Here is a 53,621-nt window from a genome sequence, read left to right as displayed (position 1 = left end):
CGTGGTATAGGTTTATATTTAGCTGCATGGTTGTCCTCCTGGTAGTGGTTTTGGTTTTCTGAAAATTTGAATGTTTAGTGCTCTTAATATTTTAACTACCAGGTGGGCAGCCTTTTTCCTTTGGTGTGGGTGGGGAGTATGTGTATACCTATGCAGGAAAAATTTTTTAATATTGGTTGACATCGGGAATATAAGAACCTATATTATCACTCGCCAAAAGTGAGCCGCTAGCTCAGCTGGTAGAGCAACGGACTTTTAATCCGTAGGTCCCAGGTTCAAGTCCTGGGCGGCTCACCATTAAAGCGTCCCCATCGTCTAGCCCGGCCTAGGACACCGGCCTTTCACGCCGGCGACGGGGGTTCGAATCCCCCTGGGGACGCCATTTATATACCCCGTTTTAAAACAAGACTGCGGGGCCGTAGCTCAGCTGGGAGAGCGTCAGGCTGGCAGTCTGAAGGTCGTGGGTTCGAATCCCACCGGCTCCACCATCAAATAGAGGGCCTGTAGCTCAGTTGGTCAGAGCATCCGGCTCATAACCGGACGGTCGGAGGTTCAAGTCCTCCCAGGCCCACCATTCTAATACCCACCAAATTTTTATTTCCATATACTATTGATTTTACTTTGATGTTTTCCAATATTTCTATTTTAGACAGGCAGGCTGGAGGGTCGCTTCCCTTTCGGGAAGAGGAAAGTCCGGGCTCCACAGGGCAGGGAGCTGGCGTTGAGCCAGGCAGGGGTAACCCTGCGGATAGGGCCACAGAAAACAGACCGCCCTGATTTTTTCAGGGTAAGGGTGAAAAGGTGGTGTAAGAGACCACCGCCTTCTACCGTGAGGTGGAAGGGCACGGTAACCCCCTCCCGGAGCAAGGCTAAATAGGTCGGCGTTTGAGGGTTGCCCGCCCGAAGCCGACGGGTAAGCCGCTTAGAGAAATGACCCTCTAAAACAGAACCCGGCTTACGGGCCTGCCTGTTTTATTCCCATCTTTTTCCAGTATTGATATCAACAGTTAAAGGAATATCAAGGTTAGTTGCCGATTCCATTATCTCCTTTACCTGTTTCCTTACAGGATTTATCTGGCTTTCTGGTACTTCCATAACTATCTCGTCGTGAACCTGTAGAGTGAGATATATATTTGTGTTCTTAAATTGATTAAACAGTTTTATCATTGCGATTTTCATTATGTCTGCTGCTGTTCCCTGAATAACTGCGTTAAATGCTGCTCTTTCACCAAAATTTCTTATGTTGCTGTTTTTTGCTTTAAGTTCAGGGACAGGTCTCTTTCTTCCAAAGAGTGTTTTAACATATCCTTTGCGGTAGGCTTCATCTATTGTTTTTTCAATAAACTCTTTAACAGAAGGGAATTTTTTGAAATAGTTTTCTATATACTCTTTTGCTTCATTTATAGGAATCCCAAGTCTTTGAGATAGGCCTTGAGGGCTCATTCCGTAGATTATTCCAAAATTAACCATTTTGGCAACTTTCCGCATCTTTTCATCTACACTGGAAAAATCAACGTTAAAAAGTATTGATGCTGTTTCCCTGTGAATATCCTTTCCTTCCTTATACGCTTTTATAAGTTTTTCGTCCTGTGATAGGTGAGCAAGTATTCTCAGTTCTATCTGTGAGTAGTCAGCCCACAAAAGTAAGTAGTTTTCTGGAGCTATTACAGATTTTCTTATCTGTTTTGATATTTCATCTGAAACGGGAAGGTTTTGAAGGTTTGGTTCAGAACTTGATAATCTTCCTGTTGCAGTTCCGGTCTGAATAAACGTTGTGTGCACTCTTCCATTTCTATCCATGTGCTTAACTATTCCGTCAACAAAAGTTCCTATTAGTTTTGAGTATTTTCTGTATTCAAGGATGTATTCGGCAATTTTGTAGCCGTTTAACGCAAGAGTTGTTAAAACTTCAACATCGGTAGAGTATCCAGATTTTGTTTTTTTTACAGGTTTAATCTGGAGCTTGTCAAACAGTATTTTTGAGAGTTGTTTTGGAGAGTTAAGGTTGAAAGTTTTTCCTGCTATTTGAAAAATCAATTTTTCAAGTTTGGTCATTCTTTCTGTAAGAGTTTCTTTTAAATTTTCCATGTAGTCTCGGTCAAATAGAACTCCTCTTTTCTCCATAAAGAAGAGAACCTCAATTAAAGGGTGCTCTATCTCTTTGTAAAGAGTAAGCAAATTTTCCTTGATAAGTTCTTTCTTTACAGTTTCCCCTATTTTTATGATGTGGTGAGCAAACTTTTCAGTGTTCTCAATTTCAACAATTTTAAGGTGTTTTTTTATAATTGTTTCAGGAGAGTAGTCTTTTTGAATAGAATTAAGGAGGTATTCACCTATTGATATGTCAAAAAATTTTTTGTGGTGTTTTGTGTTTCCATATTTATGGTAAAACTCTTTAAGATTAAATGTGAAAATTTCGTCTGCCAGTTCTATGAATTTTTCAGGTTTTTCTATGGAAGAGAATAAACTTTCTTGCACTGCCACTATGGTTTTTTTATTATCAAGCAGTCCTATCTTTTTTTTTGTGAAAAGGTCTTTCTCTTTTAGAAATTCTTCTATTTTGCTTTCTTCAACCTCTTTTGATTCTTCAATGTTGTTACTAAGTTTAAGGGAAGGAAAAATTTCTTTTAATTCTTTAACTATAGAAACCATTTCAAGCTCTTTTAAAAGTTCCGATAAACATTTTTCATCCGGATTCTTCTTTTTAAGTTCTTTTTCTGAAACGTCTATTGGAACGTTGCAGTCTATCGTTGCAAGTTGCTTGCTTATGAAAGCCTGTTCTTTAAAGTTTTTAAGAGTTTCTTTTCTTTTTGGAGGCAGTTTTTCAAGATTTTCATAAAGATTTTCAAGAGAACCAAATTCTTTTATCAGTTTTGTTGCCGTTTTCTCTCCTATTCCGGGAACTCCTGGAATGTTATCGCTTGTATCTCCTGCAAGTCCGAAAATGTCCGGAATTTGAGAGGGACTGTAGTCAAATGTGTCTATAAACTTTTCAAAGGTGTAAAGAATTTCAGTTTTTTTCTGAGGTGTTATGGAGAGAACTGATACTTTCTCATTTATAAGCTGTCTTATATCCTTGTCTGGGGAAACGATTATTACCTTAAATCTCTTTTCTGATAGTTTTCCTGCCAGTGTTCCTAAAATGTCATCAGCTTCAAATCCTTCCTTTTCTATTACGGGAATGCCAAGGCAGGTTAGAAATTTTTTTATATATGGTAACTGGGCTTTAAAATCGTCAGGGGCGGGTTTCCTATTTGCTTTGTAGTCTGAAGAAATTTTTTCTCTGAAAGTTTTTCTGCTTACATCAAAAGCAACTGCAACATATTCAGGTTTCAGTTCTCTATAAAGTTTTAGAAACATTCTTGCAAAACCGTAAATGGCGTTTGTCGGAAATCCTTTTGATGTAGAGAGTCCCTTAATTGCGTAAAATGCTCTGTAAGCAAAGCTTGTTCCATCAAAAAGATAAACTGTTTTTTGTTTCACATGCGCCTCTTTACTGTTTTCTTTTTTTATTGAATTCTTTGTTTACGAGCTCTTCAGCTTTTTTTTTGTATCTCATCGCATCTTCAAACTGCTGTTTTCCTTCAAGGACTTCTGCTATGGTGAAATATATATCTGCAGCTTCCATGTATCTTCCCTCTTTTTCAAGTGCCATGGCGTAAAATTCCTGTGCTTTTATGTCTTCTGGGAATCTTGAAAGATAGGGAACTACAATTTCTTTAACAAGGGAAGTGTTACCTTTTTTAAGGGCTTCTTCAAGGATATGGTACATATCTTTCGCTTCAGAAGTTTCACTATTTTTTCCTCTTTTTATAATAATGACAATCGCTGTTATGACTACAATTCCCGCTATTAAGACGGTTATTGGAGAGTAGCTTTTTCCTTTCTTTTCTGTCTGTTTTTGCGTCTTCTTTGCTTTTTCAACTTCTGCTTTTTTATTAGATTTCCTCTCTTCTTTTTCAGATATTTGATTTTTATCGGTTTTGCTGGAAGATTTAATTTTAATATTTACTATGTTTTTTTTGTCAGTAGGTTCTATTTTTGTTTCAAAATGGTATTGCTTTATCTGTGAAAGTCTTTCTGTTATTTTTTCCTTTCCTGGTTCAATAAAAAGCCTTACAGAGTATGTTTTGTTATTATCTTTGTATATAAACGCGTGTTTCTTTACAGTTTCAGGAAGGTTAATGAAAAATTTTGCTGCTTCTTCTATGCTTTTAGTTTTTAAAATTGTGATTGAGTAGTTGGTTTTCTCTTTCGGTTTTGTTTCTTTTTCTATAGGTTCTTTTTTCACAGGTTCTTGCTGTTCTATTAATTCTGGAGGGAATATGCTGTTTTCAAGAACTTTATCTGTTACCTTTGAGATGAATGCGTCTTTAAACTGCTTTTTTATTCCGCTTGTTAGAAGATAGCTTCTTGCGTCTTTGTATGTTTCAAATAACCCAACTCTTACCTTGAAAAATCCGTCAACTTTGTCAATTCTTGCATCCTGGTAGTTTTCAACCTGTTTTAGAATTTTGACAGCATCTTTTAGGCTTTTTCTTGCGGAAATCTGGATGGAGTAGTAGGTCTGAGCTAAAACTGTTACAGGTAAAAGTAATAGGATTATTAAAAATTTTAAGGTTTTCATTTTTTGTCCTCTTTTAGGGTTTTTATTTCCAGTTCAAGAAAATGAATTATATCAAGCATCTGTTTTAAAGTTTCCATAACAGGGTCTGGGAGCTGTCCATGTTCAAGGTCAACCCTTGTAGTTCTTATTCCGTCCCTTTTTACTATCTTTCCAGGTATACCTACAACAGTTGAATTTGGGGGAACATCTTTTACAACTACGGAGTTCGCACCTATTTTACAGTTATCTCCGATTTTTATAGGACCAAGTATTTTGGCACCTGCCCCTATAACTACATTGTTACCAATTGTAGGATGCCTTTTTCCTTTGTGGGTGCTTGTTCCTCCGAGAGTTACCTGATGATATATTGTTACATCATTTCCGATTTCTGTTGTTTCACCTATAACAACACCCATTCCATGGTCTATAAAAAATCTTCTTCCTATTTTTGCACCAGGATGTATTTCTATTCCGGTTATCCATCTTGCAAAATGTGAAATTAGCCTTGCAGGAAGTTTTAAGTTTTTATTCCAAAGCCAGTGTGCTATTCTGTGCATCCATACTGCGTGAAGACCCGGGTAGCAGGTTATAACCTCTAATATACTTCTTGCGGCAGGGTCTCTTTCAAAAACTGTAGAGATGTCTTCTCTTAATCTGTTAAGCATCAAGCTTCCTTTAAAATGGATGATGTTATTGAAGGAATTATATAACAGTTTAGAAAAATAGGGGTTTTAAAATGGAAAAAGGGGAGCAACTGCTCCCCTTTTTGATGGTACTTATAATGATTACTTTGTAAGTTTTTCCAGATTGATGTAGTTGAGTTTTCCACCTTTTGCTCTGAATGCTTTGAGTTTTTCCAGAGCTTTGTATTCTTCTGCAAATTCTGCTTTGAGAACATCGTCTGGTTTTGGATTGCTTCTGCATGCTGGGTCGTGAGGAGTGATGTGACATGTGAGACAATCTGGATATTTTTCGTGGATAGCCTTTCCGTGTGGATACTCTCCGTGACAATCCTGACATCTTGGGATAAATCCGTGCTTGCTGTGGTGACATGCAACACATGCAACCTTGCTGTGTTTTGTAGGTGATGTTTCCAGATTCTTTGTAACAAGAGCGTGACATGCAGCACACTGAGAATTTGGAGTGTTCTTGCCGTATGTGATGTTGAGAGGATCGTGTGGATTGTGGTGGCATGCAAAGCAATCGTTGTTTGTCTGTTCTGGTGTGTGTGGAAGGTGACATTCAAGACACTCTGGAATGTATCCGTGTTCAGAATGGTGACATGCAGCGCAGCCGATTTCTGTATGTTTCGTAACTTTTTGCTGCATAAGGTCATAGATTGGTTCATGACATACCTGACAGTTTTTAGCCACGTAGTTTTCAGGCTGGCCTGTTCCTGGATACTTCTTACCGCCAACAAAGCCAGTAAACGGTGTTGTAACAGGCATTGGCTTTTTGATAGCGTGTGGATCTGTGTGACATTTAGCACAATCAGGTATAGTTGGGCCGTGGTATAGACCGTGACATGTGGCACATTTTGGCATCATCTCCTGCCAGCCTTTTACACCCATTTTAGGGTTCCATTCGTGGAACTTCTTGTGACAGATAGTACAATCAAACTTGTGTCTTCCACCCTCTTTCTGCATCGCTTTATAGATACTATAGTGACAGGCACCACAATCGGCTGGCTTTAACGGTTGAACCGGGTTAGTAAATAAAGCCTTCTCTTCCGGACCTATTTTCGGAAGATTTCCTCCTGCTGTAAGGGAGGGTGGGCAGTTTGTAAGGGTTACACCGTAAGCCGTTGTAGCACCCATCAGCATAGAACAGAGGATGAGTGCTTTTAATTTCCCTCTCATTATTAACGACCCTCCTGCTTTGGGATTTTCAACTTTACAACTAATAATAACAGAGAGAATATGTAGTGTCAACAATATTTAAGTTTATCTAAAACAGTGTAAATATTATGTTAAATTTCTATCACAGCCAACTAAAGTTAGCTTAATTTGTCTTCAATTTGATACTTTGAAAGTCTATAACGGAACTCTCTGAAGGTCAAACCCAGCAGTTTTGCAGCTTCTATCTTTTTCCCGCTTGCCTTTTCAAGGGCTTTTTTCAGGTAAAATTTTTCTGTTTCTTCAAGGATTTTTTTAAGATTTACCCCATTTTCTGGAAAATCCCCGATTTTTATTTTGGAAGTTAGTTCCTTTTCTCTTTTTCCCGGAATTGTAAGAGTTTCTCCGTCAGAAAGAATAATCGCCTTTTCAACAATATTTCTGAGTTCCCTTACGTTTCCCTTAAAAGGCAGGGAATAAAGATAGTCTAAAAAGTCCGGGTCTATTCTTTTTATCTCTTTTTTGTATTTTTTTGAAAGTTTTTCAAGGAAATATTTAACAAGAAGAGGAATGTCCTCTTTTCTTTCTCTTAGAGGAGGTAGTTCTACAGTTATGGTTGAAAGTCTGTAGTAAAGGTCTTCACGAAACAGTCCTTTGTTTATAAGCTCTTCAAGGTTTTTGTTGGTAGCAGCAATTATCCGAACGTCCACCTCTTTCTCTTCAAGGCTTCCAATAGGGCGGATTTTTCTATCCTCTATGAATCTTAGAATTTTTGCCTGAAGGGGAAGAGGCATGTCTCCTATTTCATCAAGAAAAAGTGTTCCGCCGTCAGCCTGTTCTATGAGACCTTTTTTGTTTGATACTGCACCTGTAAAAGCTCCTTTTTTATATCCAAAAAGTTCACTTTCAAGAAGTTCTGACGGAAGAGATGCACAGTTTATTGCTATAAAGGGTTTGTCTTTCCTGTGGCTTAATTGATGAATTGTTTGTGCCACAACCTCTTTTCCTGTTCCGCTTTCCCCAAGTATAAGCACGTTTGTGTCAAAGGGAGCTATTTTTTTTATGAACTCTTTTATCCTGCGGATTTGGGGAGATTCTCCTATGAACTCTTTATATGTTTTTTCATACTCTTCAACTTTCTTTTCAAGCTCTATTTTTTTCTTTACATTTCTCAGTATCAGTCTTAATTCTGAAACATCAAAAGGTTTTGTGACATAATCAAACGCTCCGAGTTTTAACGCTTCCTGTGCAGTTTCTGCCGAACCAAAGGCAGTGATAATTATCACTTCTGTTTTTTTACCTTTTTCCCTGAGAGTTCTCAGTATGTCCATACCGTGGCCGTCAGGCAATCTAAGGTCAAGAAGTAGAAGGTCAAACCTGCTTTCATTTAGCTTTTTACTGGCTTCTTTTACGGTTTCTGCTTCTTCAATGTCAAAGTTAAACTCTGAAAGCATTATGGATAGTATATCCCTGATGCTTTTCTCATCATCAACTATAAGCGCTTTCATCTTCTGTTCTCTTCTTTTTTGGTATTTCAAATATGAAAATTGCTCCTTTCTCAGGGGAATTTTTTACTGTTAAGTTTCCTCCAAGTTCTATTGCCACCCGCTTTGCTATTGCAAGTCCAAGTCCACTTCCTTCTTTCTTCGTTGTGAAGAAAGGTTCAAATATAGTATCTAAATGTTCCTTTTTTATTCCCGGTCCGTCGTCTTTTATAATTATTTTAACAGTTTTCTCTGTCTCTTCTACAGTTATTTCCACTTCACTTTCTGCCCATTCAAAGCTGTTTTTTATAAGATTTGAGATAGCTGAAAAAAATGACTTATAAGGTAAGAGTAGTTTTAAGTTTCTATCGGTTTTTAAATTTACCTTTGTTTTTTTATCGGGATGGATAACTTTTAAAGAATCGACAATATTCTTTATAAGTTCTATTATTGATATTTCAGACTTTTGCATATCAAGTGGTCTTGAGAGTATTAAAAAATCGTTTACTATGTTTGAAAGTCTTATGGTTTCTTTTTTTATAAGGTTAAGGAGTTTTCTGTTTGGTTTTTCAGCTTCATCTAAAAGTTCTACAGCTGCTTTTATTGATGCAACGGGGTTTTTAATTTCATGTGCAAGGTCAGCACTTATGTGGTAAAGTCTTTTGAATACTTCATTTTTTCTCTTTTCCTTTTCAAGTTCTAAAATGTAAAGTGATTGAGTTTTCAGTTTTTTCTCAAATGCTTTTCCTGCAAAGTAGATGGAGAAAAAGGCTACACCGTTCAGAAATAGTTTTATTAATATCTCCTGTTGTGAATAGTATCCTGTTGTGTAGATAATTCCACCGTAGATTATAAGGCTTATAACAGGAAATATGATTGTGTATGGTTTCTCAAGAAAGAGCGAGGAGAAAAATATCGGGAACAGATAAAGTATTGATACATAGTCCCAGTATAGTAGATTGCTTCTTATTAGAGCGGAGATAAATATTATGTCAAGAAGGAAATCTAAAGGGTTCTCTTTTTTATAGAATAGGGAAGCCATTGCTACTATTGAATAGATAAAGATAACTATTGCGGGATTGGTGTAGGAGAAAGCTCCCTCCCGTAAAAACGAGAGGGAAAGGATAATAAGCAGTAGAGATACAGCAAATATTACTCTTGAAAGTTTATAGTAGAGAAAAAAATCTTTTAAAAAATCTCTTTCCCTAAAGGTTCTTTTCAAGGCCGGTCTCGTAATACTGTTTTGCCTCCTCTACAGAGATATTTATGACCTCTTTTCCATTATGACTTATTATACCTCTGTTTCCTTTTACCACTCCTATTCTCTTTGCAGGGATGGTTCTTTCTTTGAAAAATTCAAGCACCTCTTCCTCTTTTTCTGGAGATACAGAAATAATGATTCTGCTCTGTTCTTCTCCAAAAAGCAGAAAATCACTTCTGATATTGTCGTTTAGATTTACTTCAAATCCGAGGTTTCTTCCGAAAGAAGATTCAAAAAGAGCTACGGCTATACCTCCTTCTGAAATATCATGGGCACTTTTTATAAGCTCTTTCTGGATAGCTTCAACAATGCTGTTTTGAAGGGTCTTTTCAAACTTGAGGTCAATTGTTTGCCCTGTTCCTTTAAATTCTCCTTCAATAAGCTTCTGATATTCACTTCCAGAAATATTACCTGTATTTTCTCCAAGCAGGATTATTACATCACCTTCATCTTTAAAATCTTTTGTCATTCTTTTTTCAACGTTCTCCAGAACGCCCACACATACAACTGTTGGAGTGGGGAAAATGGCTCTTTTTCCGTTTTCAAGAGCGGTTTCATTATAAAAGCTAACATTTCCGCTTACCACAGGGGTTTCAAGGATTTTACACGCATCTGCCATTCCGTCGGTGCATTTTACAAATTGCCACATTATTTCTGGATCTTCTGGACTTGCAAAGTTTAGACAGTCTGTAATGGCTCTTGGTGTTGCACCGCTGCATGCAACATTTCTTGCAGCTTCTGCAACAGCTATCTTTCCACCTTCGTAAGGATTAAGATAGCAGTATCTTGAGTTACAGTCAGAGCTTATAGCGATACCTTTTCTGCTTTCCTTTACTCTTAAAACAGAAGCGTCTGAGCCAGGATATACAACAGTATTTATCTGAACCATGTGGTCATACTGTTCATAAATCCACCTTTTACTTGCTATGGTGGGGGAAGATAAAAGCTTTAATGTTATTTCATTTAAGTCTTCAGGCTGGGGGAGGATTTCCTGGTTGTAGCTTCTGTTTTCTATTATATACTGTGGAACTTTGAAAGGTCTGTAATAAACAGGTGCTTCATCTGTCAGGATATTTACTGGAAGCTCTGCGACTTTTTCATTATGCCAGAAAAGTCTTATTACAGGTTCTTCTATGATTTCACCGATAATACATGCATCAAGGCCCCATTTTTTAAATACTTTTATAATATTTTCTTCTTTACCTTTTTCGCACACAACAAGCATTCTTTCCTGAGATTCTGAAAGCATAATCTCGTAAGGTGTCATTCCTTCTTCTCTTGTGGGAACTTTATCAAGGTCAAGTTTAACGCCTACATTTCCTCTTGATGCCATCTCAACAGAAGAAGATGTCAGCCCTGCCGCTCCCATATCCTGAATTGCAATTATTCCTTCTGTTTCCATTGCTTCAAGGCACGCTTCTATCAGTAGTTTTTCAATAAACGGGTCTCCAACCTGAACGTTTACTTTTTTTTCAACTTCCTCTTCTGATGAGAACTCTTCAGATGCCATGGTTGCTCCGTGGATTCCGTCCCTTCCTGTTTTTGAACCAACATAAATTACAGGATTTCCTACACCGGCTGCCTGTGCGTAGAAAATCTTATCCTTTTTCACAATTCCAAGAGCAAAAGCGTTTACAAGAGGATTTGTTTGATAACAGCTATCAAAATACACCTCACCACCTACTGTTGGGACGCCAACGCAGTTACCATAGTGACTTATTCCAGAAACCACTCCTTTCATCACATATTTCATTTTCGGGTCGGAAAGTTCCCCGAATCTTAAGGAGTCCATACACGCTATTGGTCTTGCTCCCATTGTGAATACATCTCTTAAAATTCCGCCAACTCCTGTTGCGGCTCCGTTAAAAGGTTCTATAAATGAGGGATGGTTATGGGATTCAACCTTAAAAGCCGCACATATCCCTTTTTCTTCATCAACCATGATTATTCCGGCATTTTCCCCGGGTCCCTGAACAACCCACGGAGCTTTTGTGGGAAATTTTGAAAGATGAACACGGGAAGATTTATAAGAGCAGTGTTCTGACCACATAGCTGAGAATATGCCAAGTTCAACAAGATTGGGTTCTCTGCCAAGAAGCTCAACCGCTTTCTTATATTCGTTTAAAGGCAGGTGTTTTTCAATAATCTCTTTTTTCATCCATCGCTCCTTTAATAGTTTCTTGGTCCAAAAATTGCTGTTCCAATTCTAACAATTGTTGCTCCTTCTTCTATTGCCACTTCAAAATCGTGGGTCATTCCCATAGAAAGATGAGGGAATCTTCTGCCAAATTTCCTTTCCATCGCTTCTTTTATCTCTCTGAGTTTTGCAAAGTAAGGCCTTACCTCTTCTCTGTTTTCAACGTAGGGAGGTATTGTCATAAATCCGAGCAGTTTAAGGTTTTCTTTTTCAAGGATTTTTTCAACTAAAAAAGGAACTTCATCTTCTTTGCATCCGTGTTTTGTTTCCTCGGGGGAAAGCTTTACCTCTATTAAAACTTCCTGAATTTTTTCTTCTTTTTTTGCTCTTTTTTCAAGCTCTTCAATGAGATTTTCAGAATCAACAGAATGAATTAATGTGAACATTTTTACGGCGTATTTAACTTTGTTTGTCTGGAGATGGCCTATCATATGCCACTCTATCGGGAGGTCTGAAAGTGCCGGGATTTTTTCTCTTGCTTCCTGAACTCTATTCTCGCCAAACACTTTTATTCCGCAGTTGAAAGCTTCTCTTATCTCCTGTGGGGCTCTTGTTTTGGATGCTGCAAGGAGCGTTATCTCTTCTGGATCTCTTCCTGCTCTTCTGGCAGCGTTAGAGATTCGCTCTTTTATAGCTTCTATATTTTCTTTAATTCCCATTTTCTACCCTCTCATAAACTTCATTTGCAAAGAACCATAGGTCTTCGCTTAATTCAGATTCTGTCTTTTCCATAAATTTTTCAGGCGGAGCGTCGCAGATTCCTTTTTTAAAATCGGTTATTCCAACGGCGACAAATCCTTTTTTCTCAAAATTCCCTTTTCCGTCGTAGCGGAAGATATTTATTTGCACAAATTTAACTGAAGGAGATAGGGAGAAGACTTCTTTGCTTACTTTTTCCCAGAAAACTTCATTTCCTCTTTTTAGAATAAGTCTTGTTTTTCTGTCTTTCATTTTGCTTCCGTCAAGGTCATAGAACATATATTTAATGTTTAAAAAAACACCTTTTCTTTCTTCCTCAAGGTTGACGATGTGAATATCTTCAGGTGTTATAGGTAGAACTTTTGGAAAATATCCAAGCCTTTCTGTAATTGCACTTGATATCCTGGCACTATTGAATGTATCTACTAAAATATTTACTTTTGAAAGTATGCTTGAAGCAGAAATGTGATTCACTTTTGGAGTTATCGGTATAAAATTGCCAAACTTTCCGTTAACAGCTATGAAATTGCCGATTTTTATAAACGGTGTTTTTTCTTTTATGAAAGACAGGGTTTTTCCTTTTTCCGAAATTAACGTTCCATTTTTAAGAATTATTCCCGCCGGGAAAGTTCCTTTTTCAATCTTTATTTTGCTTGTTGGAACTGCTATCTTTTCACCCTTCTTTTCAATTATGGTTATACCTTTTTCAGATTTTATAACAGGAAAAATGCTTCCTTCCTTTAAAATCTCTTTTCCGTATAGAGAAACTCCTTCAAGAGATTCTTCTATAAGAGTAAACGTTCCTTCTATCTTTTCTGTAAATAAAAAGCTGTTTTGAGGGGATAGTTTTGTGAAATCACTGTTTAACCATCCGCTGGAAGTGTTTATCCAGTTGTTATATCTGTTTTGATAAGTTATTTCTGTGTTTTTATCTAAAGTGCCGACTATCTCTCCTTCAGGTTGCTTCCTTATGGAGATGGAATCTATCATAACCTGTGCGGTTGTGGTAGCCTTTGCTGAAACTACTCCTATAAAAATCATTGCAGCCATCTTTATAAGTAGATTTTTCATTCAGTGTTCTCCCTTTTAACAAACATTATAGCTTCTGCTTCTGCTACTGTTTCTCCGTTTTCTTTCTTCATTACTGCTCTGGTTTCTTTTAATCTTTTTCGGTTTTTCTCTATCCATGCTGTAACTGTTACCTTTTCTTCCACTTTTAAAGGTTTTATAAACTTTACTGTAATTTTCCCTGTTAAAAATCTTTCTTCTTCTGTTTGAAGGTGCGCCATTGCCTCATCAAGTATCATTGATATGACGCCACCATGAATAATGTTGCTGTATCCCTGGTAATACTTATCAAGAAAAAAAGTTGTATAGACTTTTCCGTTTTCTTTTTTAAATTCAAGTTTTAAACCTTTTGGGTTCTTTTTTCCGCATACAAAACAGAAGTTATCCCTTTCAGGTAACTTTTCCATGGTGCCTCATAATATTCAGTTTATAGTTTGAATTATACCAGCATCCAGCCGGTTTTACCCTCTTCACCTTTTCGGCGGATTTGTTTTCCAGTAAGGAGTGTAGTAATAAAATAGACCTGTTTTGACGGAAGATATTTTAAACGGGACAACTGCTGTAGAATAAGGAGAGTAACCGTAAATTCTTAATGTATCTCCTATGGTGGTAGTCAGTCCTTTTATAAGATAACGTGAATCTATCTGAATGTTGTAAATTATTCCATCATTAGTCTTGACTTTCAGAACATAAAATCCCCTTTTATTTTTTAAAGGAGCTATGCTTAAAACCTTTCCGATGAAAAATTTTGGGGTTACTTTTTTTATTTCAGGTTTAATAACTATTGGTTCTTTTTGGATGTTTGTCTTTACTTCTGCTTTTTCAGGAGCACAGCCTATGACAAGTCCCGCTACTAAAACTGTTAAAATTTGTTTTTTCATAACTTTTCTCCTTATTGTGTCATTTTCTTTTTACAACTTTTATTTTAGGTTTTCCGTCACAGATTACTTCTTCTTCAATACCTTCCTTCCCTTTTTTAAACTCTTCTTTTGCGATTCTAAAAGTTTTTATAAGTTCCATAAGCCGATTTCCTTTAAAGACAAGCGCTGCTATAATCGCTATTAAAATCCATTCAAACATTTGTCCTCCGGAAGAAACTTAAGTGTTGTAATTATCCCATAAATTTGGGTAACAAATAAGGTTTTTTTAATTCTATTACCCCTTTACAAAGAAGATTTCCTTTGATAAATTTCACCTTGCCTTTGTCACCGGTGAAACAGAATCAGGAGGTTATATAGATGGCTGTAGATAAAGATGTAAAGCAGGAAATTATAAAGAAGTATGGTTTTCATGAGAAGGATACAGGTTCTCCAGAAGTTCAGATTGCTCTTTTAACAGAGAGAATTAACATTCTTACAGAGCATTTTAGAGAGCATAAGCATGATAATAATAACAAAAGAGCTCTTTACAGGCTTGTTGGAAGGAGAAAGAAACTTCTGAAGTATCTCAAGGAAAAAGACTTTAACAGGTATAAAGAGATTGTTTTAAAGCTTGGTCTAAGAAAGTAAATTTTTCAATTTTGTTCAGGGGGAGTTTCCCCCTTATTTCAATCTCTACTTTCTACATTTTCCCCTCCCATTGTTCTGTGTCAGGTGATATACTATCTCTGCATAAATCTAAAAAACAAAAATAATATCTATTGAGCTTATGTTTTTAAGGAGGAAGCCGATGTCAATAACAGAAGTTTCAGGAGAAATAGGAGGTAAACCTCTTGTCTTTCAAACAGGTAAAGTTGCAAAGCAGGCTGACGGAAGTGTTGTTGTGTCTCAGGGAGATACTGTTGTTCTTGTAACTGCTGTTATGTCTGATGAACCGCGGGAGGATATAGATTTTTTCCCTCTTCTTGTTGAGTATAGAGAGAGAGCTTATGCTGCTGGTAAAATTCCTGGAGGATTTATAAAAAGGGAAGGCAAGCCTTCCGACGAAGAAGTTTTAAAATCAAGAGTTATTGACCGTTCCATAAGGCCGATTTTTCCAAAAGGTTTTAGAAATGATGTTCAGGTTATAGCTTTTGTTATATCTGCTGATCAGGAAAATGATCCTTCTGTTCTTGCTATAAATGGTGCTTCAGCAGCTGTTCATATTTCAAGAATTCCGTTTGAAAAACCTGTGGCAGGCGTTCGTGTTTGCAGGATAGATGGGGAGCTTAAAATCAATCCTTCTTATGAGGAGCGACAGAAAGCGGATATAGACCTTGTTGTTTCAGGTACAGATGAAGCGGTTGTTATGGTTGAAGGAGGGGCAAAAGAGGTTCCTGAAGAGGAAGTTCTTGATGCTATTTTGTTTGCTCACGAGGAGATTAAAAAGATAGTAAAGCTTCAGGAAGAGCTGAGAGAGCTTGTAGGAAAAGAGAAATACGAATTCACAGTCCCATCTCTTGATGAAGATACAAGGGAAAAGATAGAAAAATGGGTTATGGAAAGGATAGAACCTATTATCACAATTCCTGACAAGCATGAAAGACGAATGAAGCTTCGTGCTCTAAGAGAGGAGATGTTTATAGAGCTTGGGATACCGGAGGAGATGGCAAAACTTGCTAAAGAGGCGTTTGCTGAGGCAGAAAAGAAGTTTGTAAGACAGCTTGTTCTAAATAGAAGGATAAGGATAGATGGTAGAAAACCTGATGAAATAAGACCAATATCTGTTGAAGTCGGAGTTTTGCCGAGGGCTCACGGTTCTGCACTATTTACCAGAGGACAGACTCAGGCACTTGTTACTACTACTTTGGGTACTCCTGAGGAATATCAATTTGTAGAAGGACTTATGCCGGGAGAGGAAAAAAGGTTCATGCTTCACTATAACTTTCCGCCGTTTTGTGTTGGAGAAGTTGCTCCTATGAGAGGACCTGGAAGAAGAGAGATAGGGCACGGTGCTCTTGCTGAAAGGGCTCTTGCTCCTGTAATTCCTGATGAATCTGAATTTCCTTACGTTATCAGGGTTGTTTCTGATATTCTTGAATCAAACGGTTCTTCTTCTATGGCGACAGTTTGTGGAGGCAGTCTTTCTCTGATGGATGCTGGTGTTCCTATAAAAGCGCAGGTTGCTGGTATAGCAATGGGATTGATTATAGAAGGGGATAATTTTGTTGTTCTTTCAGATATTCTTGGCGATGAGGACCATCTTGGGGATATGGACTTTAAGGTTGCAGGAACACGAAAAGGAGTGACAGCTATTCAGATGGATTTAAAGGTTAAAGGTATTTCCCGGGATGTTCTTATGACAGCTCTTAAACAGGCGAGGGAAGGAAGGTTTTACATTCTTGACAGAATGGATGCTGTGATAGATAAACCGAGAGAAGAGGTTTCTCCTTTTGCTCCAAGGATAGTTTCTACCCACATTGACCCTGAGAAAACAAGAGATCTTATAGGACCTGGCGGAAAGACAATAAAAATGATACTTGATAAGGCCGGTGTTAAGATAGATATAAAAGAGGACGGCACAGTGCTTGTTTCTGCTCCTTCAGAGGAAGCTGCAGCTCAGGCGATAAAGATGATTCACGATGTAACAGAGGATATTGCCGTTGGCAATACTTATCTTGGAAGAGTTACCAGGGTGGAAAACTACGGTGCTTTTGTTGAGATGTTCCCTGGAAAAATAGGATTGCTTCATATTTCAAAGCTTCCTCCTGAGCTTAAAGAGGATATTCTCAATAAAGTGAAGGTTGGTGATATTATTCCTGTAAAGGTTATAGAGATTGATAAGCTTGGAAGAATGAAGCTTAGTAGAATTGATGTTAACGAGGAAGAGGAGAAGGAACTCAGAAAAAGTGGTGGATTCTATGCTGAGCCGGAGGATAAGTAAGTGAACGGTTTTAACTGGGCGGCTGGCTGGGTTTATGGAAAAGGCCTAAATATAGTGTTTGATGAGAGATTCCTTGATGTAGCTGTTAAGATTCATAGCATTTTAGGTGGAAATTTAAAAAGAGAGGGAGAAGAATTTATCTATTCCCTTTACTCTTTTCCTGAAGGTTTTTCTGTGGATATTGAGTTTGTTAAAGGTATTTTTGAAGCAAGCGGTGTGTGGGGAAATAAGACGGTTTTTATTCCGTCTGTTCCCCGGTTTTCTAAAAAGATAGCAGAGATTCTTTCTCCTTTTTCTCCTTATGAGGCAGGAGAGGGTTTTTTTCTTAAAGGAGATGGAGCTGTTCTCTTCTTACATGCTATATATGATGAATCTAAAGGGGAAAGATCGGAATACCATTTTGAAAAGTTTCTCTCCTTTCTTTATGGAGGAGATTGGAAAAGAAAGTTTATAGAGGTTTCTGTAGAAGAAGGGGGAATTCCTCCTTTTAAAAAGAGAATTTCTGACAGTGGCTGGGATTTGTATCTTGTTGAAGTTGTAAAGCAATCAGGAGATGTTTATCTTTTTGATACGAAAGTTAAAGTAAAACCTCCTGCCGGATATTATCTTGACCTTGTTCCCCGTTCAAGCATATATAAAAGCGGTTTTATTCTTGCAAACTCTGTAGGTATTATAGATATGACGTATAGAGGCACAATTAAAGTTCCTCTTGTCAGGATTGACCATTCAAAAGAGTTTCCAGAGCTTCCGTGGCGGGCTGTTCAGCTTATTCCAAGAAGGTTTTATCCTCTTGAGGTAAAGAAGGTTTCTTCCCTTGATGAAACTTTGAGAGGGGAAAGAGGATTTGGAAGTACCGGAAAGTAAGGAGATGTGGATAGGTGATACCTTTAAAGGATTTAAATAAAAGCAGAACGGTGCCTGTTGTTACAACCTACATAATTGTCATTTGCGTTATTATTTTTCTTTTTGAGCTTTCAATGGGCAGAAATGTTGTTTATCTTTTTCACGCTTTCGGTGTAATTCCCTATGAAATAGTTAGAGGAGTTGATATTCCTCCCCCTGATCCTCTTACCCCTTACGGGAATCTTATCAGTCATCAGTATCTTCATGGAGGTTTTTTCCATATAATCGGGAATATGCTGTTTCTGTGGATATTTGGTGATAACGTTGAGGATTATTTTGGAAAGTTAAAGTTTTTTATCTTTTACACTTTCTGCGGTGTAATGGCTGCTCTTATGCAGGTTTTTGCATATCCTGACTCTGTAGCCCCTTTAATAGGTGCTTCAGGAGCTATAAGCGGTGTTCTTGGAGCCTATTTTGTCCTTTATCCCAATGCTAAAATAGTTACTCTTGTTTTTTTAGGTTTTTTTGTTGACCTGATAGTTGTTCCTGCTTATATCTGGATACTTTTTTGGTTTTTAATGCAATTTTTGAGCCTTCTTGCTTCTACATCTGTTAACGGAGTAGGGGTTGCCTGGTTTGCCCATATTGGCGGATTTATAGTTGGTATGCTTATAACGAGGTTTGCAATTACTTTTAAAGGGAGGCCTTTAAAAGTAATTGAATAGCATCTGTTAATTGTTTATTATTTTTCTGGAAATTTCATCAGGAGGGACAATGAGGTTTATTGAAAATGCTGTTATGACAGTTGCAGAGCTTATGTGTGCTGCAGCCGTTACAGCTCCTAAAGGAAGAGGTGTTAATCTTTTATATGTTGATATTTTTACAGGAGATAGAAAAGATAGAGTTGCTGAGTTTATGATTGAGATAGGAAGGGAGAAAAATATTCCATTTTTTATAAGGGATGGAAAAAATGTTATTGATTCTCCTGTAGTTGTTTTTATAGGAACAAAGATTGCTCCAAGAAATGTTCCCAATTGTGGTTTTTGTGGAGCTTTAAACTGTATTGACTCTGTCAAAAAAGGGTTTTACTGTGCCTATGCTATAGGAGATCTCGGTATAGCTGTAGGTTCTGCCGTTTCTGTTGCTGCTGACCACAGAATTGATAACAGAATAATGTTTTCTTTTGGGAAGGCGGCTATTGAAGGAAGGTTTATTCCAGAAGAGATTAAAGTGGGTTATGGGATTCCTCTTTCTGTTTCAGGAAAGAGTATCTTTTTTGACAGGAAATAGATATGGAAAAATGTTGGGTTGTGTTTAAAACGGATGAAGGAGTTAAAAGTCAAACTGTTTCTATTGATGAATTAGCTGAAATTCTTGAAAAGAAACCGCTCTGGATCCATTTTAGAAACATGAGGGAAGATATTGAGGATTTTCTACTTGAGAAACTGAAGATAAATGAACTTTCAATAGAGGATGTTATTCTTGAAGATAGACCTAAAGCGGAAACTTTTGAGAGTTACGTATTTATCCTTCTTATCTATTTTGATGGTAGAATCAGTAGAAAGAGAAAGTTTTCTATCTTCTGGACGAAAGATCTGATTGTTACTATCGGAAGCAGAAAACTTTTTGAAGAGACAAAAATAGAACTTTCACTTGAAGAACCGGAAGATATTACTCCAGATAAAATTTTCTGGCTTATATCAAGTACTGTTGTTGATAGATGTAAGAAAGTTGCATTAACTCTTGAAAGACAGCTTGATGATATTGAGGTTAAAGTTTTCCGGGAGCAGAACCCGGAGCTTCTTGAAGATATTTCAGACCTTAGCTTTGAGATTATCTCTTTAAGGAGAACGGTGAAGCAGTTGAGAGATGTTTTTCGTTCTTTTCTTTCCTCTCTTCCGCGATTTGGAAAAACTCAGAGCATCCATTTTTTAAGGGATGTGGCTGATGAGCTTGTTATGCTTTATGACCATATAGATACGCTTCATGAAATGCTTCAGAACATTTTCTCTGTTTTTTCTTCTCTTGTTGAGTTTAAGCTTAACGATATTATGAAAACTCTGACTATAATAATGACCGTTTTTGCACCTATAACCATGATTTCTGGATATTACGGAATGAATATTGTTGACCTTCCGTTTGCTGACTCCCATTTAGGGCTTCTGATAGTTACAGGAATGATGGCTCTTATGAGCTTTGGATTTCTTGCCTATTTCAGGAAGAAGCAGTGGTTATAGGGATAGTTATTTCAAATACCGAGTAACCTTTACTTTTGTAAGCTTTAACTGTTCCATTGTGAGCTTTTATTATTCTTTTAACGCTGAAAAGTCCAATGCCGAAACCTTTTTCCTTGGTGGTTTTAAAAGGGGAAAATAGTTCATCCTCTTTCCACGGAATATTTGCGTTATCTTTTATTATTATTTTGAGACTGTTTTTCCCTTTCTTTGTCTCTATTATAAGTTTTTTCTCTTTTTTGTTTGAAACATCAAGAGCTTCTATGCCGTTTTTGATTATGTTTCTTAGTGCACTTTTTAGAAGATTTTTATCCCCTTTAGTAAAGATATTCTCTGCTTTACAGATAATTTCTATCCCTTTCAATGAAGTCAGTTCTTTAAACTCTTTAACAGCTTCATCAATAATATCTTTAATGTTTAACTTTTTCACATTCAGTTTTAAAGGTTTGTTCAGGGCAGCTGCCTCATCTATAAATTTTGATAGTTGCTGGACCTCTTTTTGAAGTATTTCTGCATATTTTAGGTCTTTTTTTGTTGCTATTCTATAAGCTATCATGTTTAATCTGCTTAAGCTATTTTTTACTTCGTGAAGTATTGAGGAGATCGCTATTGAGATGCTTTTAAGGCGTTCTTTTTCTGCTGTTTCTCTGCTCAGACTTTCTCTTTCGTCAAAATAGAGTTTAAGGGATAGGAAAATTCCTGCAATGAGGGCAATGCTTATAGCTGTGGCTATGAGAAACTGATTTAATATATGGGTGTTTATCTCTTTTTCCTTTGATATGTCAAAGTATAGTATTACCGAGAAGTTTTTAAAGTCTATTTTTCTTTCCATAAAATTTTTTTCAAAATTTGATCCTGGAACTTTTACGGTCCTATCGTAAAGTTTAATCTTTGCTCCTTTTAAAAGGCTTGAGTTTTCCATGTATGATGAAAGTGAACTAACCGGATCACCTCCACTTTCCACGGTGCTTTCAACCATAGATTTTACCCGTTTCAATTCATTGTTGATGGTTGATGTGAAAAAATTTTCCCATTCGGTCTTAAGTCTGTAAAAGTTAAAGCTGAAAACTCCCATAAGAGTCAGTGTTAATATGACAGGGACAACTATTTTAAGTCTGCTTCTATATTCCATACTTTTTCCGCTTATATCTTAAGGATTTCTCATCTATTCCAAGAAGTTTTGCCGCTTTAGTTTGAACATACCCTGCTTTCTCAAGGGCTTCTTTTATGAGTTTTTTTTCAAGTTCTTCAATCTGCTCAGGTAGAGTTTTTCTAATATCAGATGAGTTTGATTTTATTAATAGATGTTCGGAGGTGATTTCATTTTCAGCTATTAGGACAGCTCTGTGGATGATGTTTTCAAGTTCTCTTACATTTCCGGGGAAAGTGTAGTTTAACAGTGTGTTTAAAGCATCTTTTGACAGAATTACCTTTTTACCGTATTTAGTATTGAATTTTTTAAGGAAAAATCCTGTAAGTTCCACTATGTCTTCTTTCCTTTCTCTTAAAGGTGGGATTTCAACTCTTAAAACGTTAAGTCTGTAAAACAGGTCTTCTCTAAATTCCCCCTTTTTTACAGCTTCTTCAAGATTTCTGTTTGTTGCGGCAACGATTCTTACATCAACTTTTCTGGTGGAAAGTCCACCAACTCTTCTAACCTCTTTTTCCTGAAGAAATCTTAAAAGTTTTGCCTGCAGGTAAAGGGGTAAGTCTCCTATTTCATCAAGAAACAGTGTTCCCTTATCTGCTTCTTCTATTAAACCCGGTTTTGATTTTGTTGCTCCTGAAAACGCTCCTTTTTCATATCCGAAAAGTTCGCTTTCAAAAAGGTTTTCCGGGATTGATGTGCAGTTAACGGGTATAAATTTTCCTTTCCGTTCGCTTATCTTATGGATGTATCTTGCTATTACCTCTTTACCTGTGCCGCTCTCGCCTGTTATTAAAATCGGTGCATCGCTTTTTGCGAAAATATTTACTGTGGAGATAAGGTTTTTCATTACAGGAGATTTGAAAATGAAATCGGAACTTTCCGGCTTCTTTCTCAGGCGGGAAAGTTCGCAGCACTTGTTTAGAAGATTTGTAAGAACATCTATATCGTAAGGTTTGGTGATATAGTGAAAGGCACCTGCTTTTATAGCTTCAACGGCGTCCTCTATATTGCTGAAAGCTGTGATAATTACAACTTCGGTTTCAGGGCGGGTATTTTTTATCTCTTTCAAAAATGCAATTCCAGATTTTCCTGGAAGTTTTACATCTGTTACTACAACATCAACATTTTCTTTCTCAAGAATACTTTTTCCCTCTTCAGCTGATGAGGCAGAAACTACAACAAATCCTTTTTCATTTAAACTTTCTTCAAGCAGTTCCCTCTGTATAGAGTCGTCTTCAACTATTAAGACTTTTCCATTCATTTTATTTTCCTGAAACCATCTGATAAACCATTATAACCGATAAAATAGCTGTTATGAAAAATGTTATGAATCCAAATACGTTGCTCCAGATTCCGTTGGTATATTTACCAAGTAACTCTTTTTTGTTGCACAAGAGTAAAAGTATTCCAACAATTATAGGAATTAAAATGCCGTCAAGCACCTGGCTGTAGTATAGGGCGTCAACAGTAGATATTGAGAAAAACTGCATAAAACTTCCTATTACAAGTGCACCGAAAAATACTGCATAAAATCCTTTTGCATCACTCACTCTGTTTTTCAGTCCTTCCCTCCAGCCGAATGTGTTTGCAACAGCGTATGCGGCTGAGCCTGCAAGCACCGGGATGGCAAGGAGCCCGGAGAATATTATACCTATGCTGAAAAGTGCAAATGCGTATTCTCCTGCAAAAGGTTTTAAAGCAAGGGCTGCATCTTTTACAGTATCAAGCTTTACATTTTTGCCGAAGAATTCCGCTGCTGCGGCTACTATAATTGCATATGCCACTAAATTTGAATATACCATTCCGACCACGGTGCCAAGTTTGACCTCTTCAACCTGAACTACAGTTTTTTGCTCTTCTCTCTCCTGAGATGATTGCCAGAAAAGAAGATAGGGGGAAATTGTTGTTCCGAGAAGACCGAGAGCGGCTATTATAAAACTTAGATTTGCTTTTATGTGAGGAATAAATGTATTGATCACCATTTTACCGATATCAGGTTTTGCAACAATTGCTGAAATTATGTAGACAGAGAGGATGGATGAAAAGAAAACAAGAACTTTTTTTACTGTTCTGTAGCTTCTAAATATTACAAGGTAAGCTATAAGAGCGGTTAAAGGTGCGTCAAAATAGACAGCTTTAGAGTTCGTTATTATTGCAAGGATTTCTGAAAGTCCCTGAAGATCTGCACCTATTGTGATTATGTTTACGATGACAAGAAGTGTTACTATAAAAATTGTTACCTTTTTTGAGTAGATAGATTTGATTATTTCAGGAAGACTTTTTTCTGTTACTACAGCAAGTTTAGCAGCCATATTCTGGACTTCTATCATCATCGGGGTTGAGAGCAGTAAAAGCCAGAGCAGGGAATATCCTGTGGTTGCTCCTACAGCAGTGTAAGTAACTATTCCAGCAGGGTCGTTTCCAGAACCTCCTGTGATAAGTCCGGGTATAAATCTATTAAAATTTCTTCTTGCTGCTGCAAGTTTGCGCTTTTCTCTGTATTTTAATTTCACGGCATTTTGCCTCCGAGGTTGAAACTAATGAAAGATACAATCTCTTTTTTTAATATGCAATAACAAATGTGAGAATTATATTTAGAAATACAGTAATAATAAAAATGGGAGGTATTTCATGGGACAGGGATATGTTCCAGCAGGCAGAAAAGAGTACACATGGGAAAGTGACAATCCTTACTATGAAGGGAGGAAATATCCAGAACCAACTGTGTGCCCGGAGTGCGGTATTGTCTTCAAAGATGGTAGATGGCAGTGGAAGGAGGATGTGGAAGGTTCTTTCCCCTCAGATGTAAACAAAACTTTGTGTCCGGCGTGCAGAAGAAAAAGGGATAAGTATCCTGGCGGAATAGTAGTATTGAAAGGAAAATTTCTTGAGAAACATAAAGAGGAGATTTTAAATAGAATTAAGAATGTTGTTGATGATGTTTCAGGTTTAAGGCCACTTCAGAGAATTTTATGGGTAGAGGAGAAGCAGGAAGATGGTATTCCTGTAATTGAGATAGCAACAACAACAGAGCATCTTGCAAGATATATTGGTGAAGCAGTTAACAGTGCGTATAAGGGAGATTTTAAATTTAAGTACAATGAAGAGCAGAAATTTGTAAGGGTTTTGTGGGAAAGGAATATATAAAAAAAGGGGGAGTTAACTCCCCCTTTAATAATAGCCTTTTAAGATTAAAATACAAATAGAAGGATAAGAGCAACAACGAGAGCGTAAATAGCAAGAGCTTCAATAAGAGCAAGACCGATAAACATGTTTGTTGTAAGTCTTCCAGCAGCTCCTGGATTTCTTGCAATGGCCTCCTGTGTTCCTTTAAGACCGATACCCTGACCGATACCAGCGCCAGCAGCACCAATGGCAATTGCAAGCCCGGCGGCCATAGCAGCAGCAGATTTAACAGAAGCAGCTCCTGCTGCAGCACCTTCTGCAGCCATAGCAGGTAAAACGCCTGCTATTAGAAGGAAAAGAGTGTAGAGAAGAGTTTCCTTTTTAATTTTCATCCTATACCTCCGTAAACTTCAAGTAGTGTTGTTTTAGTGTTCTTCCTCTTCTTCGTGGTGTACTGCAAGTGATAGATAAACAACTGTCAACATACAGAAAATATAAGTCTGTAAGAAGCTGTTACCAAATACAATTGCAAGCCCGAATACAGGAACAAGTAAAGGAACCATTTTTAGTAGAACCCAGACAATCATCTCGTCACCGAACATGTTTCCAAAGAGACGAAGAGATAGTGATAAAATTCTTGATAGGTGAGAAACAATTTCAATAGGCAGCATTAAAGGTGCAAGGGCCTTAACAGGTCCCAGGAAATGTTTTAGGTAGTTTAAAAGTCCCTGCTCTTTAACAGCAACAATGTTGTAGGCGAAGAAGGATATAAGTGCAAGTCCTACTGTTGTATTAAGGTTTGATGTAGGCTGTATTGCTCCCGGAACAAGTCCTACAAGGTTTAAAGAAAGGATAAAGAACGCAAGTCCTCCTACAAGCGATAGGAAGGATAAGCCTTTTTCCTCTCCTAAAGCATCGGCCAGAACGCCGGCTATAAAACCAACAAAAGCTTCAAAAAGATACTGGAGTTTACCTGGTATTTTTTTGAGATTTCTTGAAACCAGGTATGAGATGAAGATAACAAAAGCCATGGTTATCCATGTCCAGTAAACTACTGGCCATGTGATGAATCCTGATGCTCCTCCGTGTTCCATCCGCTCCTCTCCTTTAAGATTATGATTGTAGTTATAATAAAGGCGAAAGTTGCCCATACAGCACCGCTAATTATAGCAAAGATGTGCTGTGGTGCAACCCTGATTCCTGCATAGAGTAAAGGTATTATAACGAAGTATTTTAATATAAAGGATCCCCCTGTTCCTTTATTGCCTTGAATTATTTTTTTTCGCCATTGTGATGAAAATCTTGCCAGAAATATGTAATCCAGGTAAATTACCGATGTTCCGTAGATGAACCATAATATTTTTGCAACGGACAGCTTTGAATATATACCAAATGGAACCACTCCGAAAAAAGAAACCATAGCCAGAATCTTTAAAACTTTTAATTCAAAATTTTTTTCTGTCATATCCATCCTGAACGGCCATATAGATGTTTTTAAAACCAGCAGCTATCCCGATGAATAACCAGAAAAGAGTCATCCACGGTTTTGTTCCAAGCCACTTATCAAGATAGTAACCTATAAAAAAACCTATTGCAACTGCAAAGACAAAACTCAAGGCAACGCTTGATAGTGAAGCTGTTTTAATATCTTCCTGTGTAATCTTAAACCGTTTTTTCTCCTTCATTACTCCTCAACTTCTGTTCTGTTTTTTCCTTTTTCTTTTGCTCTGTAAAGGGCTATGTCTGCACGATGGTAGATTGTATCAACATTATCATTTTTTTTGAAGGACGTGATACCACAACTGAAGGTTAAAGAAATATGTCTATTGTCTTCAGTTTTTATCGGTTTTAAGTTTTTTCTTATCCTGTCAACTATTTTTCTTGCTGCATCTATATTTGCGGATGGAAATATCAGGGCAAACTCTTCTCCACCAACTCTTGCTAAAGTATCTATTTTTCTTATACAGTTTTTTGCAGTTTTTACAAACTCTTTTAATACAAGGTCTCCCGTTTTATGTCCGTATGTATCATTTATATTTTTAAAATCATCAAGGTCTATAATTGCAAATGCAAGGGGAGTTTTCTCTCTTTTTGCCCTTTCTATATCTTCTTCAAGTTTTTTTATGAAATATAGTCTATTGTAACTTCCAGTTAAAGGGTCTGTTAGAAGGTTTTTAGATAGCTGCTCTCCGACGTTTTTAATGTTTTCTGTGAGTATTCCGAGTTCATCTTTTCTTGAGGAAATTTTCTCAAGGTTTTTAAGTGCATTAAAGTTTCCTTTTGATAGTTCTTCAAGGGAGATTGCTATCTCTTTAAGAATTTCTCTTACTGTGTTTGAGAATTTCCGTGAAATTATCAGGAAAATGATAGTGTATGATGTTATCAGTATAATTGCTATAATTATTAAAGTATGTTTTATGTTATGGAAGAAAGAGGTTAAAATATTTCCTTCATATACCTTTAATAAAGCTACAGTTTCTCCAAAAAGATTTTTAAGGGGCATGGTAGTAATTTCGGTTTTATCTTTTTTTAACTGGTGCCTTGTGCTAAAAACTTTCATTTTAACTGAAAGAAGCTTTTCCGCTTCTTTAATTTCCTTTTTTGAGAATAAGGTTCCAAAATATATAAAACCAAAGCTTTTTATGTAACCGTAACTGTCAGATAGTGGTAGTATTCCAACGTGATAAAGGTTTTCTTTTTCCTTCCACAAGAAGAATGTTAGCGGTTTTGCCATGTCCCCTTTTCTAAAATTCTTTCGTAAGTAGGTTATTATTTGTTTTACTTCATTTTTGTTAAAGAAAGGTTGGTTTACATATACGGCTTCTCCCTTTTCGTTATACACTCCGTATATTTCAAATTGTGTTGTTACCATTTCGTCATCTTCAAACATTTCTCTTAACCACTTGGTATTTTTCTTTTTTACGTTTTCATACATTTCATCCCACATTCCGAAACTGTTTAGCATATTTCCTATACGGTTTTCATGTAGTTGGATTAGGGTGGGAAAAGCCTGTTCTATCCTTCTTTTCTCTTTAATTTTAATTTGGCAAAACAGTTTTTTAGAGAACCATATTTCCAACGATAAGGAAAGTCCAAGAGAAAATAGAGTCATAACTAAGAGAAGCAGTAAAGATTTTTTTGTTAGCGAATTTACTCCTTTTCTTTTCAATCTATTCCCCGAATTTGTTCGGTGGAATTTTAGCAGTTTTATTGTGGAATTCAAATCTTAGGAGGATTTTATTAGAGTTTAAAGGGCGGGAATTATACTGTTTGAATCTATTGAAGTTGTTGAGAGAAATGTGTCAATTTCCGATTTTATAGGAAGTGACGGAAGAGGATAATCGTTCTTAACTATCTCTTCATAAGATGGTGTAAATTTTCCGCATCCGTAAACGGAACAGATTTTTTGTGCTATTTTTCCCCATGGTGGAGCGGATAATCTCCCTCCGTCAGCTCTCTTCCATAGGGTTTTATAGCTGTCCCTACCGTACCATACACTCATTACAAAGGATGTTGTAAATCCTGTAAAGTAAGCATCTCTCCAGTTGTCGGTGGTTCCTGTTTTTCCTGCCACATCAAACATATTTGTAAGGTATGCTATTCTTCTTGCTGTTCCGTTTTTAACAACATCCTGAAGAATTGTTCTCAGGATGGCTATATCTTTAGCATCGGCAACTTTTGTGAAAGAAGGAGTTCCTTTGTATATTAAATTTCCATGCTTATTATTGATTTCTTTGATTACAAAAGGTTTGTATAAAATTCCTCCGTTCTCTATTGCCGAGAAAGCTCTGATTATCCTGTAAAGATTTGAAGGAAAACTTCCCAGCACGTAAGATAGATTGAAATCCCCGTTTGTAAATCGGAATTTCTTAAGGTTTGCTTTTACAGTTTTGGGAATCATCATTGCAAGATGAATAGTGGCAACATTTATGGATTTTCTCAATCCATCTTTAACTTCAATGTATTTTTTGTATCTACTTGAATAGTTTTGAGGTCGCCAGAACTTTTGTTCTTTTTCATTTTTTTCCTTTGTTTCCATCGGAAGCTCTATTGGTGTGTTCTCTATGTAATCATAAGGGGAAATTCCTTTCTGGAATGCAGAAAGATAGGTTATCGGCTTTGCCGTAGAACCTATAGGCCTTAAAATCTGAAATGCACGGTTTAGTTTTGTTTTTTTGTAATCTGTTCCTCCAACGACAAACAGCACTTCTCCAAATCTGGTCATTGCCATCCCAGCACACTGAAGGTCTGGAATTTCATGACTTTCAGAGTATTTCTGTGCATATTCTGAAAGTGTTTTCTGGGCAAAGTCCTGAAGATTACTGTCAAGGGTTGTTTTGATTGTAAGTCCTCCGGTATATATCTCTTTCTGTGAAATAACTCTTTTTGCCATAAACTTGATAAAATCAAGGTCATATCCTGCTGTTCTTGGTTTTTCTGGTGCAGGTAAGATGTCAAGGGGCTGTCTTACTGCATTAAGATAGATGTTTTTTGTTATGTATCCGTTTTCATACATCTGTTTCAGAACCCAGTTTCTTCTTCTTAAAGCTCTTTCGGGATACTTAAAAGGGTTGTAGTATCCAGGACCTTTTATAAGAGCGGCAAGAAGTGCGCATTCTGTAAGTGTAAGGTTTTTCAGGTCTTTTCCGAAAAACACTTTTGCAGCAGCTTTTACTCCGTAAGCTCCACTTCCCAGATATACGTAGTTTAAATAAAGTTCCAGTATTTCATCTTTTGTAAGATTATTTTCAAGCTCTTTAGCTATACCTATCTCTTTCAATTTTCTGGATAAAGTTCTTTGAGGGGATAAAAATATAAGCTTTGCAAGTTGCTGAGTTATGGTACTCCCCCCCTGAACTATTTTCCCTGCTGTTAAATCCTTAACTGCTGCTCTTAAAAGTCCAACGGGGTCTATCCCTCTGTGTTCATAGAATCGGGCATCTTCTGCTGATATTACTGCAAATTTCAGGTTTTGAGGTATTTCATCTATAGGTGCGTAAAGTCTAAAATGTTTAGAGAAGAAATAACCTATAATTTTTCCGTTTCTGTCAACAACGGTTGTTGCAAAATCAGGTAATAGCTTCTCCTTGTAGGAAGGAGAAGCTAATGCTTTATATGATATTAGAAGTAAGAGTATGAATATAAAATGGGTAATGCGTTTCATTTCTCTCCATTAAAATTTAATTAATGAAAATACTGGATAGCCTCTATCCTCAATTCTTTTTCTTCCTCCAAGAAATGTTAGTTCAAGGAGAAAATCGACGCTTACAATATTACCGCCAAGTTTTTCTACTAAATCAATAGCTGCGCTCATAGTCCCGCCTGTTGCAAGGACATCATCTATAAGAACAACTTTCATTCCTTTCTGGATGGCATCCTCGTGAACTTCTATTTTGTCTTCGCCATATTCCAGTGTGTATGTGGCACTTACAGTTTTATAGGGAAGTTTTCCCGGTTTTCTTATGATTGCAAGTCCTGCTCCTATCTTATATGCAAGGGCTGAAGCGAGCAAGAACCCTCTTGATTCAATTCCTGCTACAATATCAACACCTGCTCCTATGTATCTGTTCCCTATGAAATCAACAACTTTCTGAACTGCCCACGGTTTATGAAGGAGAGGAGTAATATCTTTGAAAACTATTCCAGGTTTTGGAAAATCAGGAATATCTCTTATTAAGAGAGCGAAGTTCCTGAATCTCTTTTTGAACGTTTAAGTCTGTTTCAACATGGGTCTTTTCCATCTGTTTTTACCTCCCGATTTTATGCTACGGTGTGATAGGAAAAATTTTAGCATTAATTGGAGCAGCAAAGAGTAATTTAAATGATGTGGATTATATGCGCAATATATATGCGAAGAATTTTAAAAACTAAAAAATTAAAACAGTTTTATGCCTTATGCCGGAACTATAAGTTTTCTCAGTTCTTTTATTCTGTCTCTTAATTTTGCGGCTTTTTCAAACTCCCAGTTTTTCGCAGCTTCTTTCATCTCTTTTTCAAGCTTTGCAATCTCTTCAAAAAGTTCTTCTTCTGTTTTTGGCATTTCTTCTTTCTTAATTTTCAGTGTGTAAAACTGAGAAAGGCCGGCATCTTCAAGAATGCTTGAGTCTATCTCTCTTTTTACTGTTTCAGGTGTTATACCGTGCTTTTCGTTATACTCTTTTTGAAGTTTTCTTCTCCTGTTTGTTTCCTCAATGGCTTTTTTCATGGAGTCGGTTATTCTGTCAGCATAGAGAATAACCTTTCCGTTAACGTTTCTTGCCGCTCTACCCATCGTCTGGATAAGTGCTGTTGTTGACCTTAAAAATCCTTCCTTATCTGCGTCAAGAATTGCAACAAGGGAAACTTCCGGCAGGTCAAGCCCTTCTCTTAAAAGGTTTACTCCCACAAGAACATCAAATTCACCGGTTCTTAACCCTCTTATTATCTCAACTCTTTCAACAGAATCTATTTCAGAGTGTAAGTACTTTGTTTTTATTCCCTTGTCTATCAAGTATCCTGTTAGCTCTTCTGCAGTTTTCTTGGTAAGAGTTGTGATAAGTGTTCTTTCATTTCTTTCTATCCTTTTCCTTATTTCTGAGAGAAGGTCTTCCATCTGTCCTTCAGTTTTTCTAACTTCAATTTCAGGGTCAAGCAGTCCTGTTGGTCTTATTATCTGTTCCACAACTTTTTCAGAAACATCAAGCTCAAACGGTCCCGGAGTTGCAGAGACAAAAATAGCCTGATTAACTCTTTCAAGAAACTCTTCAAAGTTTAAGGGTCTGTTGTCGTAAGCAGAAGGCAGGCGAAAACCGTGTTCTATCAGGTTGTGTTTTCTTGCTCTGTCTCCCCGCCACATCGCCTTTATCTGGGGGATGGTTACGTGTGATTCATCTATAACAACGAGAAAATCATCAGGAAAATAATCAAGAAGGGTAAAGGGCGGTTCACCTGGCGCTCTCCCGTCAAGGTGCCTTGAGTAGTTTTCTATTCCCTTGCAGTGGCCTATCTCAAGAAGAAGTTCCATGTCATATCTTGTTCTCTGCTCTATCCTTTTTGCTTCTACAATCTTATCCTGAGAGAGAAAAAACTCTATTCTCTCCTCAAGTTCCCTTTCTATTGAGTTTACTGCTTTTACTATCTGTTCATAAGGGGTAACATAGTGGGATGCTGGATAAACTGTATATTCATTAAATCTTCTCAACACTTTCCTGTCAAAATAGTCCTGTTCTGTTATGGAATCCACTTCATCTCCGAAAAACTCTATTCTGATATAGCGGTCTTCAACATCAGCCGGAAAAATGTCTATCACATCCCCTTTTACTCTGAAAATTCCCGGGCGCATTTCAAATTCACTTCTTTCATATCCGAGATTTACCAGTTTTCTTATAGCTTTATCCCTGTCTATCTCCTCTCCTACCGTAAATCGTAGTGCAAGGTTTGAGTAGAAGTTTGGGGAACCAAGGCCGTAGATACAGGAGACTGAAGAGACAACGATAACATCTCTTCTTGTAAGTAGTGATACTGTGGCAGAGTGTCTCATTCTGTCTATTACAGGATTTATTGAGCAGTCTTTTTCTATGTAAACATCCCTGTTTGGGATGTAGGCTTCCGGCTGGTAGTAGTCGTAGTAGCTTATAAAATACTCAACAGCATTGTCCGGGAAGAAATTTTTAAGCTCATGGTAGAGCTGAGCTGCAAGGGTCTTGTTGTGGGATATTACAAGTGTGGGTTTTTGAACTTCTTCAATAACTTTGGCAATTGTGTAGGTTTTTCCGCTTCCTGTAATTCCAAGAAGGGTCTGGTATTTAAGTCCTTCTTTTATTCCTTCTGACAGCTCTTTTATCGCTTTAGGCTGGTCGCCTTTAGGTGTAAATGGAGATTTAACTTTAAATATACTCATAGTAGAGTATAATTTATACCTGCGAGCTTAAACAGGGAGTAAAAAATGAGAAAAATTCTATTAATTGTCCTTTTATCTCTTTCAACAACATCATTTTCAGCAGATATAAATTTTGGGCTTAACTTTATAGAGATGGAATGTATGACCTTGCCGGTCAAACCTTTTCTCAGATTTTAAATGAGAGCCCTTCTTTTGACCTTAAAAATTATCTTGTTCCGATGGCTGAAACTTTCGTAAAAACGGGAGATGTTGGTAGTTTAAAGAAGCTTATCAAGATATGGGAGGCTAAATATCCTTCATATCATCGCGGGGTTCTTCTTGCGGCAAAACTTTTTGTTGATATAAAGTCTGGAAAGCCATTTAAAGAAAGCTTTGATAAAAACAGTTTTCTGGCGTTGTCGGTAAATGGTAAAGTTGAATTTTTAAGGGTAATTTCAGATTTTCCACTTTCTGTTGATGATAAGTTTTATCTTTTAACCCTTGGTGAGAAAAATGTTGATATAAAAGGAGCCCTTGCGGAGAGCGGTTTTCTTGAAAAATTTGCTGAAGAAGCTGTTAAATACAAAAGGCAGGATATAACAGATTATCTTTTTGCAAATTACGGAGACTGGCTTAATAAGGAAAAATTTGCCCTTCCGTATGTCAGGTATCTGATTTCAAAGGGTAAATATGCAGATGCAGTTTTAAGGCTTCAAAAACTTTATGCGAAAGATAAATCTCCGGAGATTCTTTTTGAACTTGCAAAAGTGTATTACCTTCAGGGAGAGTATGGTAAAGCTTTAAAACTTGCAAGGAAACTTAATTCAAAAGAGGCAAAATTCCTTAGAGCCTGGGCTTATTTCAAGCTTGGTCTTAAAAAGAAGGCTTTTGAAGAACTTGGAATGAGTGTTAAAAAACCTGCTGTTCCTGAAAGTTTAAAGGTTGCTATTGATTTCTTCAAAGGGAAAATAGACCCTGATGCTGTCAAAAAATACTATCCTGAGTATTACTATAAGGCGCTCCTCTACACATTTTCCACTTTTGCCGATGAGTCTGTTAATGGAGTTAATTATCACGATGCTGGTTTCTTCTTTTATGAGTCAGGAAAGTTTGATAAAGCTTTTGATTATTTAAAACAGGCCGTTGCTGTAAAGAGAGATAGATACTTAACTCCAAGAACTCTTTACATTATAGGTGAAACAGCCGGAATAAATAAAGATATCGGGGTAATGGTGTATTCCCGGATTTCAAACAGTTATCAGCGAACTCCCTACTATAAAGCTTCAATCATTCCTTATGCAAGGGCCTTAATTTTAAAAGGGGATTTTTCTCCTGCTGTTAAAGTTCTTGAGTATGGGAAAGAGCAGTTTAAGATGGACACTCCTTTACTTCGCAAGCTTTTAGGAAAAGCTTACTATTTTGCCAGAGAGTATGGGAAAAGTGAAAAGGTTTTAAAGCCAATAATTTTCAAAGACGATGAGGCGTTCCACTTTTTCATTCTTGATAAAGCTTTAAACGGAAAATTGGATGTGGCTTTTGAATATTTAAGATTAAAGCTAAATAATAACAGACTATTTGCTTATGTTGATTACGGAAGGCTATTTTACCTTTCCTCAAAACTCGGGAAAACAAAACTGATAAAGAAAGTTTCTCCACCTAAAGAACCCACGGTAGCAACGATGTATGGAGTGATTGCAGGCAATAAAAAACTTATGAAAAGTCTGCTTTCAAGAGTTAGCGAAGTTGAAAAGATGGTTCTTCTTTACACCCTTGCGACCATTGAAAAATCGCCTGAAAAGAGGTTTTACTATCTTTCCCTTTTAAAGGCTGTAGCATCTACTCCTGAAATAGCAAAATTTGCTCAGCAGATGGAAGAGTATGATGCCTATGTTTCTGGTAAGTTTGATACTCTTCTTTTAAACAATCCGGAGTTTATAGCTTACAACCCTGAAAACACCCTTTCAGATATCCATGCTCTTATTGAGAAAGCAAACGATTACTATGATGCTAAAGGATTTTTAAAAGCTTATGGCCTTTACAGAATGGCAGTTGAACGTTCTTCCGACCCTGAAATCAGAACTTTTGCGGCTATGAGAATGGTTGATATTGACCTGAAGTTGAAAAACTACAGAAGAGCAGTTGAAGATGCATCCATGATTCCTGAGGATACTGAAAAAAGAAAAGATGTGAAAAACTTCCTTCTGATGGAGATTTACTACAAGCAGGGAAGACTTCTTGATGCTTTAAATGCTGGAAGGGCTGTAAGTGATATAGAGAATCTTCCAGAGGACAAGCGGATAAAGTTTGCCGCTCAGCTTGCTTCCCTTTACAAGCTTGCCGGGAAAGAAACAGATGCGATGAGGCTTCTTAATTACATAGTGAATAAGGGGCATCTTTCTGAAATAGATTATGATGACCTTGTTAATCTTGCCCTTTTCCTTGATAAAAAGGGGAAAAGGGATGACGCTGAGAAGCTTTTAAAAGAAGCCTACAGGAAGGCTAAAAAGAAGGAGCAGAAAGCAGAGTCTCTTTTCTGGCTTGCTACAGTTCAGGAGGAGAAAGGGGACGTTGATAGTGCTGTTATGAACTATCTGAAAATTCACTATGAGATTGGTTCTGAACCATGGAATTCAACAGCTATTTATAAAGCTGCATCAATTCTTGAGTCTCAGGGTAAGTATGAGCAAGCTTTGAAGTTATACAGAAAAGTGTTTAAAATTAAAGGGAAATCTCCTGAAGGGCTGAAAGCTCTTGAAAGGATAAAGGAAATAGAGAAAAAGATGAGAGGAGGCTTATCAGATGCAGAAACAGAAAGGTAGTAAATTTATAGAGCTTTTGGTTAACGAAATAGCAAAAAATCTTCTTAATAATGAGTATGTGATAGTTGATGATGAAGAATACTTTAAAGAGAAGGTGAAAGAGATAATACTTAATGAGTACAGAATAGATAAAGAACTTGAAGAGGAAGCGGAGAAAATCCTTCAGGAAAATTCTGATGAGATAATGTATAGAGGGATTCCGTTTTTTAAAGCAAGGAAGCTTATAATGGAAAAACTTGCTAAAGAGAGGGGTTTACCCGCTCCAGGGAGCATTTTTACCCGGGAGAAGGCGAACTATATAGCCGGGAAAATTTTAAGGTTTATTCTTACAGACGATGAGATAGACTACACTCAGGAAAGAGGAATAATAAGACAGCACATAGTTAGAGCTTTTAACACAATATCTAAAGTTAGAAAAGAGGTTGACAGAGCGGCAAGAGAAAAGATTGAGTCTATGTCAAAGCCTGTTCCAGAAGGGACTCCTGAATGGAATGCTCTTTACAGGAAGTTTTATGAAGAAGAACTGATAGCGAGAGGGTTAATTGATACAGAAGATAGCTAAAATTCTTGTTGTTGGATGGGCTGTTTTTGTTCCCTTCTATTTTTACAGTTACTTTGTGGGAGAAAATTCTTTAACCACTTTGCGTCAGCTTGAGGCAAACTATAAAAAGTTGCTGAAAGAGAAGGAATTCTGGCAGTCAAAAATAGATATACTTTCAGAGAGAATCAAAACCATAGAGAAAAATAAAGATTTTTACTATGAAAAACTTGCAAGAGAGATGTTTATAAAAGGAAAGGAAGGTGAAGAGACCTTCCTTTTTGTCAGGAAAAAAGAGCAAAAATTTCATATTTTAAATAGAAACTCAACAAAAACGGAAGAGTAAACTTTAAGCATGTCCCACCTTTTATCGTTGTTTCCCAGAATCTGTTCAGGTGTTAAGTTCTCTTTTTCTACCTCATCTTTGTAAGCTTCTATCCATTTTAAAATATCCTCTTTTGTTACCTCTATGTGAAACTGGATTCCTACAGCTTTTTCATATCTGAACGCCTGATTTGGATAAAGGGGAGTTGAAGCAAGCTTTACAGCACCTTCTGGTATATCAAAGGTATCACCGTGCCACTGAAAAACTTCAATTTTGTTTTGAAATATATACTCAAACTCATTTTGAGGATAAAGTTCATACCAGCCTATCTCTTTTCCCATCTCTCCTTTGTAAACTCTTGCACCCAATACATGAGCTATTATCTGAGAACCAAGACATATTCCAACAACTCTTTTTCCCTTTTTAATTGCTTCTTCAACAAGTTTAAATTCATACTTTAGAAAGGGATATTTTTCCGCTTCATAGACTCCCATAGGTCCACCTAGTATCGTTATAACTTCGTAATCGTCAATGCTATCAACGGTTTCGTTCTTAAAAGCGCTTATAGTTTCAACTTTCAGTCCTTTTCTCTCAAAGAGAGGGGCAAGTGTTCCCGGTCCTTCAATCTCTATGTTTTTCACAAACAGTGCTTTCATTTTACACCCCCTTAAATTTGATACTGTTAAATAGAAATCTTACAACATTTGTTGCATAGCTTCCTGATGGAAGTTCAAATTTTAGAACGGTTTTCTCTTTCATCTCTGTAATTTCAAAATTTTCCACTCTGACAAACGTTTTTCTTGAAAAGCGGTGAAAATAGCCGGAAAACCTTTTCATAGAATCAACTTTTATTCCCTCTTTCCTGAGAATTGGAGCATATATAGGATTTTTAATCTCCGGGTAGAACATCTCAATTTTTTCGGGGATACCCGGTTTTTCTACCGGGAAAAACATAATTCCAGCTTTATATTTAAATGCGAAAAGTTCTTTACCGCTTTTTTTTATCATACTTGCAACAGCTTTATTAAAAAGAAGGCTCTGAAAAATATTTATTTGAAACTCTATCTCTTTGCGGGGTATGAGTTTAAAAAGGGTTTCTGGAGATGCTGCTGGAATTTTTAGAAGATACTGTGCTATCTTTTTTCTCCATCCAGAAAGGAGAAGAACGGCTTCTTTAAAATTACCTTCTAAAAACGCTTTTTTTCCTTTTCTGCTTTTTGAGTTTTCCCAGCCTGCTGGTGTGAAAAGATATTCTATTGCCTGTTTGTAATTTCTACTAATCAGGTGATGAATGAAAAGTTGTCCTTTTCTTAAAGATATAAACCGCTGTTCGCCATAATAGTTAGGAACTCCTGCTCTTCTAATAATTTCTATCTTTTCTTTGTCTTTTAGCGTTTCTCTTACAACAATTTCAAATCGGTTTCTTTTTATAGAGGAGGATGTTATAGGTGATGTTGAAAATCCGCAGAAAGATAATTTAAGGTTTCCCTTATTTAGCTCTTTCAAACTATATTTTGCGGGAATAGAGATAAACTGAACAGTTTCTGCATTTTTGTCCTTCAGCCCACCATATCCTATAAACTTTACGGGAATTTTGGAGATTTTTGCTATCCTTTCCATCACTTCCTGGGTTTCAAGCCCCCTTTTCCAGAGCCTGTAAATTCTATAGTCTCCGCGGTTTTTGAAGAAATTATCGTTTAAAATTTCTTTTACTTTAAAATCTTCAGGACTAAATTTTATCTTTGCCAACTGTCTCTCCTTCTGCCGGCGTAGCTCAGGTGGCAAGAGCGGGGCACTCGTAATGCCCAGGTCAAGGGTTCAAGTCCCTTCGCCGGCACCATCTTAAATAATGGTATAATTAAGTCCGTTTTAAATTTATTTCCATTCCTGAAGTTTATCTTTTTAGTTTTTTCTGGAGGAGTTGGATGTCTGATAAGAAATATGATGCTTCTGCGATAAAAGTCCTGGAAGGTCTTGAGGCGGTTAGAAAAAGGCCCGGTATGTATATTGGAGATACAGGTGCTTACGGTCTTCACCATCTCGTGTTTGAGGTTGTTGACAATAGTGTTGATGAGGCTCTTGCAGGATATTGTTCAGAAATAGAAGTTGTGATACATGAAGATAATTCTATAACTGTAGCTGATAATGGAAGAGGTATTCCTGTTGATATACATCCAGAATATGGTAAACCTGCTGCTGAAATTGTTTTAACAGTTCTTCATGCAGGTGGAAAGTTTGAAAAGGATGCGTATCAATATTCTGGTGGGCTTCACGGTGTTGGCGTTTCTGTTGTTAATGCCCTTTCAGAATGGCTTATAGTTGAAATCCATAGAGATGGAAAGGTTTATAAGCAAACTTATGAGAAAGGTAAACCTGTAACTGCTTTTGCCTGCATAGGGGAAACTCATAAAAGAGGAACTATAATAACTTTCAAGCCTGATCCTGAAATTTTTGAGGTTACAGAATTTAGCTGGGATGTTCTTGCTAACAGGCTGCGGGAGCTTGCTTTTCTTAATAAAGGTTTAAAAATCACTCTGGTTGATGAGAGAGAAGAACCGCCTAAAAAAGAGGTTTTCTATTATGAAGGTGGAATTGTTGAATTTGTAAAGAAGATAAATGAGAAAAAAGGGCCTCTCTTTCCAGAACCGATATATGTGGATGGAAGAAAGAACGATATTATTGTTGAAGTTGCCCTGCAGTATAACTCCACCTATTCGGAGCAGATTTTCAGTTTTGTTAATAACATAAATACACGGGAAGGTGGAACACATGTTTCAGGGTTTAGATCTGCTCTTACAAGGGCTATAACAAAGTTTATAGAAGAAAACAACCTTATTCCTAAGAATGCAAAGCTTTCTATAACTGGAGATGATGTAAGAGAGGGACTTGTTGCTGTAATCTCAGTAAAAGTTCCGAACCCGCAGTTTGAGGGACAGACAAAAGCAAAACTCGGAAATTCAGAGGTTAAGCCGGTTGTTACATCTATAGTTTATGAAAAACTTACAGCTTTCCTTAACGAAAGGCCTGATATTGGACGAAAAATAGCAGAAAAGGTCATTACTGCAGCAAGGGCAAGGGAAGCTGCAAAACGTGCCCGTGAAATGACAAGGAGAAAGAGCGCTCTTGAAGAATTTTCTCTTCCCGGTAAACTTGCAGATTGTTCAGAAAGAGACCCTGAAAAGACAGAACTTTATCTTGTAGAGGGTGATTCTGCAGGTGGGAGTGCAAAGCAGGGTAGAGATAGAAGATTTCAGGCAATTCTTCCTTTAAAGGGTAAAATAATAAATGTAGAGAAAGCAAGAATAGAGAAAGTTCTATCAAATGATGAGATTAAAACTATAATTACAGCTCTTGGGACAGGTGTTGGCTCTCACTTTGATATTTCCAAGTTAAGATATCACAAGATAATAATAATGACCGATGCGGATGTTGATGGAGCACACATTAGAACGTTGCTTTTAACTTTCTTCTTTCGTCAGTTTCCAGAGATTGTTGAAAAAGGGTATCTCTACATTGCCCAACCGCCGCTTTACAGGCTAAAAAAGGGTAAAAAGGAGATGTATATAAAATCTGATGCTGAGCTTGAAAGGGTTGTGGTTGATTTTGCCCTTGATACGATTCATTTAATTGATAAAACCGGAAAAGAGATGGAAAAGAGCAAAGCTTTATCTGTTGTTGAGAAGATTATGGAACTTAACAGTATAGTTTCTATGCTTTCAAGAAAGAGAAACAGGGATGTTGTTAATGCTCTTTTAAGGGCACAGGCGGATTATAGGATGCTTTATAATGAAGAAAGTGCAAGTGAACTTGCATCTTTAATAAAAGAGAATCTTCCAGAGTCACTTAAAAATTGTGAAATACGGGTAAAAGAGGACAAAGATTCCTGCTGTTTTTACATAGAGATAGATGTTCCTTTTGATAACTATCTTACAAAAACTGTGATTGTGGATGAGAAGTTTTTAATCTCTGACCTGTTTAAAAGAGGTAGAGGTCTTAAAAAGCAGATAAGAGAAGAGATAGGAAATCCTCCTTATAAAGTTAAAAAGAAAGGAGAAATTAAGGAGTTTAGTACTCTTGATGAGCTTTATGAATTTGTTTTGAAAACAGGGAAAGAGGGAATTTATATACAGAGATACAAAGGTCTTGGTGAAATGAACCCTGACCAGCTCTGGGAAACAACGATGAATCCTGAAAATAGAACACTTTTAAAAGTTTCTGTTGAGGATGCAGTTGCCGCAGATGATGTGTTTACCGTTTTAATGGGTGATAAGGTTGAACCTCGTAGAGAGTTTATACAGAAGTTTGCCAAAGAGGTTAGGAACCTTGATATATAAGAGGTGGCAATGCTACCTCTTCTTTCTTCCTGTTACAAATCTTGCTACTGTAGCAAATCCTCTTAATGTGTCTGTAAAAGAATTAACAACCTCTTTAAGCTCTCTAAATGTTGATGTAACTTCTGTTTCCGTTTTATCTATAAGTTCTCCTAATTTTTTAAGTATAGAATAAGCCACAATTGTCAGAACCACAATGGAAACTGTTATAATCACCATACAGGTTGCTATTACAGCAAGAGATACCGTTTCAACACTCATGTTTCATCCCCTAAATTTAATGATTTTCTTGAAAATATTGTATCATTTTGTTAAATTAAAATCAGTGGTTATTTATAGGCAGAATTATCTGCTAAATTTTTGCTTTTTTATTAAATGGGAGAAAACCGTTTAATTTCTAGAGGAAGTTGATTTTCGTTGCCTGAAAGTATAATTTTAGCTGAAAATTTTCAAATTTAATATAAGGAGTGTAGATATGGAAATGATAGATAAACTTGTAGAGAGATTTAAGGAGATAACAAGAGCAAAAGGATTGAAAGTTACTCCACAGAGGGTGGCTATTTACAGGGAGCTTGTTAGCCGGTATGACCATCCTTCAGCAGAGGAGATTTATGAAGCTTTAAAAAATAAGTTTGCCGGAATTTCACTTGCTACTGTTTACAGAACTTTAACCAATCTTGAGAAAATTGGACTTGCTCAAAAAGTTGCTACTGTTAATGGTATAGCAAGATTTGACGGAAATGTTAAACCTCACAGCCATTTTATCTGTACAGAATGTGGAAGGGTTATAGATATTGATTGCAAAGTAGAAATTGACACTAAAAAGCTGGAAGATATGAACCTATGCGTTGAGAAATGTGAGTTTGTATGCTACGGCATCTGCGACAAATGTCAGCATTAAAATAGGGGGAGATATTTATCTCCCCGCATTAAGTTAAATCTCTTCGTTGATAAAAATGTCAAGGAGCTTTTTAACTCTATCGTCCCCAATTGAGTAAAGCACTTTAGTTCCTTCTTTTCTAAAGTTGAGAATTCCAAGTTCTTTCATAATTCCCACATGTTGAGAAACCTTTGGTTGAGAGATTCCAAGCTCCTCTTTAAGCTCTTTTACACATTTTTCTCCGTCTGAAAGAAGCATAAGAATTGCTATTCTTTCAGGATGACCGAGCACTTTGATGATTTCAGCTTTCATTTTCATTTCTGAAGTAATAACCATTTTAAAACACCTCCTCTTCTATATTTTCAGCGTATATGTTGTTCCATAAAGCACTGAATTTACCGAACCTATTTCCATCCCATTTGTTTGATGGAACTCCAAGTTCAGCTCTTTCAAGAACGTTTTCTATGTTCTTTTTTAAAACCTGCTTTACTGTTTCTTCAACTTCAGTTATGTTGCGCTCTTGTGCTTCTTTAACTTCAAAATCTGGATTCTCAAATAGTTTAAGCCCTTTTTTCGTTCTTACAAAACAGAGAGAATATCCATCTTCCATATATGGAACAAATGTTAAGTCACTTCCTCTGGAGGATAAATTCATACACACTTTGCATCCCTCATTCAAATAATAGTAATACTCTTCAATTGAAAATGCAAACGGCTCTTTTTTAGATATGAATACTCTCCCCTTTTTGAAGAAAGTTTCATCAAAATCACACTGCGGAAGTTTTTTCTCCTTTAATAGACAATTCATACCTTCAAGGGACAGTGCACCTATACATCCTATTCCTATTTTTAGAGAAAATTTAAGCACAGCAAAGTTGCTTCCTATTCCGTAGTACTGCATCTTATTTATTCCATCAAGAATACAGGAGTGTCCTATAACTCCGAGTTTTTCAAAACTATACTTTTGGGTTATCTCTTTCAAAATGGAATTTTGCCCTCCATGGATAAAGAAGAACGGTTCAAAGCTATCAATCTCTTTTAGGGATTTAATAAATACCGGCTTTACTGACGGGTTTTCGCAGTTTTTTTCAAGAGTAGTTCCGATAGCACTGTCTATTAAGCCTTTTTTGAAAGCTTCCTTCAAAATAGCCTTTAAATTGCTACGTGAAGTGCAGCTTTTTTTGTCCTTTATAAGAAAAGCTTTTGTGTATCTTCCTATAGTAAATTGTCTATAAAGTCCGAACATTCAATTCCTCCATTACTCATAAACTGGTTGAGGATAAGGTTTAAACGATTGTGGACATCCTGCAAGGCAGGAACCGCAACCAACGCAAAGTGTTCTATTGAAGATTGGACGCTGTGTTTTTCTACTGAATTCTATCGCTTTTGTTGGACAGGCACAAATACATGTTCCGCAGCCTGTGCATAGTCCCTTGTTTACAACTTCGGTTAAAATGTCATAGCCGGAGGCAAATGTTGAAAATACCATGTGTTCAAAAGGTTGCAGAAAATCCTCATCAATTTCCAGAAGGGCAAGCAGAAATCTATACAAAAGGTAAGGATTCGGAGGACAACCGGGAATTACATACTTTACCTTTCCTTTAAGCATTCCAAGTTCGGTTATTGGTATAGATGCCTGATGAGATGGTTGTGGAGCTTGAGCTCCCACATTAAGTCTTCTTATTCCGCCAAAAGCGGCGCAGCCGCCGACGGCAACAACGATATCAGCTTTCTCTTTTATCTCTCTAACAAGCTTTATATGTGGCTCAAATCCTATTGAGAAAGAACCTTCAACAAAAGCAACGTTTATTTTTGGAATTTCTTTTTTATTTGTTAAAAGATTTGAGTAAGCTATTTCAACAGTATCAAGAATTTCTGTTAGTTCATCAAACATATCAAGAAATGCTATCTGACACCCTGAACAGCTTGATAGATGGAAAAAACCAAGCTTAACTTTTATATCTTCATCAAATTCATTGAAAGAGTATATCAATCTCTACCTCTTCAATGGGTTGAACAGGCGATACACGGGTCGTAGGCTCTCACTATAATTTCTGCATATTCAGCTCTTTCCCCTTTTAAAGATTCAGCTATCGCTATCATGTTTATAGCGGTGGGAACCATAACTTTATAATATGTTATTCTACCTGATTTATCAACTTTAACTTTGTGGATATTTACACCCCTTGGTGCTTCAACTGCTCCTATCCCAACAGTTTCGTTATCAGATGTTGGAAATGTTGGATTTCTTATCTCCTTTTCAAACGTATCTTTTTCAAGGATTTCTTCTATTTTTTTAATGGATGGAACTATCTCCTGTGCTCTTAGTATATGGAGTTCTTTTATTCCGCCTTTAGGTTTAAATTTTCCATCTGTTACTTTTCTTGCCCTTGCACCGGTTTCTGCTCCTTTTCCGTTTATGAGTATAGTTGTGTTTGTAGCTTCCCTTTTTAGTGGAAGTTCTTCAAATATCTCCTGAGGGTATATTTCTTTTAGACTGGAGGATTTTAAATCTTTTAGCGAGAAAAACGGTAAATTGTGCTTCCCTAAGGTTTCAGGAAGATTTCTTTCTTTCCAGACTTTTTCTATATATTCTATAAATGTTTTAACTTCTGTTTCTGCAAGGCTTTTTATCTCTTCTATCATTTTAAGAAGCCGCTCTTTCACACTGTTTTCTATCGGTGAAGAGATGCCACCTATAACTATGTTTGAAGGATGGATTGTTCCGCCTCCCACGATTTCAAGAATAGAAGATACTGTTTTTCTGATTTTCTGCACCGATTTTATGAACTCAAAGCGCTCTTTGTCGTTTTTAAAAATATTTCCGGAAATGAGAATATGATGAAGGAGGTGGTTGTAGACTCTAACAGAGAGATTTATTACCTCTCTTAGTTTTTTTGCTTTCTCAGGAACCTCTATCTGGCAGGCGTTTTCTACAGCCCTTGATACTGCTATACTGTGAACAGCCTGACACATTCCGCATATCCTTGAAGCTGCTATGGGAGCAAATGTTGCCTCTTTATCAAGGAGCATCGTTTCAAATCCTCTTACAGGAACGAGGGCGTAATAAAACCCTTCTGTAATTATCCCATCCTCAACCTTTAACACCAATTTAGAATGACCTTCTGTAAGTGGAATCGGTTCTATCTCAAGCTTTTTTATCACAGGTTTTCTCCTTAAGCTCTTTGAGAGTTGCTTCAACATTTTCAAGGGATGTGCCACAATCTATATAAAGTATTCTTTCCGGTGTAAAGGTTGCTTCCTTCTCTTTCACAAATTCAACAAGCTTTTCAGGGTCAATGTTTATATCATTTCCAAATTTAAGAATAAGTTTCCCAGATGGAGTAAGGGAAAGTTCCATTACTCCCAGAGCTTTTGCAAGTTTCTTTATTCTAAAAAGCTTGAAAGTGTTTACAACAGGGTCTGGTATCGGTCCGTAAAGCTCTTCCATCTTTGAAAGAAGAGTTTGGGGATTTTCTGCTGTTGAAAGCTCTGAATAAATTTTAATCCGCTCTTTTGCATCCTGAATGTAATCTTCAGGGATAAATGCTTCCACGGGAACATTTAACTTAACATCTTTTTCCTGCTCTTTCTCCTCTAACACTTCTGAAAACAGTTTCATATAAAGATCGAGCCCGACAGAGTTTATATAACCGCTCTGCTGGGGACCTAAAAGGTTCCCAGCTCCCCTTATTTCAAGGTCTTTAAGTGCAAGCTGGAATCCTCCTCCAAGCTGGGAGACTTTTTTTATCGCTTCAAGTCTTTTTACAGCGTCTTTTGTAAGTTTTGCTTTTGGTGATGTGAGAAGGTAGCAGTATCCCTTTTCAACACCTCTACCAACCCTTCCTTTTAACTGGTAAAGCTGGGAAAGTCCGAAATTTTCAGCTCCTATAACTATTAATGTGTTTGCAGACGGTATATCTATACCGGATTCTATAATGGATGTTGCGATGAGTATTTTGATTTCACCTTCAATAAATCGGTGCATAATTCTTTCTACTTTATCAGCTCTCATCTGGCCGTGGATTATCTCAGCCGGGGTGTCAGGAAACATTGCTTCAACTTTCTGTCTTATCTCTTCAAGGGATGAGATGTCGTTGTGAACTATGAAAATCTGTCCCTCTCTTTCAAGTTCTCTCTCTATGGCAGTTTTCAAAACTTTGTCAGAATATTTCATTACAGAAACTTTTGTTCCTTTCCGTCCAACAGGCGGTGTTTCTATTACAGAAATATCTCTGAAACCAGAGATTGCAGAGTATAAAGTTCTCGGTATGGGTGTAGCTGAAAGATAGAGAACATCAAGATTTTTCTTTAACGATGTGATTTTCTCTTTGGTTTTTACGCCAAACTTGTGTTCTTCATCTATTATTAATAGACCTAAGTTTTTAAACTCAACGTCATCCGATGTGATTCGGTGGGTTCCTATTAAAATGTCCACTTCACCGCTTTTTACCTTTTCTAAAATTTCTTTTTGCTCCTTTTTTGTTTTAAATCTTGAAATAAGTTCAATTTTTACAGGAAATCCTTTAAAACGCTTTTTAAATGTTCTGTAGTGTTGCTCTGCAAGGATTGTTGTAGGTGCAAGGAGTGCAACCTGTTTTCCGTCAGAAACAGCTTTCATCGCAGCTCTCATCGCCACTTCCGTTTTTCCAAATCCTACATCTCCACATATAAGGCGATCCATCGGCTTTTCCGATTCCATGTCTTTATAAACATCCCTTATTGCTTTTAGCTGGTCTTCTGTTTCTTTAAAGGGAAATGCACTTTCAAACTCTTTTAAAAGCTGCCTGTCACCGATTATCGCTTCTCCAGAGGACGTTTTCCTCTCTTTATAAAGCTCAGCAAGCTGCTGGGCAAACTTTATAAGAGAAGCTTTAACCCTTCTTTCAAGATTTTTCCAGGAAGTTCCACCGAGTCTGTCAAGTTTCGGTTTCTTTCCTTTATATCCTGTGTAGGGGAATATTCTGTCTATCTGAGTAAATGGGGCAAAAAGCTTTTCTCCTCTGTCATATTCAATTTCAACAAAGTCAAATTTTTTCCCGGCTATATCTCTACTTGTTATTCCTTTAAATATTCCTATACCGTAATCTCTGTGGATTACAAGTTCTCCAGGCGTAAGGGTAAAAACGCTCTTTTCTTTAACAGGAGTAAATATTTCAGTTTCTGTAAGAAAGGTGAAATTTTTATTTTTGATTCTGTATCCTCCAGAAGAGATGCCTTTTTCTATCTCAATTTGCAGGGTTAACTTTTTCCGCAGTTTTTCAATTTCATCCTTCAAGCTTTCTGTTGAGTAGATAACTTTTATTCTGTCATTTTTTACAGATTTTAAAATCTCTTCCGCCTCAACAACGTCTATTGGTGGCATCGGGGAAATTTCAAAATCTATTTCACACTTTTCCTTTTCAAATATTTCAATTTCAGGTTCAGGAAGTTGCGATTCTATAAAATCTTCAAAGTCTGCTACCGGTATGTTTTCTCTCTTTAAAAGCCTGAAGTCGTTTTCATAATTTTTTATAAGATCAGTTTTAATGGCTTTACACTGGTGAGTTTCAATAGTTACAGTTAAAAAATCGTTAAGGTAGGTTGTAATAGGAGTTAAATCAAATATAAACGGAAGTAGCTTTTCTCCACCACTTATTGAAGGGAAGAGAAGATGTTTCTCATAAACTTCAGGATAGAGGTCTTTTATCGGTTTCATTTTCTTTTTATCAGGTATCATTTCATAAATTGGTGTTAAAACATAGCTCTGTGTCTCTTTTCCGTTTACTGTGATTTTTTCAACTGTATCTCCGAAAAATTCAACAGAAATTTTTTCTTCAGGGGTTTGAATTACAAGATGGTCTCCTTTAAGTATAAACTCTCCTTCGTCAGGCTCAGCATCAACTCTTGTAAAACCTGCAGAGGATAAAAACTCCGAAAGTGTATCCCTGTCTATTTCCTCTCCTTTTCTTACTTCAAAGATTACCTCTATCAGCTCTTCAGGAGGTATCACCTTTTGAAGCAGACTTTCCACACTTACAACAACAACTTCTACTTTTTCTTCCATTAATCTGTGAAGGGCATGTAATCTTTTGAACTGGGAAAGTGCAGATGGAGAAGCGATGTCAAATGGTGATGTGTCCCATGCTGAAAAATGGACAGTTTTAATTTTTTCCCTTTCAAGGTCATGATAAAGAGCTTCTGCAAGTGGCTCTGAAGGGGTTATAACTAAAACCTGCCTGTTTATTTTTGAAAGTAGCTCTTTTATAAAGAGCGCTTTAGATGCTCCAGGAAGCCCGGAGCATTTTACTTTTTCTTTCAGTTTAAGCTTTCCTGTTACAAGTTTTAACAGCCTTTCATCCATTTCTATTTTCCTGCTTGCCTGGTTTTTGGGAGTATATTTTACATTTAATCCTGTAAGGAGGTTTTAGTGATTGAAAATCTGTTTTTAGTTATAATATTTCTTACTGCGGTTTTTGCAATTTTCAGGATAAAATCTGGAAAGTGTTCAACGTGTAAAAGGAAAAGTTGTCCTTTTAACAGAAGGAGATAGTTGGATGAGAACTCTTGAAGAGCTCAGGAAAGAGATTGATGGGATAGACAGACAGATTATAGACCTTTTAAGCAGAAGGGCAAAACTTGCCAGTGAAGTAGGAGAGGTAAAGAGAAAAAAAGGACTTCCGTTCTATGTCCCTGAAAGAGAAGCTGAGATTCTTACAAAGCTTGAAGAGCTAAATAAAAATTATGGTGTTCTTCCTCCCGAATCTATTAGGGCCATCTTTAGAGAGATAATTTCAGCCTGCAGGGCACTTGAGGAACCGACAAAGGTTTCTTTCCTCGGTCCCTACGCTACGTTTACTCACCTTGCCGCTTTGAAACATTTTGGCACCTCTTCCGATTTGAGGCCGATGACCTCTATTACCGATGTTTTTGAAGAGGTGGATAAAGGGAGGGTTGATTACGGGGTTGTTCCTGTTGAAAACTCTATAGAAGGGATTGTTAATTATACAGTTGACATGTTTCTTGATACGGAACTAAAAATATGTGGAGAGATTTTTGTTCCTGTTAATCTTCACCTTCTAAGCCGTGAAACTTCTCTTGAAAATATAGAGAAAGTTTACTCTCACAGGCATGCTATTGCACAGGCCAAAAAATGGCTTGCTGAAAATCTTCCTGATGCTGAAGTTATTGAAGTTTCAAGTACTGCAAAAGCAGCGGAACTGGCAAGTAAAGAGAAGGGTGTTGCAGCAATTGCAAGTGAAGCAGCAGCTCTTTTATATGACTTAAACATTCTTGAGAGAAATATTCAGGAGATTTCAAAGAACTTTACAAGGTTTTTTGTTGTAGGCAAGAAGGATTCTGAAACTCCTACAGGCAATGATAAAACTTCCATTATGTTCAGCACGAAACATGTTGCCGGGGCACTTTTTCATGCTCTTAAGCCGTTTGCCCTTTATGATGTTAACCTTACTAAAATTGAGTCAAGACCCACTAAAAAGAGACCGTGGGAGTATGTTTTCTTTGTTGATATAGACGGACATAAAACTGAACCAAGAGTCAAAAAAGCTCTTGAAGAGGTGGCTAAAGATACAAGTTTTATGAAAATTTTAGGTTCATATCCGAAAGGTTTTAAGGAGTAAGCTATGTCACTTCAGAAAAAAGCTACTGTAATTGCAAGTGGTGTCGCAGGAATTCTCGTTGTTATAAAGCTTGCTGTCGGACTTATTAGCGGTTCAGTTGCCGTTCTTGCTTCAGCTATGGATTCTGTCCTTGATATTTTCGTTTCTATGTTTAACTATTTCGCAATTCATAATTCTGAAAAGCCGCCAAGCGAAAGATTTAATTACGGTCTGGGTAAGATAGAAGCTCTTGCTGCAGTAATAGAAGGGACAATAATCACAATGTCCGGTCTTTTTATAATGTATCAGGCTGTTAAGAAAATCATTCATAACGAGCCAATTCATTACCTTGGCCCTTCTCTTATTGTGATGGTGATTTCTATAATCTTAACGGCTGCTCTTGTGATTTTCCTTGAGTATGTGGCAAAGAAAACCGGGAATCTTGTTGTTAAATCGGATGCCTTACACTATAAAACCGACCTTCTCTCAAACTCGGCTGTTGTTTTATCTTTGCTGATAGTTTACTTCACTAAGTTTTATGTGATTGATGGGATTTTTGGTATAGCTATAGCTCTTTATATTATCTATTCTGCGTATGAGCTTATCAAAGAGGGTGTTTTAATCTTGATGGATGTAGCCCTTGAAGATGAAAAGGTTGAGAAGATAAAAGAAATAATAAGATCAACACCAAAGGTAACAGATTACCATTTTCTCAAAACTCGTAAAGCTGGACCTTTTAACTTCGTTGATGTTCATCTTGTTTTTAATCCGGAAATTTCGCTTCAGGAAGCTCACGATATAGCTGATGAAGTTGAAAGGAGAATTAAAGAGATAGATCCTGATAAAAGATGGGAAGTTACAATCCACCTTGATCCTGTTGATGATTCTATAAACCATGAACACAAGATTGTTGATGGCAGTGATAGATGAGTGAGATATTTCATCCGCCTGTTCTTTTAAAAGAGAGTGTTAAGTTTTTGAATGCAGAGAAAGGGGGTGTTTTTGTTGACTGCACTTTGGGAGGCGGAGGGCATACAGAGACGATTCTTGAAGCAAATCCGGAAAACAAAGTAATAGCAATAGATAGGGACGAGGAAGCGATAGAAAGAGCCATCAAAAAACTTGAGAGATTCGGTGATAGGTTTTCTGTTTATCATGCAAACTTTTCCCAGATAGATGCTGTTCTTGATGAGGAAAGTGTTGACTTTGTTGATGGGATTCTTTTTGACCTTGGTGTTTCCCATTTCCAGCTTAGGGGAGATAGAGGTTTTTCTTTCTGGAAAGATGATTTTCTTGATATGAGAATGGACAGAACACAGAAATTAACAGCAGAAAAGGTTGTAAATACCCTTTCAGAGAGGGAACTTGCAGATATAATTTTCAAGTATGGAGAAGAGCGGTTTGCAAGAAAAATAGCAAGGGAGATAGTTAAAAGGCGTAAAATTAAACCTATAAGAACAACCGCTGAACTTGCAAAGATAGTTGAAGAGGTTATACCTAAAAGGCTCTGGGCAGGAAGAAAAAAACACCCTGCTACAAAAACGTTTCAGGCTATAAGAATCTATGTTAATAAAGAGTTTGAAAGTATAGAAGAGGGAATTCCAAAAGCTGTTGAAAGACTTAAAGAGGGTGGAAGAATTGTTGTTATTACATTTCATTCACTTGAAGACAGAATAGTTAAAAACATTTTAAAAAGTAGAGAAGATCTTAAGATAGTAACAAAAAAACCAATACTTCCTTCTGATGAAGAGATAAAAACAAATTCTGCAGCAAGAAGTGCAAAGTTGAGAGCTGGAGAGAAAATTAATATTTGACTTCATTCATCCTCAACCTAAATTTCCTTTTGCAAATTTTATACAGGGAGTATTTATGGAAAGAACGAAAGGTCAAAAAATCCTTGAGATAGTTGCTTCGGCTTTTGGCGTTACAGGTTTATTCATTACAGCACTTGGCTATCCGAATATCGGATTTATGGTTGCTCTTTGTGCTTCAACTCTTTATGCTGTATATGCTTTTAAGACAAAGCAGTATGGCATTTTAACAAGTTCAATAATTTACGCTATCGTTGAGATTGTAGGTATCATTCACTGGACTTTTGGCAATGGAAAATAAAACGGTTTTAAAACTGTTTGCCGTTTCCCAGCCGGGGATAGAGGAAATTACCCTTTCAGAGCTTGAAAACATCGGAATAAAGGGAGAAGTAGTTCCCGGTGGTGTTGAGTTTAGGGGAGGTCTCAGGGAACTTTATCTTTCAAATCTTTGTCTTAGAACAGCTAACCGTGTTTTGGTAAGAGTTGCTTCTTTCAGGGTGAAAACATTTGCTGAACTTGTAAAACGAATTGCCAGGTATCCATGGGATATCTATTTCCCATATTTTCAGAAGGTTAAGATAAGGGTAACCTGTAAAAAATCAAAGCTCTACCACTCTGATGCTGTTGCTGAAAGAGTTTTAAAAGGGATAAATAATAGATTAAAACATACAATTGAAAAGGCAAAATTTGAAGATGAGGGAACTTCTTTAATTGTAAAAATAGAAAACGATTTTTGCACTGTAAGTATTAACAGTTCCGGGAAACCTTTATATAAAAGAGGTTATAGAGTTGTTGAAACACAGGCTCCTTTAAGAGAGAATCTTGCAGCAGCGATTGTTCTTGCTTCAGGATGGGATAGAAAGATACCTCTTGTTGACCCTTTCTGCGGTTCAGGGACGATTCCCATAGAAGCGGCGATGATAGCTGGCAACATTCCTCCGGGAATAAAGAGAAAATTTGCTTTTATGAAGTGGAAAAACTTTGATGAAACTCTTTTTTATTCTGTTAAAACTGAACTTGAATCCAGAATAAAAACTGAAATCCCTTCAATTTTTGGCTTTGATATATCTGAAAATGCGATAAGAGCTTCTGTTGAAAATATGAAGTTTTTCAATCTTAGTATAAAGTTTAGAAAGGCTTCCCTTCCAGAAAATGGTTTACCGGAAATAGCTTATGTTGTTACCAATCCGCCTTACGGCAAGCGGATAGTTGCAGATACCTTTTCTGTTTACAGACGGTTTGGAGAGTGGCTAAGGAAAAGTTTTCCTGCGGTGAAAGTAGCCTTTCTTTCTCCTGATAAAAAACTTGCCCGGGTGACAGGTTTAAAGTGCAGGAAGGTTTTGACCTTTTCAAACGGGGGAATAAGGGTTAGTTTATATAGAGGTTAACTTTTAATTAAGGGAGTATCGGTGCCTTGGATTACGAAAAATTATCCGCTTACGATTTAATGGAGACTTTTATTTTAAAAGCCAGATATCCGATTTTAACCGCTTCTTTCAGTATAAATACAGTTGTTCTCATCTACCTTGCTTTAAAGATAAAACCTGACATAGAGGTTGTATCTATTGATACCGGGTTGCTTTTTAAGGAAACATACCGGTTTATGGAGGAAGTGAGGAGTAAATTTAATATTAATCTTAAAATTATAAAGCCTGAAATTTCCCTGAAAGAGCAGGCAGAACTTTATGGAGATAACTTATGGAATAGCGACCCTGATAAGTGCTGTTTTTTGAGAAAGGTTAAGCCTCTTGAAACTTTTCTTGAAACTCAGAGTGTTGATTTATGGATTACAGGTATGCGGAGAGACCAGTCAAAGACAAGAAGTAATTTGAAAAAGGTAGAGTTTCATAAACTTCCTTCCGGAAGGAATATTATAAAGATTAATCCTCTTGCTGACTGGAGCAGAAAAGAGGTTTGGGGTTTTGTTAGCAAGCACGGTCTTATGTATAATCCTCTTTATGATAGGGGTTATACAAGTTTTGGTTGTGTGCCATGTACCGATTTACCTATGTCTTCTGATGAACGTTCAGGAAGGTGGAAGGGAAAAAGTAAAACAGAATGTGGAATTCATACTTTTACAGAAAAAATAGAGTAAAATTGTTGATAGATTTTAATGGAGGAAGTTATGCAGGAAGATTTAAAGAAGGCGGAAAGACTTGCAAGAACGGTAGTTGCAGACTTCTTTTTATACAATCAGGATAAGATAGATAAGGCGTTGAAAGAAGATACTCTTTTTGACCTTTTAAGCGGAGAGCTTGAAGATTCTGAAAAATTTTATAACTCAAACGTAAGTGCTGCAGTAAGAAAGTCTTCCAACTATTTCTGGGATACTTTGTTTAATAGACTTATGAAAAGGGAAGCTCAATTGCTTGACCTTTAAATATGCTAATAGTAGCAATATTAATTTACTAGGGAGAAGTTTTATTATGGAAGGTAAAGGAACTGAAACAAAAGAGAAGGATTGTTTATGTGAAGACAGGCCTTTCCTTGAAAGAACATTTGAAAAGGCGTTATGGGCAAGCCGTCTTCTTGTTCTTATAGCAGTTATTCCGTCTCTTTGTGCCTCATTTGCCCTTTTCATAATAGGGACAAATAAGATTTTTAAGGTATTTGTAAAGACTATGGAAAATTTTATGGACTATGATGCAAATTACTACAAATATGCTATAGGTAACATTATAACTGCCGTTGATATTTATCTGATAGCTACAGTAATGATTATTTTTTCACTTGGCCTCTATGAACTTTACGTAAGCAAGCTTGAGCCTGCAGAAGTGTCTGATAATGTTAAAATTCTTAACATTAAGTCCCTGGAGGATTTAAAAACAAAGCTTGCAAAAGTTGTTTTAATGGTACTTATCGTTACCTTTTTTAAGTACGCTCAGAGAGTTGCTTATTCTACTCCTATGGACCTTTTAGTATTTGGTGGTGCTATTTTAACCATAGCGCTTACCGTTTATTTTACAGGAAAACACGCAAAATAGGTTTTTCGGTAGGGGGTGAGCACATTCTCCCCACCCTTTTCCAATACCCCCAGCCTATTAGCCACCACAAAAACATCCTCAAGCAGCACAACAGGGAAACAAGCAACATTAAGATTAAACAAACAATCCCACTTACTCTTTAAAACCTCAAAAGGCGTTCTCCCATTCATACC

General features: G+C 36.9%; 52 protein-coding genes, 5 tRNA genes and 1 other RNA gene. 27 read left to right on the top strand and 31 right to left on the bottom strand.

Annotation, left to right across the window (positions count from 1 at the left end; genetic code table 11):
- Nucleotides 1-221: 221 nt before the first annotated feature.
- The 5 genes from CHB58_RS07455 (at nucleotide 222) to rnpB (ending at nucleotide 974) form a co-directional block, all read left to right on the top strand.
- Nucleotides 222-297: transfer RNA gene (locus tag CHB58_RS07455), tRNA-Lys, on the top strand.
- 7 nt (nucleotides 298-304) lie between these two features.
- Nucleotides 305-382: transfer RNA gene (locus CHB58_RS07450), tRNA-Glu, on the top strand.
- 30 nt (nucleotides 383-412) lie between these two features.
- Nucleotides 413-488, top strand: a tRNA-Ala gene (locus CHB58_RS07445).
- A 9-nt stretch (nucleotides 489-497) separates the two neighbouring features.
- Nucleotides 498-574 (top strand) — tRNA-Ile (locus tag CHB58_RS07440).
- Nucleotides 575-650: 76 nt separating this feature from the next.
- An RNA gene (rnpB, locus tag CHB58_RS07435) (RNase P RNA component class A) lies at nucleotides 651-974 on the top strand.
- Here the strand turns inward: rnpB and polA are convergent.
- From polA to CHB58_RS07375, 12 genes are all read right to left on the bottom strand, one after another.
- On the bottom strand, nucleotides 973-3,483 hold the full coding sequence (gene polA, locus CHB58_RS07430; RefSeq protein ID WP_089323478.1) for a DNA polymerase I: 2,511 nt from the start codon (nucleotides 3,481-3,483) through the stop codon (nucleotides 973-975). The two genes, rnpB and polA, sit on opposite strands and share 2 nt — an antisense overlap.
- A gap of 10 nt (nucleotides 3,484-3,493) precedes the next feature.
- Complete coding sequence (locus tag CHB58_RS07425) at nucleotides 3,494-4,627, bottom strand: SPOR domain-containing protein (protein WP_089323477.1); 1,134 nt, start codon at nucleotides 4,625-4,627, stop codon at nucleotides 3,494-3,496.
- Complete coding sequence (gene cysE, locus CHB58_RS07420) at nucleotides 4,624-5,271, bottom strand: serine O-acetyltransferase (protein WP_089323476.1); 648 nt, start codon at nucleotides 5,269-5,271, stop codon at nucleotides 4,624-4,626. The genes CHB58_RS07425 and cysE overlap by 4 nt, the downstream gene beginning before the upstream one ends.
- Nucleotides 5,272-5,391: 120 nt before the next feature.
- The gene (locus CHB58_RS07415; RefSeq protein ID WP_089323475.1) at nucleotides 5,392-6,465 is read right to left on the bottom strand and encodes a hypothetical protein; all 1,074 of its coding nucleotides are present in this window, start codon (nucleotides 6,463-6,465) and stop codon (nucleotides 5,392-5,394) included.
- A 137-nt stretch (nucleotides 6,466-6,602) separates the two neighbouring features.
- Nucleotides 6,603-7,949 (bottom strand): sigma-54-dependent transcriptional regulator, encoded by a 1,347-nt coding sequence (locus CHB58_RS07410; RefSeq protein ID WP_089323474.1) that lies wholly within the window; start codon nucleotides 7,947-7,949, stop codon nucleotides 6,603-6,605.
- The gene (locus CHB58_RS07405; RefSeq protein WP_089323473.1) at nucleotides 7,930-9,147 is read right to left on the bottom strand and encodes a sensor histidine kinase; all 1,218 of its coding nucleotides are present in this window, start codon (nucleotides 9,145-9,147) and stop codon (nucleotides 7,930-7,932) included. The genes CHB58_RS07410 and CHB58_RS07405 overlap by 20 nt, the downstream gene beginning before the upstream one ends.
- Nucleotides 9,131-11,344, bottom strand: a complete 2,214-nt coding sequence (gene purL / locus CHB58_RS07400; protein WP_089323472.1) for a phosphoribosylformylglycinamidine synthase subunit PurL — start codon at nucleotides 11,342-11,344, stop codon at nucleotides 9,131-9,133. The genes CHB58_RS07405 and purL overlap by 17 nt, the downstream gene beginning before the upstream one ends.
- 11 nt (nucleotides 11,345-11,355) lie before the next feature.
- The gene (locus tag CHB58_RS07395; protein WP_089323471.1) at nucleotides 11,356-12,042 is read right to left on the bottom strand and encodes a YggS family pyridoxal phosphate-dependent enzyme; all 687 of its coding nucleotides are present in this window, start codon (nucleotides 12,040-12,042) and stop codon (nucleotides 11,356-11,358) included.
- Nucleotides 12,032-13,153: an SH3 domain-containing protein gene (locus CHB58_RS07390; protein WP_089323470.1), complete on the bottom strand. Its 1,122-nt coding sequence runs from the start codon at nucleotides 13,151-13,153 to the stop codon at nucleotides 12,032-12,034. Before CHB58_RS07390 ends, CHB58_RS07395 begins: the two co-directional genes overlap by 11 nt.
- A complete protein-coding gene (locus CHB58_RS07385; RefSeq protein WP_089323469.1) occupies nucleotides 13,150-13,557 on the bottom strand; it encodes a PaaI family thioesterase in 408 nt (135 codons plus the stop codon). Before CHB58_RS07385 ends, CHB58_RS07390 begins: the two co-directional genes overlap by 4 nt.
- A gap of 63 nt (nucleotides 13,558-13,620) precedes the next feature.
- Nucleotides 13,621-14,031, bottom strand: coding sequence for a hypothetical protein (locus tag CHB58_RS07380; protein ID WP_089323468.1), 411 nt, complete (start codon nucleotides 14,029-14,031; stop codon nucleotides 13,621-13,623).
- Between the two features lie 19 nt (nucleotides 14,032-14,050).
- Nucleotides 14,051-14,230 (bottom strand): twin-arginine translocase TatA/TatE family subunit, encoded by a 180-nt coding sequence (locus CHB58_RS07375; protein ID WP_089323467.1) that lies wholly within the window; start codon nucleotides 14,228-14,230, stop codon nucleotides 14,051-14,053.
- A 158-nt stretch (nucleotides 14,231-14,388) separates the two neighbouring features.
- On the opposite strand from CHB58_RS07375, the gene rpsO reads away from it, so the two are divergent.
- The 6 genes from rpsO to CHB58_RS07345 all read left to right on the top strand — a co-directional run bounded on the left by rpsO (nucleotide 14,389) and on the right by CHB58_RS07345 (nucleotide 20,031).
- Nucleotides 14,389-14,658, top strand: a complete 270-nt coding sequence (gene rpsO, locus CHB58_RS07370; RefSeq protein ID WP_089323466.1) for a 30S ribosomal protein S15 — start codon at nucleotides 14,389-14,391, stop codon at nucleotides 14,656-14,658.
- 160 nt (nucleotides 14,659-14,818) lie between these two features.
- Entirely contained in the window at nucleotides 14,819-16,951 is a 2,133-nt protein-coding gene (locus CHB58_RS07365) for a polyribonucleotide nucleotidyltransferase (protein ID WP_089323465.1), read from the top strand.
- Nucleotides 16,952-17,815, top strand: coding sequence for a dUTP diphosphatase (locus tag CHB58_RS07360; protein ID WP_089323464.1), 864 nt, complete (start codon nucleotides 16,952-16,954; stop codon nucleotides 17,813-17,815).
- Between the two features lie 14 nt (nucleotides 17,816-17,829).
- Nucleotides 17,830-18,519 carry a rhomboid family intramembrane serine protease gene (locus CHB58_RS07355; RefSeq protein WP_089323463.1) on the top strand — a complete coding sequence of 230 codons (690 nt, stop codon included), beginning with the start codon at nucleotides 17,830-17,832 and terminating at the stop codon, nucleotides 18,517-18,519.
- 49 nt (nucleotides 18,520-18,568) lie between these two features.
- The gene (locus CHB58_RS07350) at nucleotides 18,569-19,084 is read left to right on the top strand and encodes a ferredoxin domain-containing protein (RefSeq protein WP_089323462.1); all 516 of its coding nucleotides are present in this window, start codon (nucleotides 18,569-18,571) and stop codon (nucleotides 19,082-19,084) included.
- 2 nt (nucleotides 19,085-19,086) lie between these two features.
- Nucleotides 19,087-20,031 carry a magnesium transporter CorA family protein gene (locus CHB58_RS07345; protein WP_089323461.1) on the top strand — a complete coding sequence of 315 codons (945 nt, stop codon included), beginning with the start codon at nucleotides 19,087-19,089 and terminating at the stop codon, nucleotides 20,029-20,031.
- Here CHB58_RS07345 and CHB58_RS07340 read toward each other — a convergent pair.
- The 3 genes from CHB58_RS07340 to CHB58_RS07330 are packed head-to-tail and all read right to left on the bottom strand — an operon-like array spanning nucleotide 20,009 to nucleotide 23,691.
- On the bottom strand, nucleotides 20,009-21,160 hold the full coding sequence (locus CHB58_RS07340; protein ID WP_089323460.1) for a sensor histidine kinase: 1,152 nt from the start codon (nucleotides 21,158-21,160) through the stop codon (nucleotides 20,009-20,011). The two genes, CHB58_RS07345 and CHB58_RS07340, sit on opposite strands and share 23 nt — an antisense overlap.
- Nucleotides 21,150-22,439, bottom strand: coding sequence for a sigma-54-dependent transcriptional regulator (locus tag CHB58_RS07335; RefSeq protein ID WP_089323459.1), 1,290 nt, complete (start codon nucleotides 22,437-22,439; stop codon nucleotides 21,150-21,152). The genes CHB58_RS07340 and CHB58_RS07335 overlap by 11 nt, the downstream gene beginning before the upstream one ends.
- Nucleotide 22,440: 1 nt before the next feature.
- Nucleotides 22,441-23,691, bottom strand: coding sequence for an Nramp family divalent metal transporter (locus CHB58_RS07330; RefSeq protein ID WP_089323458.1), 1,251 nt, complete (start codon nucleotides 23,689-23,691; stop codon nucleotides 22,441-22,443).
- Between the two features lie 118 nt (nucleotides 23,692-23,809).
- Between CHB58_RS07330 and CHB58_RS07325 the strand changes: the two genes are divergently transcribed.
- Complete coding sequence (locus CHB58_RS07325; RefSeq protein ID WP_089323457.1) at nucleotides 23,810-24,325, top strand: BCAM0308 family protein; 516 nt, start codon at nucleotides 23,810-23,812, stop codon at nucleotides 24,323-24,325.
- A gap of 44 nt (nucleotides 24,326-24,369) precedes the next feature.
- Here the strand turns inward: CHB58_RS07325 and atpE are convergent, their stop codons facing one another.
- The 8 genes from atpE to uvrB form a co-directional block, all read right to left on the bottom strand.
- A complete protein-coding gene (gene atpE / locus CHB58_RS09230) occupies nucleotides 24,370-24,696 on the bottom strand; it encodes an ATP synthase F0 subunit C (protein ID WP_219350095.1) in 327 nt (108 codons plus the stop codon).
- 33 nt (nucleotides 24,697-24,729) lie between these two features.
- Nucleotides 24,730-25,398: a F0F1 ATP synthase subunit A gene (gene atpB, locus CHB58_RS07315; protein ID WP_089323456.1), complete on the bottom strand. Its 669-nt coding sequence runs from the start codon at nucleotides 25,396-25,398 to the stop codon at nucleotides 24,730-24,732.
- Nucleotides 25,356-25,769: a hypothetical protein gene (locus tag CHB58_RS07310; RefSeq protein ID WP_089323455.1), complete on the bottom strand. Its 414-nt coding sequence runs from the start codon at nucleotides 25,767-25,769 to the stop codon at nucleotides 25,356-25,358. The genes atpB and CHB58_RS07310 overlap by 43 nt, the downstream gene beginning before the upstream one ends.
- The gene (locus tag CHB58_RS07305; protein WP_089323454.1) at nucleotides 25,750-25,989 is read right to left on the bottom strand and encodes an AtpZ/AtpI family protein; all 240 of its coding nucleotides are present in this window, start codon (nucleotides 25,987-25,989) and stop codon (nucleotides 25,750-25,752) included. The genes CHB58_RS07310 and CHB58_RS07305 overlap by 20 nt, the downstream gene beginning before the upstream one ends.
- On the bottom strand, nucleotides 25,989-27,473 hold the full coding sequence (locus tag CHB58_RS07300; RefSeq protein WP_089323453.1) for a diguanylate cyclase domain-containing protein: 1,485 nt from the start codon (nucleotides 27,471-27,473) through the stop codon (nucleotides 25,989-25,991). The genes CHB58_RS07305 and CHB58_RS07300 overlap by 1 nt, the downstream gene beginning before the upstream one ends.
- A 78-nt stretch (nucleotides 27,474-27,551) precedes the next feature.
- Complete coding sequence (locus CHB58_RS07295; RefSeq protein WP_089323452.1) at nucleotides 27,552-29,468, bottom strand: transglycosylase domain-containing protein; 1,917 nt, start codon at nucleotides 29,466-29,468, stop codon at nucleotides 27,552-27,554.
- Nucleotides 29,469-29,477: 9 nt separating this feature from the next.
- Nucleotides 29,478-29,978 carry an adenine phosphoribosyltransferase gene (locus CHB58_RS07290; RefSeq protein ID WP_089323451.1) on the bottom strand — a complete coding sequence of 167 codons (501 nt, stop codon included), beginning with the start codon at nucleotides 29,976-29,978 and terminating at the stop codon, nucleotides 29,478-29,480.
- A gap of 219 nt (nucleotides 29,979-30,197) precedes the next feature.
- On the bottom strand, nucleotides 30,198-32,183 hold the full coding sequence (uvrB, locus tag CHB58_RS07285; RefSeq protein ID WP_089323450.1) for an excinuclease ABC subunit UvrB: 1,986 nt from the start codon (nucleotides 32,181-32,183) through the stop codon (nucleotides 30,198-30,200).
- Nucleotides 32,184-32,228: 45 nt separating this feature from the next.
- Here uvrB and CHB58_RS09195 point away from each other — a divergent pair, with 45 nt between their 5' ends.
- Genes CHB58_RS09195 through CHB58_RS07270 form a run of 4 tightly spaced genes read left to right on the top strand, consistent with a single transcriptional unit; the run spans nucleotide 32,229 to nucleotide 35,865 of the window.
- Nucleotides 32,229-32,360, top strand: a complete 132-nt coding sequence (locus tag CHB58_RS09195) for a hypothetical protein (protein WP_274534099.1) — start codon at nucleotides 32,229-32,231, stop codon at nucleotides 32,358-32,360.
- Nucleotides 32,321-34,981: a tetratricopeptide repeat protein gene (locus CHB58_RS07280; RefSeq protein ID WP_089323449.1), complete on the top strand. Its 2,661-nt coding sequence runs from the start codon at nucleotides 32,321-32,323 to the stop codon at nucleotides 34,979-34,981. Before CHB58_RS09195 ends, CHB58_RS07280 begins: the two co-directional genes overlap by 40 nt.
- The gene (locus CHB58_RS07275) at nucleotides 34,962-35,543 is read left to right on the top strand and encodes a DUF507 family protein (protein WP_089323448.1); all 582 of its coding nucleotides are present in this window, start codon (nucleotides 34,962-34,964) and stop codon (nucleotides 35,541-35,543) included. The genes CHB58_RS07280 and CHB58_RS07275 overlap by 20 nt, the downstream gene beginning before the upstream one ends.
- Nucleotides 35,524-35,865 carry a hypothetical protein gene (locus tag CHB58_RS07270; RefSeq protein WP_089323447.1) on the top strand — a complete coding sequence of 114 codons (342 nt, stop codon included), beginning with the start codon at nucleotides 35,524-35,526 and terminating at the stop codon, nucleotides 35,863-35,865. Before CHB58_RS07275 ends, CHB58_RS07270 begins: the two co-directional genes overlap by 20 nt.
- On the opposite strand, the gene CHB58_RS07265 is transcribed toward CHB58_RS07270, so the two are convergent.
- Complete coding sequence (locus CHB58_RS07265; RefSeq protein WP_089323446.1) at nucleotides 35,826-36,500, bottom strand: type 1 glutamine amidotransferase; 675 nt, start codon at nucleotides 36,498-36,500, stop codon at nucleotides 35,826-35,828. The two genes, CHB58_RS07270 and CHB58_RS07265, sit on opposite strands and share 40 nt — an antisense overlap.
- Before the next feature lies 1 nt (nucleotide 36,501).
- On the bottom strand, nucleotides 36,502-37,593 hold the full coding sequence (gene truD / locus CHB58_RS07260) for a tRNA pseudouridine(13) synthase TruD (RefSeq protein ID WP_143341009.1): 1,092 nt from the start codon (nucleotides 37,591-37,593) through the stop codon (nucleotides 36,502-36,504).
- A 14-nt stretch (nucleotides 37,594-37,607) separates the two neighbouring features.
- Between truD and CHB58_RS07255 the strand changes: the two genes are divergently transcribed.
- Together CHB58_RS07255 and gyrB are read left to right on the top strand one after the other, a co-directional pair.
- Nucleotides 37,608-37,684 (top strand) — tRNA-Thr (locus tag CHB58_RS07255).
- Between the two features lie 85 nt (nucleotides 37,685-37,769).
- Complete coding sequence (gene gyrB, locus CHB58_RS07250; RefSeq protein WP_089323444.1) at nucleotides 37,770-40,178, top strand: DNA topoisomerase (ATP-hydrolyzing) subunit B; 2,409 nt, start codon at nucleotides 37,770-37,772, stop codon at nucleotides 40,176-40,178.
- A 12-nt stretch (nucleotides 40,179-40,190) separates the two neighbouring features.
- Here gyrB and CHB58_RS07245 read toward each other — a convergent pair whose 3' ends face one another.
- Nucleotides 40,191-40,436 carry a hypothetical protein gene (locus CHB58_RS07245; protein WP_089323443.1) on the bottom strand — a complete coding sequence of 82 codons (246 nt, stop codon included), beginning with the start codon at nucleotides 40,434-40,436 and terminating at the stop codon, nucleotides 40,191-40,193.
- Between the two features lie 214 nt (nucleotides 40,437-40,650).
- On the opposite strand from CHB58_RS07245, the gene CHB58_RS07240 reads away from it, so the two are divergent.
- Nucleotides 40,651-41,076, top strand: coding sequence for a Fur family transcriptional regulator (locus tag CHB58_RS07240; protein ID WP_245807363.1), 426 nt, complete (start codon nucleotides 40,651-40,653; stop codon nucleotides 41,074-41,076).
- A 33-nt stretch (nucleotides 41,077-41,109) separates the two neighbouring features.
- Here the strand turns inward: CHB58_RS07240 and CHB58_RS07235 are convergent, their stop codons facing one another.
- Genes CHB58_RS07235 through mfd form a run of 5 tightly spaced genes read right to left on the bottom strand, consistent with a single transcriptional unit; the run spans nucleotide 41,110 to nucleotide 47,398 of the window.
- On the bottom strand, nucleotides 41,110-41,391 hold the full coding sequence (locus CHB58_RS07235) for an ArsR/SmtB family transcription factor (RefSeq protein ID WP_089323442.1): 282 nt from the start codon (nucleotides 41,389-41,391) through the stop codon (nucleotides 41,110-41,112).
- A gap of 1 nt (nucleotide 41,392) precedes the next feature.
- Nucleotides 41,393-42,301 carry a Coenzyme F420 hydrogenase/dehydrogenase, beta subunit C-terminal domain gene (locus CHB58_RS07230; protein WP_089323441.1) on the bottom strand — a complete coding sequence of 303 codons (909 nt, stop codon included), beginning with the start codon at nucleotides 42,299-42,301 and terminating at the stop codon, nucleotides 41,393-41,395.
- Between the two features lie 12 nt (nucleotides 42,302-42,313).
- Nucleotides 42,314-43,048, bottom strand: a complete 735-nt coding sequence (locus CHB58_RS07225; RefSeq protein WP_245807362.1) for an NADH-quinone oxidoreductase subunit B family protein — start codon at nucleotides 43,046-43,048, stop codon at nucleotides 42,314-42,316.
- 11 nt (nucleotides 43,049-43,059) lie between these two features.
- Nucleotides 43,060-44,220: a nickel-dependent hydrogenase large subunit gene (locus CHB58_RS07220; protein WP_089323440.1), complete on the bottom strand. Its 1,161-nt coding sequence runs from the start codon at nucleotides 44,218-44,220 to the stop codon at nucleotides 43,060-43,062.
- Nucleotides 44,204-47,398, bottom strand: coding sequence for a transcription-repair coupling factor (gene mfd, locus CHB58_RS07215; protein WP_089323439.1), 3,195 nt, complete (start codon nucleotides 47,396-47,398; stop codon nucleotides 44,204-44,206). Before mfd ends, CHB58_RS07220 begins: the two co-directional genes overlap by 17 nt.
- A 193-nt stretch (nucleotides 47,399-47,591) precedes the next feature.
- On the opposite strand from mfd, the gene pheA reads away from it, so the two are divergent.
- From pheA to CHB58_RS07175, 8 genes are read left to right on the top strand one after another with little or no spacing between them, the layout of a single operon-like run.
- Nucleotides 47,592-48,674, top strand: a complete 1,083-nt coding sequence (gene pheA / locus CHB58_RS07210) for a prephenate dehydratase (protein WP_089323438.1) — start codon at nucleotides 47,592-47,594, stop codon at nucleotides 48,672-48,674.
- Nucleotides 48,675-48,677: 3 nt separating this feature from the next.
- On the top strand, nucleotides 48,678-49,583 hold the full coding sequence (locus tag CHB58_RS07205) for a cation diffusion facilitator family transporter (RefSeq protein WP_089323437.1): 906 nt from the start codon (nucleotides 48,678-48,680) through the stop codon (nucleotides 49,581-49,583).
- Nucleotides 49,580-50,467 (top strand): 16S rRNA (cytosine(1402)-N(4))-methyltransferase RsmH, encoded by an 888-nt coding sequence (gene rsmH / locus CHB58_RS07200; protein WP_089323436.1) that lies wholly within the window; start codon nucleotides 49,580-49,582, stop codon nucleotides 50,465-50,467. Before CHB58_RS07205 ends, rsmH begins: the two co-directional genes overlap by 4 nt.
- Nucleotides 50,468-50,522: 55 nt before the next feature.
- Nucleotides 50,523-50,765: a nicotinamide mononucleotide transporter gene (locus tag CHB58_RS07195; protein WP_089323435.1), complete on the top strand. Its 243-nt coding sequence runs from the start codon at nucleotides 50,523-50,525 to the stop codon at nucleotides 50,763-50,765.
- A complete protein-coding gene (locus CHB58_RS07190) occupies nucleotides 50,755-51,852 on the top strand; it encodes a THUMP domain-containing class I SAM-dependent RNA methyltransferase (protein WP_089323434.1) in 1,098 nt (365 codons plus the stop codon). Before CHB58_RS07195 ends, CHB58_RS07190 begins: the two co-directional genes overlap by 11 nt.
- Nucleotides 51,853-51,878: 26 nt before the next feature.
- On the top strand, nucleotides 51,879-52,559 hold the full coding sequence (locus tag CHB58_RS07185) for a phosphoadenylyl-sulfate reductase (protein ID WP_089323433.1): 681 nt from the start codon (nucleotides 51,879-51,881) through the stop codon (nucleotides 52,557-52,559).
- Nucleotides 52,560-52,589: 30 nt separating this feature from the next.
- A complete protein-coding gene (locus tag CHB58_RS07180) occupies nucleotides 52,590-52,844 on the top strand; it encodes a hypothetical protein (RefSeq protein WP_089323432.1) in 255 nt (84 codons plus the stop codon).
- Between the two features lie 46 nt (nucleotides 52,845-52,890).
- Entirely contained in the window at nucleotides 52,891-53,448 is a 558-nt protein-coding gene (locus CHB58_RS07175; protein WP_089323431.1) for a YqhA family protein, read from the top strand.
- The last annotated feature ends 173 nt before the right edge of the window (nucleotides 53,449-53,621 follow it).

The organism is Desulfurobacterium atlanticum, assembly GCF_900188395.1.
In the GTDB taxonomy this organism is placed as follows: Bacteria; Aquificota; Aquificia; order Desulfurobacteriales; family Desulfurobacteriaceae; genus Desulfurobacterium_A; species Desulfurobacterium_A atlanticum.
This window is presented reverse-complemented; position numbering and strand designations above follow the sequence as displayed.

Bases quoted from the DNA above. Each gene is read 5' to 3' on its own strand.
- CHB58_RS07205 (WP_089323437.1), top strand. From the start codon at position 48,678: ATGTCACTTCAGAAAAAAGCTACTGTAATTGCAAGTGGTGTCGCAGGA.
- rsmH (WP_089323436.1), top strand. From the start codon at position 49,580: ATGAGTGAGATATTTCATCCGCCTGTTCTTTTAAAAGAGAGTGTTAAG.
- CHB58_RS09195 (WP_274534099.1), top strand. From the start codon at position 32,229: ATGAGAAAAATTCTATTAATTGTCCTTTTATCTCTTTCAACAACATCA.
- CHB58_RS07340 (WP_089323460.1), bottom strand. From the start codon at position 21,160: ATGGAATATAGAAGCAGACTTAAAATAGTTGTCCCTGTCATATTAACA.
- CHB58_RS07295 (WP_089323452.1), bottom strand. From the start codon at position 29,468: ATGAAACGCATTACCCATTTTATATTCATACTCTTACTTCTAATATCA.
- pheA (WP_089323438.1), top strand. From the start codon at position 47,592: ATGAGAACTCTTGAAGAGCTCAGGAAAGAGATTGATGGGATAGACAGA.
- CHB58_RS07345 (WP_089323461.1), top strand. From the start codon at position 19,087: ATGGAAAAATGTTGGGTTGTGTTTAAAACGGATGAAGGAGTTAAAAGT.
- CHB58_RS07390 (WP_089323470.1), bottom strand. From the start codon at position 13,153: ATGAAAAATCTACTTATAAAGATGGCTGCAATGATTTTTATAGGAGTA.
- CHB58_RS07190 (WP_089323434.1), top strand. From the start codon at position 50,755: ATGGAAAATAAAACGGTTTTAAAACTGTTTGCCGTTTCCCAGCCGGGG.
- CHB58_RS07245 (WP_089323443.1), bottom strand. From the start codon at position 40,436: ATGAGTGTTGAAACGGTATCTCTTGCTGTAATAGCAACCTGTATGGTG.
- CHB58_RS07180 (WP_089323432.1), top strand. From the start codon at position 52,590: ATGCAGGAAGATTTAAAGAAGGCGGAAAGACTTGCAAGAACGGTAGTT.
- CHB58_RS07195 (WP_089323435.1), top strand. From the start codon at position 50,523: ATGGAAAGAACGAAAGGTCAAAAAATCCTTGAGATAGTTGCTTCGGCT.
- gyrB (WP_089323444.1), top strand. From the start codon at position 37,770: ATGTCTGATAAGAAATATGATGCTTCTGCGATAAAAGTCCTGGAAGGT.
- CHB58_RS07305 (WP_089323454.1), bottom strand. From the start codon at position 25,989: ATGAAGGAGAAAAAACGGTTTAAGATTACACAGGAAGATATTAAAACA.
- CHB58_RS07350 (WP_089323462.1), top strand. From the start codon at position 18,569: ATGAGGTTTATTGAAAATGCTGTTATGACAGTTGCAGAGCTTATGTGT.
- CHB58_RS07275 (WP_089323448.1), top strand. From the start codon at position 34,962: ATGCAGAAACAGAAAGGTAGTAAATTTATAGAGCTTTTGGTTAACGAA.
- CHB58_RS07365 (WP_089323465.1), top strand. From the start codon at position 14,819: ATGTCAATAACAGAAGTTTCAGGAGAAATAGGAGGTAAACCTCTTGTC.
- atpB (WP_089323456.1), bottom strand. From the start codon at position 25,398: ATGGAACACGGAGGAGCATCAGGATTCATCACATGGCCAGTAGTTTAC.
- CHB58_RS07380 (WP_089323468.1), bottom strand. From the start codon at position 14,031: ATGAAAAAACAAATTTTAACAGTTTTAGTAGCGGGACTTGTCATAGGC.
- CHB58_RS07385 (WP_089323469.1), bottom strand. From the start codon at position 13,557: ATGGAAAAGTTACCTGAAAGGGATAACTTCTGTTTTGTATGCGGAAAA.
- CHB58_RS07265 (WP_089323446.1), bottom strand. From the start codon at position 36,500: ATGAAAGCACTGTTTGTGAAAAACATAGAGATTGAAGGACCGGGAACA.
- CHB58_RS07235 (WP_089323442.1), bottom strand. From the start codon at position 41,391: ATGGTTATTACTTCAGAAATGAAAATGAAAGCTGAAATCATCAAAGTG.
- cysE (WP_089323476.1), bottom strand. From the start codon at position 5,271: ATGCTTAACAGATTAAGAGAAGACATCTCTACAGTTTTTGAAAGAGAC.
- purL (WP_089323472.1), bottom strand. From the start codon at position 11,344: ATGAAAAAAGAGATTATTGAAAAACACCTGCCTTTAAACGAATATAAG.
- CHB58_RS07425 (WP_089323477.1), bottom strand. From the start codon at position 4,627: ATGAAAACCTTAAAATTTTTAATAATCCTATTACTTTTACCTGTAACA.
- uvrB (WP_089323450.1), bottom strand. From the start codon at position 32,183: ATGAGTATATTTAAAGTTAAATCTCCATTTACACCTAAAGGCGACCAG.
- CHB58_RS07175 (WP_089323431.1), top strand. From the start codon at position 52,891: ATGGAAGGTAAAGGAACTGAAACAAAAGAGAAGGATTGTTTATGTGAA.
- CHB58_RS07280 (WP_089323449.1), top strand. From the start codon at position 32,321: ATGTATGACCTTGCCGGTCAAACCTTTTCTCAGATTTTAAATGAGAGC.
- CHB58_RS07230 (WP_089323441.1), bottom strand. From the start codon at position 42,301: ATGTTCGGACTTTATAGACAATTTACTATAGGAAGATACACAAAAGCT.
- CHB58_RS07310 (WP_089323455.1), bottom strand. From the start codon at position 25,769: ATGACAGAAAAAAATTTTGAATTAAAAGTTTTAAAGATTCTGGCTATG.
- CHB58_RS07410 (WP_089323474.1), bottom strand. From the start codon at position 7,949: ATGAAAGCGCTTATAGTTGATGATGAGAAAAGCATCAGGGATATACTA.
- CHB58_RS07375 (WP_089323467.1), bottom strand. From the start codon at position 14,230: ATGTTTGAATGGATTTTAATAGCGATTATAGCAGCGCTTGTCTTTAAA.
- rpsO (WP_089323466.1), top strand. From the start codon at position 14,389: ATGGCTGTAGATAAAGATGTAAAGCAGGAAATTATAAAGAAGTATGGT.
- mfd (WP_089323439.1), bottom strand. From the start codon at position 47,398: ATGGATGAAAGGCTGTTAAAACTTGTAACAGGAAAGCTTAAACTGAAA.
- CHB58_RS07395 (WP_089323471.1), bottom strand. From the start codon at position 12,042: ATGGGAATTAAAGAAAATATAGAAGCTATAAAAGAGCGAATCTCTAAC.
- atpE (WP_219350095.1), bottom strand. From the start codon at position 24,696: ATGAAAATTAAAAAGGAAACTCTTCTCTACACTCTTTTCCTTCTAATA.
- CHB58_RS07325 (WP_089323457.1), top strand. From the start codon at position 23,810: ATGGGACAGGGATATGTTCCAGCAGGCAGAAAAGAGTACACATGGGAA.
- CHB58_RS07415 (WP_089323475.1), bottom strand. From the start codon at position 6,465: ATGAGAGGGAAATTAAAAGCACTCATCCTCTGTTCTATGCTGATGGGT.
- CHB58_RS07240 (WP_245807363.1), top strand. From the start codon at position 40,651: ATGGAAATGATAGATAAACTTGTAGAGAGATTTAAGGAGATAACAAGA.
- CHB58_RS07335 (WP_089323459.1), bottom strand. From the start codon at position 22,439: ATGAATGGAAAAGTCTTAATAGTTGAAGACGACTCTATACAGAGGGAA.